The organism is Chloroflexota bacterium, from assembly GCA_016875875.1.
In the GTDB taxonomy this organism is placed as follows: domain Bacteria; phylum Chloroflexota; class Dehalococcoidia; order GIF9; family UBA5629; genus 9FT-COMBO-48-23.
This window is the reverse complement of sequence record VGOP01000005.1, coordinates 1-57,671: the sequence shown is the minus strand read 5'-3', so window position 1 is coordinate 57,671 and position 57,671 is coordinate 1. Positions and strand designations below refer to the sequence as shown.

Annotated in this window: 56 protein-coding genes, 2 tRNA genes and 1 pseudogene (1 of these 59 running past the window's edge); 29 read left to right on the top strand and 30 right to left on the bottom strand. The window is 48.4% G+C overall.

Going from position 1 to position 57,671, the window contains the following annotated elements:
* On the bottom strand, positions 1-639 hold the 5' portion of the coding sequence (locus tag FJ023_05055) for a hypothetical protein (protein MBM4446705.1). It extends 126 nt beyond the left edge of the window; the window shows 639 of its 765 coding nt (coding positions 1-639); the start codon lies at positions 637-639; its stop codon lies off the left edge, out of view.
* A gap of 172 nt (positions 640-811) precedes the next feature.
* Here FJ023_05055 and FJ023_05050 point away from each other — a divergent pair, with 172 nt between their 5' ends.
* Entirely contained in the window at positions 812-1,639 is an 828-nt protein-coding gene (locus tag FJ023_05050) for an ABC transporter ATP-binding protein (GenBank protein MBM4446704.1), read from the top strand.
* An 84-nt stretch (positions 1,640-1,723) separates the two neighbouring features.
* Here the strand turns inward: FJ023_05050 and FJ023_05045 are convergent, their stop codons facing one another.
* The 5 genes from FJ023_05045 to FJ023_05025 form a co-directional block, all read right to left on the bottom strand.
* The gene (locus FJ023_05045) at positions 1,724-2,515 is read right to left on the bottom strand and encodes an ABC transporter ATP-binding protein (GenBank protein ID MBM4446703.1); all 792 of its coding nucleotides are present in this window, start codon (positions 2,513-2,515) and stop codon (positions 1,724-1,726) included.
* 64 nt (positions 2,516-2,579) lie between these two features.
* Positions 2,580-3,725, bottom strand: a complete 1,146-nt coding sequence (locus FJ023_05040; GenBank protein MBM4446702.1) for an amino acid ABC transporter substrate-binding protein — start codon at positions 3,723-3,725, stop codon at positions 2,580-2,582.
* Positions 3,726-3,918: 193 nt separating this feature from the next.
* Positions 3,919-4,968, bottom strand: a complete 1,050-nt coding sequence (locus tag FJ023_05035) for a branched-chain amino acid ABC transporter permease (protein MBM4446701.1) — start codon at positions 4,966-4,968, stop codon at positions 3,919-3,921.
* A 4-nt stretch (positions 4,969-4,972) separates the two neighbouring features.
* Complete coding sequence (locus tag FJ023_05030) at positions 4,973-5,857, bottom strand: branched-chain amino acid ABC transporter permease (protein MBM4446700.1); 885 nt, start codon at positions 5,855-5,857, stop codon at positions 4,973-4,975.
* On the bottom strand, positions 5,858-7,753 hold the full coding sequence (locus tag FJ023_05025) for a long-chain fatty acid--CoA ligase (GenBank protein MBM4446699.1): 1,896 nt from the start codon (positions 7,751-7,753) through the stop codon (positions 5,858-5,860).
* Between the two features lie 898 nt (positions 7,754-8,651).
* Here FJ023_05025 and FJ023_05020 point away from each other — a divergent pair.
* Positions 8,652-8,765: pseudogene (locus tag FJ023_05020) on the top strand (energy transducer TonB).
* A 2,419-nt stretch (positions 8,766-11,184) separates the two neighbouring features.
* On the opposite strand, the gene FJ023_05015 reads toward FJ023_05020, so the two are convergent.
* On the bottom strand, positions 11,185-11,415 hold the full coding sequence (locus FJ023_05015) for a MaoC family dehydratase (protein ID MBM4446698.1): 231 nt from the start codon (positions 11,413-11,415) through the stop codon (positions 11,185-11,187).
* A gap of 183 nt (positions 11,416-11,598) precedes the next feature.
* Between FJ023_05015 and FJ023_05010 the strand changes: the two genes are divergently transcribed.
* Positions 11,599-13,212 carry a site-specific DNA-methyltransferase gene (locus FJ023_05010; protein ID MBM4446697.1) on the top strand — a complete coding sequence of 538 codons (1,614 nt, stop codon included), beginning with the start codon at positions 11,599-11,601 and terminating at the stop codon, positions 13,210-13,212.
* A gap of 110 nt (positions 13,213-13,322) precedes the next feature.
* A tRNA-Gly gene (locus FJ023_05005) sits at positions 13,323-13,396 on the top strand.
* A 137-nt stretch (positions 13,397-13,533) separates the two neighbouring features.
* Here the strand turns inward: FJ023_05005 and aroF are convergent.
* The 5 genes from aroF to iorA form a co-directional block, all read right to left on the bottom strand.
* Positions 13,534-14,550, bottom strand: coding sequence for a 3-deoxy-7-phosphoheptulonate synthase (gene aroF, locus FJ023_05000; GenBank protein MBM4446696.1), 1,017 nt, complete (start codon positions 14,548-14,550; stop codon positions 13,534-13,536).
* A gap of 454 nt (positions 14,551-15,004) precedes the next feature.
* Positions 15,005-15,457: a PaaI family thioesterase gene (locus FJ023_04995; GenBank protein ID MBM4446695.1), complete on the bottom strand. Its 453-nt coding sequence runs from the start codon at positions 15,455-15,457 to the stop codon at positions 15,005-15,007.
* Positions 15,458-15,463: 6 nt separating this feature from the next.
* Positions 15,464-16,651 carry a pyridoxal phosphate-dependent aminotransferase gene (locus FJ023_04990; protein MBM4446694.1) on the bottom strand — a complete coding sequence of 396 codons (1,188 nt, stop codon included), beginning with the start codon at positions 16,649-16,651 and terminating at the stop codon, positions 15,464-15,466.
* Positions 16,635-17,234, bottom strand: a complete 600-nt coding sequence (locus FJ023_04985; protein MBM4446693.1) for an indolepyruvate oxidoreductase — start codon at positions 17,232-17,234, stop codon at positions 16,635-16,637. Before FJ023_04985 ends, FJ023_04990 begins: the two co-directional genes overlap by 17 nt.
* Positions 17,231-19,048 carry an indolepyruvate ferredoxin oxidoreductase subunit alpha gene (gene iorA / locus FJ023_04980; GenBank protein ID MBM4446692.1) on the bottom strand — a complete coding sequence of 606 codons (1,818 nt, stop codon included), beginning with the start codon at positions 19,046-19,048 and terminating at the stop codon, positions 17,231-17,233. Before iorA ends, FJ023_04985 begins: the two co-directional genes overlap by 4 nt.
* A gap of 327 nt (positions 19,049-19,375) precedes the next feature.
* Between iorA and FJ023_04975 the strand changes: the two genes are divergently transcribed.
* Genes FJ023_04975 through FJ023_04940 form a run of 8 tightly spaced genes read left to right on the top strand, consistent with a single transcriptional unit; the run spans position 19,376 to position 27,861 of the window.
* Positions 19,376-20,722, top strand: coding sequence for an ATP-grasp domain-containing protein (locus FJ023_04975; GenBank protein MBM4446691.1), 1,347 nt, complete (start codon positions 19,376-19,378; stop codon positions 20,720-20,722).
* A gap of 4 nt (positions 20,723-20,726) precedes the next feature.
* Entirely contained in the window at positions 20,727-22,286 is a 1,560-nt protein-coding gene (locus FJ023_04970; GenBank protein MBM4446690.1) for an acyl-CoA carboxylase subunit beta, read from the top strand.
* Between the two features lie 11 nt (positions 22,287-22,297).
* Positions 22,298-23,083, top strand: a complete 786-nt coding sequence (locus FJ023_04965) for a crotonase (protein ID MBM4446689.1) — start codon at positions 22,298-22,300, stop codon at positions 23,081-23,083.
* A 16-nt stretch (positions 23,084-23,099) separates the two neighbouring features.
* A complete protein-coding gene (locus tag FJ023_04960) occupies positions 23,100-23,966 on the top strand; it encodes a 3-keto-5-aminohexanoate cleavage protein (protein MBM4446688.1) in 867 nt (288 codons plus the stop codon).
* A gap of 29 nt (positions 23,967-23,995) precedes the next feature.
* Positions 23,996-24,208: a biotin/lipoyl-binding carrier protein gene (locus tag FJ023_04955; GenBank protein MBM4446687.1), complete on the top strand. Its 213-nt coding sequence runs from the start codon at positions 23,996-23,998 to the stop codon at positions 24,206-24,208.
* A 36-nt stretch (positions 24,209-24,244) separates the two neighbouring features.
* Complete coding sequence (locus tag FJ023_04950) at positions 24,245-25,435, top strand: acyl-CoA dehydrogenase (protein MBM4446686.1); 1,191 nt, start codon at positions 24,245-24,247, stop codon at positions 25,433-25,435.
* A 46-nt stretch (positions 25,436-25,481) separates the two neighbouring features.
* A complete protein-coding gene (locus FJ023_04945) occupies positions 25,482-26,678 on the top strand; it encodes an acyl-CoA dehydrogenase (GenBank protein MBM4446685.1) in 1,197 nt (398 codons plus the stop codon).
* A 49-nt stretch (positions 26,679-26,727) separates the two neighbouring features.
* Positions 26,728-27,861, top strand: a complete 1,134-nt coding sequence (locus tag FJ023_04940; GenBank protein ID MBM4446684.1) for an acyl-CoA dehydrogenase — start codon at positions 26,728-26,730, stop codon at positions 27,859-27,861.
* Between the two features lie 231 nt (positions 27,862-28,092).
* Here the strand turns inward: FJ023_04940 and FJ023_04935 are convergent, their stop codons facing one another.
* The 8 genes from FJ023_04935 to FJ023_04900 all read right to left on the bottom strand — a co-directional run bounded on the left by FJ023_04935 (position 28,093) and on the right by FJ023_04900 (position 37,704).
* Positions 28,093-28,887 carry an ABC transporter ATP-binding protein gene (locus tag FJ023_04935; protein ID MBM4446683.1) on the bottom strand — a complete coding sequence of 265 codons (795 nt, stop codon included), beginning with the start codon at positions 28,885-28,887 and terminating at the stop codon, positions 28,093-28,095.
* A 372-nt stretch (positions 28,888-29,259) separates the two neighbouring features.
* Positions 29,260-30,330 (bottom strand): hypothetical protein, encoded by a 1,071-nt coding sequence (locus FJ023_04930; GenBank protein MBM4446682.1) that lies wholly within the window; start codon positions 30,328-30,330, stop codon positions 29,260-29,262.
* Positions 30,331-30,348: 18 nt separating this feature from the next.
* Complete coding sequence (locus FJ023_04925; protein MBM4446681.1) at positions 30,349-31,635, bottom strand: hypothetical protein; 1,287 nt, start codon at positions 31,633-31,635, stop codon at positions 30,349-30,351.
* A 59-nt stretch (positions 31,636-31,694) separates the two neighbouring features.
* A complete protein-coding gene (locus tag FJ023_04920; protein ID MBM4446680.1) occupies positions 31,695-32,954 on the bottom strand; it encodes a hypothetical protein in 1,260 nt (419 codons plus the stop codon).
* Between the two features lie 40 nt (positions 32,955-32,994).
* Positions 32,995-34,041, bottom strand: a complete 1,047-nt coding sequence (locus tag FJ023_04915; GenBank protein MBM4446679.1) for a branched-chain amino acid ABC transporter permease — start codon at positions 34,039-34,041, stop codon at positions 32,995-32,997.
* Between the two features lies 1 nt (position 34,042).
* A complete protein-coding gene (locus FJ023_04910; protein ID MBM4446678.1) occupies positions 34,043-34,927 on the bottom strand; it encodes a branched-chain amino acid ABC transporter permease in 885 nt (294 codons plus the stop codon).
* 25 nt (positions 34,928-34,952) lie between these two features.
* A complete protein-coding gene (locus FJ023_04905) occupies positions 34,953-36,917 on the bottom strand; it encodes a long-chain fatty acid--CoA ligase (protein MBM4446677.1) in 1,965 nt (654 codons plus the stop codon).
* A gap of 13 nt (positions 36,918-36,930) precedes the next feature.
* The gene (locus FJ023_04900) at positions 36,931-37,704 is read right to left on the bottom strand and encodes an ABC transporter ATP-binding protein (GenBank protein MBM4446676.1); all 774 of its coding nucleotides are present in this window, start codon (positions 37,702-37,704) and stop codon (positions 36,931-36,933) included.
* Positions 37,705-37,984: 280 nt separating this feature from the next.
* Between FJ023_04900 and FJ023_04895 the strand changes: the two genes are divergently transcribed.
* The 6 genes from FJ023_04895 (at position 37,985) to FJ023_04870 (ending at position 41,735) form a co-directional block, all read left to right on the top strand.
* Positions 37,985-38,701, top strand: coding sequence for a Crp/Fnr family transcriptional regulator (locus FJ023_04895; protein MBM4446675.1), 717 nt, complete (start codon positions 37,985-37,987; stop codon positions 38,699-38,701).
* A gap of 63 nt (positions 38,702-38,764) precedes the next feature.
* A complete protein-coding gene (locus tag FJ023_04890; GenBank protein ID MBM4446674.1) occupies positions 38,765-38,971 on the top strand; it encodes a 4Fe-4S ferredoxin in 207 nt (68 codons plus the stop codon).
* 257 nt (positions 38,972-39,228) lie between these two features.
* The gene (locus FJ023_04885) at positions 39,229-39,465 is read left to right on the top strand and encodes an SHOCT domain-containing protein (GenBank protein ID MBM4446673.1); all 237 of its coding nucleotides are present in this window, start codon (positions 39,229-39,231) and stop codon (positions 39,463-39,465) included.
* Between the two features lie 24 nt (positions 39,466-39,489).
* Positions 39,490-39,708, top strand: coding sequence for a NifU family protein (locus FJ023_04880; GenBank protein ID MBM4446672.1), 219 nt, complete (start codon positions 39,490-39,492; stop codon positions 39,706-39,708).
* Between the two features lie 105 nt (positions 39,709-39,813).
* Positions 39,814-41,223 carry a sigma-70 family RNA polymerase sigma factor gene (locus FJ023_04875; protein ID MBM4446671.1) on the top strand — a complete coding sequence of 470 codons (1,410 nt, stop codon included), beginning with the start codon at positions 39,814-39,816 and terminating at the stop codon, positions 41,221-41,223.
* A gap of 110 nt (positions 41,224-41,333) precedes the next feature.
* The gene (locus FJ023_04870; protein MBM4446670.1) at positions 41,334-41,735 is read left to right on the top strand and encodes a hypothetical protein; all 402 of its coding nucleotides are present in this window, start codon (positions 41,334-41,336) and stop codon (positions 41,733-41,735) included.
* Between the two features lie 115 nt (positions 41,736-41,850).
* Here FJ023_04870 and FJ023_04865 read toward each other — a convergent pair whose 3' ends face one another.
* On the bottom strand, positions 41,851-42,618 hold the full coding sequence (locus tag FJ023_04865) for a M48 family metallopeptidase (protein MBM4446669.1): 768 nt from the start codon (positions 42,616-42,618) through the stop codon (positions 41,851-41,853).
* A gap of 380 nt (positions 42,619-42,998) precedes the next feature.
* Between FJ023_04865 and FJ023_04860 the strand changes: the two genes are divergently transcribed.
* Both FJ023_04860 and FJ023_04855 read left to right on the top strand, forming a co-directional pair.
* On the top strand, positions 42,999-43,349 hold the full coding sequence (locus tag FJ023_04860) for a type II toxin-antitoxin system RelE/ParE family toxin (protein MBM4446668.1): 351 nt from the start codon (positions 42,999-43,001) through the stop codon (positions 43,347-43,349).
* 18 nt (positions 43,350-43,367) lie between these two features.
* Positions 43,368-43,688 (top strand): helix-turn-helix transcriptional regulator, encoded by a 321-nt coding sequence (locus FJ023_04855; GenBank protein MBM4446667.1) that lies wholly within the window; start codon positions 43,368-43,370, stop codon positions 43,686-43,688.
* Between the two features lie 45 nt (positions 43,689-43,733).
* Here FJ023_04855 and FJ023_04850 read toward each other — a convergent pair whose 3' ends face one another.
* Complete coding sequence (locus FJ023_04850; protein ID MBM4446666.1) at positions 43,734-44,123, bottom strand: hypothetical protein; 390 nt, start codon at positions 44,121-44,123, stop codon at positions 43,734-43,736.
* Between the two features lie 56 nt (positions 44,124-44,179).
* Positions 44,180-44,254 (bottom strand) — tRNA-Thr (locus FJ023_04845).
* Between the two features lie 288 nt (positions 44,255-44,542).
* Between FJ023_04845 and FJ023_04840 the strand changes: the two genes are divergently transcribed.
* Positions 44,543-45,151 (top strand): hypothetical protein, encoded by a 609-nt coding sequence (locus FJ023_04840; protein MBM4446665.1) that lies wholly within the window; start codon positions 44,543-44,545, stop codon positions 45,149-45,151.
* A 189-nt stretch (positions 45,152-45,340) separates the two neighbouring features.
* Here FJ023_04840 and FJ023_04835 read toward each other — a convergent pair whose 3' ends face one another.
* Both FJ023_04835 and FJ023_04830 read right to left on the bottom strand, forming a co-directional pair.
* On the bottom strand, positions 45,341-45,577 hold the full coding sequence (locus FJ023_04835) for a hypothetical protein (protein ID MBM4446664.1): 237 nt from the start codon (positions 45,575-45,577) through the stop codon (positions 45,341-45,343).
* Positions 45,578-45,731: 154 nt separating this feature from the next.
* Positions 45,732-46,493 carry an rRNA pseudouridine synthase gene (locus FJ023_04830; protein MBM4446663.1) on the bottom strand — a complete coding sequence of 254 codons (762 nt, stop codon included), beginning with the start codon at positions 46,491-46,493 and terminating at the stop codon, positions 45,732-45,734.
* A gap of 142 nt (positions 46,494-46,635) precedes the next feature.
* On the opposite strand from FJ023_04830, the gene FJ023_04825 reads away from it, so the two are divergent.
* From FJ023_04825 to FJ023_04815, 3 genes are all read left to right on the top strand, one after another.
* Entirely contained in the window at positions 46,636-46,902 is a 267-nt protein-coding gene (locus FJ023_04825) for a hypothetical protein (protein ID MBM4446662.1), read from the top strand.
* Positions 46,899-47,405, top strand: coding sequence for a hypothetical protein (locus FJ023_04820; GenBank protein MBM4446661.1), 507 nt, complete (start codon positions 46,899-46,901; stop codon positions 47,403-47,405). Before FJ023_04825 ends, FJ023_04820 begins: the two co-directional genes overlap by 4 nt.
* Positions 47,406-47,881: 476 nt before the next feature.
* Entirely contained in the window at positions 47,882-48,217 is a 336-nt protein-coding gene (locus tag FJ023_04815) for a hypothetical protein (GenBank protein ID MBM4446660.1), read from the top strand.
* 15 nt (positions 48,218-48,232) lie between these two features.
* Here FJ023_04815 and FJ023_04810 read toward each other — a convergent pair whose 3' ends face one another.
* The 4 genes from FJ023_04810 to FJ023_04795 form a co-directional block, all read right to left on the bottom strand.
* Positions 48,233-49,495, bottom strand: coding sequence for a hypothetical protein (locus tag FJ023_04810; protein ID MBM4446659.1), 1,263 nt, complete (start codon positions 49,493-49,495; stop codon positions 48,233-48,235).
* 115 nt (positions 49,496-49,610) lie between these two features.
* Positions 49,611-50,669: a DUF2804 domain-containing protein gene (locus tag FJ023_04805; GenBank protein MBM4446658.1), complete on the bottom strand. Its 1,059-nt coding sequence runs from the start codon at positions 50,667-50,669 to the stop codon at positions 49,611-49,613.
* Positions 50,670-50,839: 170 nt separating this feature from the next.
* Positions 50,840-51,628 (bottom strand): enoyl-CoA hydratase/isomerase family protein, encoded by a 789-nt coding sequence (locus FJ023_04800; GenBank protein ID MBM4446657.1) that lies wholly within the window; start codon positions 51,626-51,628, stop codon positions 50,840-50,842.
* Between the two features lie 92 nt (positions 51,629-51,720).
* Positions 51,721-52,023 (bottom strand): GYD domain-containing protein, encoded by a 303-nt coding sequence (locus tag FJ023_04795; GenBank protein MBM4446656.1) that lies wholly within the window; start codon positions 52,021-52,023, stop codon positions 51,721-51,723.
* Between the two features lie 251 nt (positions 52,024-52,274).
* Here FJ023_04795 and FJ023_04790 point away from each other — a divergent pair, with 251 nt between their 5' ends.
* From FJ023_04790 to FJ023_04770, 5 genes are all read left to right on the top strand, one after another.
* Positions 52,275-52,457 (top strand): 30S ribosomal protein S21, encoded by a 183-nt coding sequence (locus FJ023_04790; GenBank protein ID MBM4446655.1) that lies wholly within the window; start codon positions 52,275-52,277, stop codon positions 52,455-52,457.
* A gap of 3 nt (positions 52,458-52,460) precedes the next feature.
* Positions 52,461-52,910, top strand: a complete 450-nt coding sequence (locus tag FJ023_04785) for a GatB/YqeY domain-containing protein (protein ID MBM4446654.1) — start codon at positions 52,461-52,463, stop codon at positions 52,908-52,910.
* An 85-nt stretch (positions 52,911-52,995) separates the two neighbouring features.
* Positions 52,996-53,691: a phosphoribosylformylglycinamidine synthase subunit PurQ gene (gene purQ / locus FJ023_04780; GenBank protein MBM4446653.1), complete on the top strand. Its 696-nt coding sequence runs from the start codon at positions 52,996-52,998 to the stop codon at positions 53,689-53,691.
* Between the two features lie 113 nt (positions 53,692-53,804).
* On the top strand, positions 53,805-56,009 hold the full coding sequence (gene purL / locus FJ023_04775; protein MBM4446652.1) for a phosphoribosylformylglycinamidine synthase subunit PurL: 2,205 nt from the start codon (positions 53,805-53,807) through the stop codon (positions 56,007-56,009).
* On the top strand, positions 56,000-57,307 hold the full coding sequence (locus tag FJ023_04770) for a DUF1015 domain-containing protein (GenBank protein MBM4446651.1): 1,308 nt from the start codon (positions 56,000-56,002) through the stop codon (positions 57,305-57,307). Before purL ends, FJ023_04770 begins: the two co-directional genes overlap by 10 nt.
* Before the next feature lie 90 nt (positions 57,308-57,397).
* Here FJ023_04770 and FJ023_04765 read toward each other — a convergent pair.
* Positions 57,398-57,671: response regulator (locus tag FJ023_04765; protein MBM4446650.1), on the bottom strand; the 274-nt coding region annotated here is incomplete at its 5' end.

The following is a 57,671-nucleotide window of genomic DNA, read 5'->3' as shown; positions in this document are numbered from 1 at the left end:
GTCCGCAAGCGCCTCTGCAGAGAATCCTTCAGGTAGTACCAACCCATTGACCCCGGCTTGGAATAAACCACTAAGCTCGTCTACAGTTACCATTGAACTCAAAGTTACCAGCAACGGTTTGTCCAGCAACTCAGCAAAACGTTGGTAAATTAGCAAACGCTCAACGGTAATCACAGGTTCGTCACCAGTTACAAGTACGGCATCAATCGACAGCGGTAGCCCATTTATCGCCCTGACCAGACCTGGTTCCAGTGAGGGTTCTATCTTAAGAACTTTGCTCACCCCCTCCTTGTTCACCGCTTCAAGCGGTGTCTTCAAACCAAAAACTACAAAATCGCAGCCCATGTCAATAGACTTAGCAATCGCCGCCGTTTCAGTGCTTTCCAGGGCTAACCCCAGGGGAATATAATTCACGGCATTGGCCAGCTGTCCAAAGCTCTTGGCAGTAAGACCCTTAATGCTCACAATCCCGGCATCGATACCAGCGTTGGCGAGAGCTTTAGCTTCCGTGGCGCTCACCTTCGCCAGATTGGCAACGATTAACAGTGGAGGAATTTCCGCTGCATCGGTCTTGCGGAAGCCCATAGTAGGTGTTAAGCCCCGATAGATACGTTGTAGCTTGTCTGTAAACTTGCTCATGTCAATTCACAATCGATGGCATATTGTAGGCAAAATTTGCAGGAAAAGCAAAACAAACTGAAATCCAAAAACTGAACGACAAAACTCGAGTTTAGATGTTTGTATTTGTTTAGGTTTTCCTATGCGGGCGGTTTGAATTATGAGCGGTGTAATGCTACTATGACCAGATTAGATGACGAGCCAGAATAACGTAAAGATGCGTATTGAAAACCTCTGCCTCTCCTTCGGCGGAGTTAGAGCCCTTGTAGATGTAAGCCTGGATGTACGAGACAAGGAGATTTTGGCTATCATCGGGCCTAACGGCGCCGGCAAGACGTGCATACTCAACTGCATAAACGGCTTCTATAAGCCACAAGAAGGGGAAATATACTACGAAGGACGAAAAATAACCCGGCTTCGCCCGGACAAGATAGCCAAAATGGGCATAGCCAGAACTTTCCAGAATATCGAGCTTTATTCCGGCCTGAGCACCTTAGACAATCTAATGGCTGCCAGGCATGTCCTGATGAAGCAAAGCACGCTCAGCAGCGCTCTATATTTCGGCCCGGCCCACAAGGAGGAAATTGAACACCGTAAAGCAGTGGAGGATATCATCGACTTCCTGGAAATAGAACCAATTAGAAAAAAGGTGGTCGGCGCTCTGCCTTACGGAATGCGGAAGCGAGTTGAACTGGGCAGGGCACTGGCGCTGGAGCCAAAAATACTGCTACTCGACGAAACGATGGCAGGCATGAACTTGGAAGAAAAGGAAGACATCGCCCGGTTCATCATAGATATATTCGAGGGACAGGGAGAAACATATCCCGAAACGCCAGCATTAAGAGACGGGGTTAGCTGTATAGTCCTGGTGGAGCATGACATGGGGGTGGTGATGGATATTGCTGACAGGATCGTGGTTCTTGATTTCGGGCGCAAGATTGCCGAGGGCACGCCAGATGAAATCAAAACCAACCCGCAGGTCATATCAGCGTATCTGGGAACGGAACAAGTCAAAAGTTAAAAACCAAAAAGCACCAATACAAATAAAACTGCCGCTTTACATTTTAGCTTGCAAATTTGACTTTTGTATTTTACATTTTAACTTTTAAAGCCATCGCTTGCGCCTTTTGTAATGCTTGACCGAGCGATAACTCTTCTTGGCGCCAACTGCCGATAATCCCATGTAAAACTCCTTCACATCCTCGTTATTCTTCAGGAAATCGGCAGTGCCATCGAGGACAACCCGTCCATTTTCCATCACGTAGCCGTAATGGGCGATATTGAGGGCAATTCTGACATTCTGCTCCACGAGCAGAATAGATGTTTTCTTCTCGGTATTGAATCGCTGTATGATGTCGTAAATCTCTTCAACCAGCATCGGTGCCAGTCCCAATGACGGCTCATCGAGCATCATAAGCTTCGGAGCCGACATCATTGCTCTGCCTATAACCAGCATCTGCTGCTCACCGCCGGAAAGATAGCCGGCGATGTTATGTCGCAGATTCTTGAGCCGGGGGAAGTAATCATAAACCATGCTCAAGTCTTCTCTGATGTCATGGCGGTCGTTGCGGTTATGAGCGCCCACCATCAGGTTCTCCTCCGTAGTCAGATGACCGAAGACACGCCGTCCTTCCAGTGCCTGGACAATGCCCAGCTTGCCTATATCAACAGCGCTCTTTTTGTCAATTCTCTGGCCGTCCCACTCAATGCTGCCGTCAACCACCTCACCCTCCTCGACCTGGAGCAGGCCGGATATCGCCTTGAGCGTGGTGGTCTTGCCGGCACCATTGGCTCCGAGCAAAGCAACAACAGAGCAGTTCTCCACAGCCATGGAGATGCCATGCAATACCCTTATCACGTTCAGATAGGCAACTTCGATGTTGTTCAGTTTAAGCATATTGGATCTATTCTTGGTAGGGTCTCCCCCTGCAAGAGGGAGACCCTACTTAACTCAGCAATCGTCACTTACCAAACCAATCATACTCTTCATATTTAACCATAGGCGCTTCAACCCATGCGCTTGGTTCGGCTATTTTACCGCCTACTATCTTGTAAATCCGATTGGACTTATCAAGTCTATTGTCCCCCACAGTATAACTGACTGGTCCATGAAGGCCGCCAACATCATAATTCTTCAGCTTCTGTATACCCTTCGTCTCGACAGCCTGCCATGCTGACACATCTCCCTTTGCCAGTGCATCATAGCCGGCATTTTTTACCGCCAGCTCAAGAATCTTGGCCACAATCAGGCTTTGTGCCCACGAGGTAATATAGTCGCCGTTTCCGTAGTCGTTGGGGTGCAACTTCTGACAATATTCCGCCATCTTAGCCATGCCAGGCACATCCTCTCCCCACAGCACCGTAGGAAATGCGCCATAAACGCCTTCAACAACATCGGCACCGGCTAAGTCAATGAGAGCTTTAGTCAAGCCAGCGTGGCAGCAGCCGATGGTTATACCTGGATACATACCAAGGTCTTTGGCATTTTTAATAATGACGGCAGTGGGTGCCGGCGTGCTAGAGATATATAACACATCGGGGTTTTTTCCCTTAATGCGGGTCAATGACTCGATCTCGGAGGTGGTTGTAGCAGCATGCTCATCGGTAGAAACAATCTCAATACCCAGTTCGTCAGCCTTAGCCTTAAAGGCATCGCGGGCTCCGTAACCGGTAGTATTATTGAGCAGATGCAGGGCGAACTTTGGCTTGCCCGTCCCCTTCCAGATGTTCTTCATATAGAAGTTGGCGAAGGCTAAAGCATCATCGCCATAGTCAGGCGTTTGGCCGTAGATGTGCTGCGGGGGACGGTACAATGAAGGTGCGTTAAAGCAAGAGATGCCAGGAAATCCAGCCGTATTAGCCGATGTCATGGCCGCCGACATCTCCTTGGATGACGCGGTGGTGAACAGCAAGCAGCCTTCGTCCATAAATCTCTTAACGATGGTAACCGCTTTGGCGGCATCGTAGTTACTGTCTAAAGACAACACTTCAATAGCGTATCCTCCAGCGCCGCCGAGCTCGTCATTAATGTATTTGATGGCATCAAGGTTGGCATGAGTCATCACGCTCCCCTTCTCAGCCGCCGGGCCGGTGGTAGGGTTCATCATGCCCACTTTCAATACCTGCCCCGGCTGGGCTTTGGGAGCGCAGGCACCGGCAAAGGGCAATACCGCCACTATCAGTGCCAGGCATAAAATTCCAGTTACTATAAATGATTTTCTTGTCACCTGTTTCCTCCTTCAAAATTTTTTGACTGCTGTAAGCTTATTTTCAAACACTACATCTCTATACCTCCCTCGTTTAATATGAGAATGGCCACAGGCGATAGGCAGCCCTGAACAATGTCCAGCGGCGTGCCAGCCCCCGCGGCTCAAGTATCAGAAACAGGATAATCACCAGACCGAATACCATCGGCGCTATGCCACTGGTAAAGCCAGCCGGTATTGCAGGAAAAGCGCTTTCCAGGACCGGAGAAATATACATTATGCCCTGTTGTAAAAGCCGAATTAGAGCCGCGCCCAGTATAGGACCGATGGTTGTGCCCAGCCCGCCGATAATCACCATGCCTATATACAGTATGGAATCGGTGAGGGTAAAGTTCTCGGCATTCAGGAATCCGGTCCAATGGGCAAGCAGGGCACCGGCGATTCCAGCAAGAAAACAACCGATAAAGAAAGCCAGAAGCTTATAGTAGAGCAGATTAATCCCCATAACTTCGGCAGCCAGGTCATTATCCCTGACAGCAATAAAGGCTCTGCCAACTCTGCTCCTGGCCAGGTTTTTGGCGAACAATATACAGATTGCTGTGATTACCATTATCAGGTAGAACTGGCTGGCCTCAGTTTTGAACACGAAACCACCAATTGAGGCAGGCGGAACGCTTATGCCAACAAAGCCACCGGTTAGTGACCAGTGATTGATAACCCAGATGATGATAAATTGAGCCGCAATAGTGGTAATTGCCAGATAGAAACCTTTAACGCGCACTGAGGGAAGGCCAAAGATAAGTCCTATCAGCCCGGCACTGAAGCCAGAACAGATAAGCCCGGCTAAGAATGGAAAACCAAGCTTATTAGTCAAAATCGCGGTAGTATAGGCGCCTACAGCCATGAAGCCAGCATGACCAATGGATAGCTGCCCACAGTAGCCAGTAAGTATGTTCAAACCGGTGATAGTGATTATGGTAATGCCAATTAAGTTGCATACACCCAGCCAGTAGTTACCTAAATACAGTGGAGCCGCGAAAACAATAACCAGCAGGCCAATAAAAAGTGCCCAATGGGTCTTGGTTCGCAAGACAGCCATATCTCTGGCATAGTCGTAATTACGGGTACCACAGGGTAAATCCATGCCCTTATATCCTCTCTATACGTGTCTCTCCAAATAGGCCGTAAGGCTTAACAATCATAACGATTATTATGATAATGAACGGGATGATGTCTTTAATTCCAGGACCAATCAGCGGAGTGAGATAGCCACCGCCGAGGTTCTCGCACAGCCCTATTATCGGTCCAGCCACCATGCAGCCGATGAAGGAATCCAGGCCGCCAAGTATCACCACCGAGAACGATTTCAACCCGGTTTCAACCAGACCAAAGGTAATGCCGCCGATGCTGGATACCAGAACGCCGCCGATGGCGGCTACTACACAGGCGAAAATCCATGACATAGAAAAGACACTGGTCACCGGAATAGCACAGGCTTGAACCGCCATCTGGTCATCGGCTGTCGCCCGCATGGCAATACCCATCTTGTGATACTTGAAGAACAAGGATAATATGCCGAAGAGAAGCAGCGATATTCCCGCCGCCCAAATATACTCCTGAGAAACTACCGCTGGACCAATATGAACCGGCTCCTGTGGGAAAAGGCGAGGCAAAGCGGCCACGCTCATAGGCCAGATAAAAGTGACCACACCCTCGAGAAAGTAGCCTACTCCCAAGGTCACTGTGATTAGCGCCAGGATAGGTTGAGCAATCAGGGGGCGCAAAGTGAATCTTTCAATCATCCAGCCGAGAAATATGGCAAAAAGTATGGTCAGGGGGAAGCCAATCCAGTAGGGTAACTTCGCCTGCACTAGCATACCGTAGGTGAACCAGGAGGAAATCAACACAAGCTGTCCTAAAGCCAGATTTGCCACACTGCTGGACTTCCAGATTAAGGCAAAACCCAGAGCAATAAGAGCATAAACCATGCCCACGGCTATGCCAGTAATCGTATATTGAAGCAATTCTGCCATTCAGTTCACCTTTCTAACATAGATATCTGTGCTCACCACACCTTTTCTACCGTCCCTGTATGTTATCGGCGCCTCTACAATCACGCTCTTTTTATCGCTGTACATGGCGTCGATTAAATCCTTGTACCGTTGCTCCATAAAGTCCCTTCTCAGTTTTCTGGTCCGAGTAAGCTCAGCTTCATCGGGGTCGAACTCCTTATGCAACAGGACGAATTTCTTAACCCTGGATGCCTCCGGTAAATAGCTGTTCACACGAACCAGGTCTTTCTGCACCAAATCAGCAACCTCTTTTTTCTGAGACAGGTCAACGAAAGTGGTATAGGGAATGCTATTGCGCTCAGCCCACTTGCCTACCATAGCAAAATCCATGTTCACCATGGCACAGACGAACTCTCTATCCTTGCCACCCACAACCATGGCATCCTTAATGTAGGGGCTGAACCTAAGCCTGCCCTCGATATACTGAGGCGCATACCTGGTGCCGGAAGCCAGCTCTCCCATGTGCTCCAGCCGGTCCATAAATATTAAGTGTCCCGCGTCATTTATATTGACTGCATCCCCGGTCCGACACCACCCGTTTACCACTACAGCCGTCGTCTTCTCCGGGTCTTTATAGTATTCTTTGAAGAGGCAATCACTTCTGACCAGCAATTCCCCTTCATTAGTTAACCTGACTTCCACGCCCGCTGCCGGCCTGCCTACACTCTGGAAGTCAATCTCTCTCTTACCATGAGACGAGATAAAGCCGGCTTCGGTGCTGGCATAGTTCTGCCTGAGCTCAATGCCTATGGCATGGATGAGGCGAAAGGTATCCAGGCTCAACACAGAGCTGCCGGTAACAGCCAACCTGACCTTGCTTAATCCCAGCTTATCCTTAAGCGGTCGGAACAGAAATGCATGCGCTACCCCATGAAGCGCCCGCCACAACAAACCCGGTGTTTTGTCCTCGAAGCTAATGTCAGCAATCTTATAGCCTACCGGCATGAACAGTCTGTAGAAGAAGCGCTTTATAGGATTAGCATCGGTCATTTTCACTTGAATCTCACTGACCAGGCTCTCCCACTGACGCGGGCCATATATGACAAATTCAGGGCCGACCTCCCGAGTATCTTCAGCGATGGTCTCCGGCTCTTCGGGGAAATTAAGCTTGGCTCCGGTAAGCAGATGGGGAATAGTGGCAAAGAAACTATCGCCCACCCATGCCGGCGGAAAGTTGGAGACTAAATCATCGTTCTCCGTTAGCGGAAAACGACTGACAAACCCTTGTGCGGTATTTATCAGCGCTTTATGGGTAAGCACTGCCCCTTTGGGCAAGCCGGTAGTACCTGATGTGTAGTAAATAAAGGCATTGTCGCCACCCTTCCCCTTCTTCAAATTCTGCTCAAATAATTTCGGATGCTTTTTCTCATATTTTCCGCCCATTTCTACTACTTCGGCGAAGCTGATTAAGATGGGGTCATCGTAGTTTTTCAAGCCTTTCGGGTCCCAGTAAATAACTTTCTTCAGTGAAGGCAGCTCATCTTTAATCTCCAGGAATTTATCGGTCTGCTCCTGGTCATTAACCAGGGCGAACTTAGCGCCTGAGTGAGCGGCAACATATTTAACCTCAGAAGGAATAGCATCAACGAAAATTCCGGTGGCGATACCGCCGGCGGCTTGAGCCGCGAATTCTCCCCAGAACCATTCAGGCTCATTATCGCCGATTATGCAGAGCACATCTCCAGGCTTAAAGCCGAGGCTTATCAGCCCCAGGGAAAAATATTTCACTTTTTCGTAGCATTCTTTCCAGTTATACTGCCGCCAGACGCCACGGTACTTCCTGGACATGGCAGTTCTCTGCCCCCAGTTCTCGTAGTTGCTCTTGATAAGTTGCGGTATTGTCTCTCTAGCCACCATATACTTTTTGCCTTAATCTACTGCCAACTTTACCCCTAACAAAAAAGCCTCCCGCCTGGGGAGGCTTTTTTCTTTCGGTGTACTGCTCTTCCTGTTTCTTCTCCGTTTAGGCCAATGTCCTCCCAGGCTCGCCAGCAGGCATGCTAAAGAAAAAGAAGAAAAAGAAGTTAAAGCTGCGAACCTGAGTATGCATTTCGAAACTCACGAGAAATCATAATAGCACAAGGAGCAAAGCCTGTCAATAGTTTGTATATATACGGGGGAGTACGAAACGACCAACAGTCTAATTGCAGACGCTTTAGCTTTACTTCGAAATAGTTGGAATGCTACAATAGCACGTTTTGTTATCTTTAAATCATCACACTGCTCACGCACAAAATCGCAATTACAAGGAGGCCGCATGTTGAAAAGGATAATGTACGCTCTGGGACTATTAGCCCTGCTATTCTCAATGGCCAGCTTCAGCACACCACCCACTCCTGCTTTTGCCAATGGTGGACGTCCTGAGATGGCATGGAATGGAGTCTGGCAAACCAGCTGGACCATCATGGAATATGGTTCCTTCAAGACCTACCAATTCGACATGACACTTGCACAATCGGGTAGCACGGTAACCGGTACCTCCAGCTACTACAATTGGCAACTGAACGGCACCGTATCGGGCAACTCGTTAACCGGCACCTGGTCTGCTCCTGACTTACCGCCAATTTGGGATCCTAACACCAGTACCTATATTGCGGCTCCACATATATCCGGAGAGGTTCAGCTTACGCTGGACCCTTCAGGAATAAGCTTCAACGGTATTTTCAAGGGCCAATATCACTATACTTGGGATGCACGCTTCGTGGTAACCGGGAAAAGGACTGAAACAAGTCCCGTACAACCACCATATATTCCACCTACACCTACACCTACACCAACACCTGCGCCTACGCCTACTCCTACTCCCACGCCTACTCCTACTCCCACGCCTAGTCCTACTCCCACACCAACACCTACTCCAGGAGTCGGTTGCCAGTTCACCGGAAAATGGGATACTGAATATGGAGAGATAAACCTTCGCCAGGTTGGCAATACCCTGACAGGTACTTATGACAACGGGGACGGCAAAATTGCAGGAACCGTCGACGGTAATACGGCTACCGGCACCTGGAGCGAAGGACTATCGTACCAGCCTCCGCTTTATACCGGAGACTTCATATTCAAACTTTCACCTGATTGTAAATCATTCACCGGCGAGTGGACATCTGGCCCCTGCGATTGGGATGGCGACATCAGGGGAACAAGAGCTGAGCAACCAGCACCCCCAACACCTACGCCGACACCCACACCCACACCCATAACCCCAACCGGCGGCTGGAGCGGAACATGGCAGACAAGCGCGGGCCAGATGACACTGTCTCAGAGCGGTAATCAGGTGACAGGCAGCTACGCACATGACAGCGGCAAAATATCCGGTACCGTAACAGGTAACATGTTGAGCGGCTGGTGGTCCGAATATCCTTCTTACGCTCCACCCAAAGACGCCGGAGATATGGAGTTTACCCTGTCTGCTGACGGACAGTCCTTTACCGGTCACTGGAGATACGGTACTTCAGGCACCTGGGGCGGTTGGACAGGCACCAAAACGAGCACACCACAACCAATTACTGTCACCTCCACCTGTGACTGGAGCGGTACCTGGGACTTCGACTGGTCGAATGAATTAAAGCTCGTGCAAACAGGCAATCATGTAACCGGCACATATATCCCGGGCGGCTGGAACTATACAGGAACTATCGATGGGACTGTGTCTGGAAACGCGTTTGAGGGAACCTGGACAGAACAAACTAGAACGGGGCGTATGCAGCTTACCATTTCAGCAGACTGTAACTCGTTTACTGGGCGTTACAGCCATAGCCTTTCATCTAGCCCTACCTGGTACACCCTGCCTGCGCCAGCCGTAAGGGTGACCTCGCCACAATCTGATGTCACAATACTGGTGGACTGGGGCGGAACCTGGAACACGGACTGGGGCGAGATGCAGCTTTCCCAAGACGGTGAACAGGTAAGCGGCACATACGAGTATAACGACGGCGAAATAGAGGGTACCACTTCCGGCAATTTTTTAACCGGTACCTGGTCTAAGTCTCCGTCCTACTCCGAACCGGATGACGCCGGTAATTTCGAATTCCAAATTTCCAAAAACCGGATGGAATTCATCGGTAACTGGAGATACGGCTCTTGTGACGACTGGAACGGTGACTGGGATGGCACCTTAATCGAACAGGATGTACAACCCCAACCTGAAAACCATCCACCTATTGCCTCTTTTCTTACCACTCCGCAATCACCGACAACAAGTGATATAGTTACAACCATAAGCCAATCATCCGACCCCGACGGTGACCCTCTGTCATATTCATGGTCGCTTGATGGAACAACTGCCAGCCAATACAATAATATGCCTTACTTCATCTGGCAGAACCCAACAGCCGGAGTACACACCATCCGTCTGTTGATAAGCGATGGTAAGGGCGGTACATCTTCCTTCCAGGCGCAAATCACTGTATCTCAGGCGCCACAACCCATTCCACCGGGACCTACGCCAGAAACTAACCGGATTCCCATTGCTTCCTTCTCCATAACACCGCAAGCACCGACAACCAGCGATACCATCATAGCCACCAGTACATCGACTGACCCCGATGGTGACCCCTTGACATACGCCTGGTTCCGAGATGGGATCCAGGCCAATGAATTCAATAACGTGCCCTCCTGTATCTGGCCAAATCCAACCGCTGGAATGCACACCATCCGTCTATCGATAAGCGATGGTAAGGGCGGAACAGGCGCCGTACAGACGCAGGTCAACGTAACTCAGGCACAACCCCAACCAGGTCCGGGGCCAATACCGGGAGTTAATAGTCCGCCCAAGGCATATTTTGTGATTGAACCCCCTCAACCTGAAGCCGGCGATAGCATCAAGATAGTCAGCCAGTCAACTGATGCCGATGGAGACAAGCTTGGATTCACCTGGCACCTCGACGGACAGCTTATGGACGAATATACAGACTCAGCAAGCTGGAAATGGAAAAAACCACAGGCTGGCGGACATGTAATGCGCCTGGAGGTGGACGATGGCAGGGGTGGGGAAGACTCCTATTCAAAGAAAATTAAGATTATCGGAGATGACACAGATGACTCGGGTGGTTTCCCCGAAATAACGATAAAGATTCCGCAATGCTTTATCGCTACGGCAGCTTACGGCAGCCACACTGCTGAAGAGCTGGACACCCTGCGGGCATTCCGGGATAAGGTCCTGCTGCAAAGCGAGCCTGGCACGGCTCTTGTCAAGTTTTATTACCAGGTCAGTCCACCTGCCGCTGCCTACATCGCCTCACATGAGGAGGTCAGGATAGTAGTCAGGGAACTATTTCTGGACCCCACAGTTACCGTGCTGAAGCAAACTCAGAGCTACTGGAGCAGAGATACCGGAAAAGAATAATCGGCGAAATTTTAACATATATACTTTTCGAATTTCTGGCGTATTTTTCGTCCCAGTAGAATGGAGTCGGGTCGTCTACGGCATCGGCGAACTTCTTAACAGCCCCCTTCTCCACCTCGCAAACCACAACGCCAGTGCTTTTCCCGATGAATTTGGTCACCTCTTCTGGCAGCATGTTACACCTCACGATAGAAAATGGAATCAGACGCCATTGTATATTTGTGTTTGGCCGTTGCCAAAGTGCCCCCGTGGTCAGTTTATTGATTGGGGCTAACTCTAAGAATTTCTGCTCGCTTTAGGTATTGAGCTTGGAGGTCGCGAAGCATATAATAGAACAAGAAGCGGGGGGGTAACGTCAATGGAAACCAATGTTCTTTACTACGGCGATAATTTGGAAATCCTACGCAAATATATTCCGGATAATTCAATAGATTTAATATATCTCGACCCGCCTTTTAATAGCAAGGCAACTTATAATGTTTTGTTTAAAGAACCATCAGGAGCTCCTTCACAGGCCCAAATAGCAGCTTTTGATGATACTTGGCATTGGGGCAATGAATCAGAGCGAATATTTCAAGAAATAATAATGCATGCTCCTGTAAATACGGCAGAATTGATAACAGCCTTCAGGAATTTTATTCACCAGAATGACATGATGGCTTATCTTGTAATGATGTGCATTAGGCTCATAGAGTTAAGACGGGTACTAAAAAACTCAGGTTCCATATATTTACATTGTGACCCTACAGCGAGCCATTATCTAAAACTACTGATGGATGTCGTATTTAATCCTAAAAACTTCCGTAACGAAATTGTGTGGAAACGCACTACAACAGTAAAAGGCAATGTGGGGCAAGGTAGTAAATTATGGGGGCAAACAATTGATTCATTACTATTCTATACAAAGACAGACAATTATATTTTCAATCAACCTTTTGTAGACTATTCTGAAGAATACAAGACAAAAGCATATCGATATACCGAACCTGAAACTGGGCGTCGTTATCGCTTAGTAAGTATGATTGGCCCCGGTGGTGCATCTAAAGGAAATCCTAGTTACGAAGTTATGGGTGTAACTCGCTACTGGCGTTATTCACAAAAGAAAATGCAGGAATTAATAGATAAAGGAGTGGTGATACAACCGAGTCCAAAAGCTGTACCACATCGTAAATATTATTTAGACGAGGGAAAAGGTGTATCAATCCAATCTCTATGGACAGATATACCGAATTTGCAGGCTGCTGATGCAGAGCGACTCGGTTACCCCACACAAAAACCTGAAACTCTATTGGAAAGAATTATCCGAGCAAGCTCAAAAGAAGGAAATATTATTCTTGACCCCTTCTGTGGTTGTGGCACAGCATTGGTAGCAGCACAAAAACTAAACCGAACATGGATTGGTATTGATATAACACATTTAGCAATAGGTATAATGAAATGGCGTTTAGATAAAATCTTTCCTGGGATTAAATATAAAGTCATTGGTGAACCTAAAGACTTAGGGGGGGCAAAAGAACTAGCAAAGAATAATAAATTTGAATTTCAATGGTGGGTAGTATCACTTGCAGGTGGCCAACCTTATGGGGATAAGAAAAAAGGTGCTGATACAGGTATAGATGGCTATTTGTATTTTATGGACGAAAAAGATAAGGTAAAAAAAGCAATAATATCGGTCAAAGGTGGCAGCACCTCTGTAAAAGATATTAGAGATTTGGGGCATGTCATTGACAGAGAAAAAGCAGAGATGGGCATATTTCTCACATTAGAAAAACCCACCAGACCTATGGAAGTTGAAGCAATTGGAAAAGGATTCTATCATTCACCTTTAGGTAAAGATTACCCAAGGATGCAAATTTTAATGATAGAGGAATTATTAAACGATAAGAGGCCAGATATTCCACCTTGGATAGCCCCCATCCAAGCACCACCTAAACACAAACATGAAAAAGGTAAAACTGCCAAGTTATTGTAGATTACTGTATCAACAGGACTCAACAGAATCTTGAAGGTCTTCTCATACAGTTTGTAGTCTCAAACTTGAAATTTTTGGGCATTTTTGCTACAATACATATAATAATTTGTCCCCTGGTAGCTCAGTGGCTAGAGCACCCCTTTGCCGAAGGGGGTTGTCGTGGGTTCGAGTCCCACTCAGGAAAATCACAGAGGTTCTGAACCGAACAGAACCTCTTTTTTATCTCATCTTGGTTGGCTAGATTTCATCAATTTGTTTGCAGGTTCTGCCATTTAATTCAATTTAAGTCTAGTAAAATTCCGCATATCACTATGCTTTTCTCTAAATATACCTTCCCACTGCTTCGGCAATGGACTTAAGCTCCTTCATCAACCGGGCGAAGTCTGACGGTGTAAGAGATTGAAGACCGTCCACCAGGGCCTCCTTGGGATTGGGATGGGCTTCGATGAGCAGACCGTCAGCCCCAGCGGCTATGGCTGCTTTGGCCAGTGCCGGCACTAAAGAGTAGTGACCGGCAGCATGGCTGGGGTCAACAATTAAGGGCAGGTGGCTGGATTTCTTGATTACCGGGATCGAGCCGATATCCAGAGAGAAACGGGTGCTGTCCTCGAATGTCCTGATGCCCCTCTCGCACAGTATAACCTGGTCATTTCCACCAGCTAATAGATAGTCGGCGGCGGTGAGCCACTCGGTGACAGTAGCCGATAAGCCTCGTTTCAGGAGAACAGGACATTTGCTCTTGCCAATCTCGGTGAGCAGAGCATAGTTCTGCATATTCCTGGCCCCGACCTGGAGTATGTCGGCATACTGCGATACCCTGGCGACGTCATGAGGTGCCACCACCTCGGTGACCACGGGCATGCCGAACTGCGCCTTGGTTTGTCGCAACAAGTCCAGACCGAGCTCCTCCAGGCCTTGAAATGCAAAAGGTGAGGTACGTGGTTTATAGGCACCACCTCGCAGAATACAGGCTCCAGCCTCCTTTACCACCATAGCGGCTGCCATGAGCTGCTTCTCGCCTTCGACGGCACAGGGGCCAGCCATGACCACGATGCGCTTACCGCCGATTTTAACCCCATTAACAGAAACTACGGTGTCCTCCGACTTGAAATCCCGAGCGGCGAGCTTGTAGGGTTTCATAATCCTGGTAACACGTTCCACACCGGGGAGAACGGCAAAAGTGTCTATAGGCAACTGGCCGGTATTGGGCCCCAGCAGAGCTACAACCGTCTTGTTGGTGCCCAGATTCAACTGGACACCCAGCCCCAGCTTCTTAGCCCGCTGCACTACGTCGTCTACCTCTTGCTGAGCAGCGCCTGTCCTCATTTCAACTATCATGGCTGTTTACCCCCTTGAATTTAATGCTAATTCCCAAAAAGAAAAAGCCTCCCGCGGGCGGGAGGCTTTTCTTGCTTCGGATGTTCTACTACTTTTTTATTAGGTCAATGCCATCCCAGACCCGCGCCGAGGCGTGCCAAACCAAAAGCCGAAGAAATACCAGCTATGGCTGCGAGCCAAGTTATGCATTTCGACCTTCATCCCTAAAATAATAGCAACAACCGTAAAAGCTTGTCAACTTGCTGTGTTTCCCCCTGATGGTGAAACCAGAAATCCCAAATCCGAATTTCTAAATCCTAAACAAATTCAAATATCCAAATTCCAATGAAAGAAGCGTGTCCATAACAATTTTGCATTTTTATCTGTCATTTTGATTTTTAACTTTTTACCTTTTATTTTGCTCCTTGCGATTGCCACGCTTCGCTTGCAATGACAGCCAGTAAGAGGCGCAGCACTAGACCAGGGGGATAGTTGTACCCGTGGCTTTGGCTATGAGCTTGCCGTCCTGGTTGGTCACTGTCATCTCCGAGATGCAGACCCGCCTGCCGGCTCTGACTACACGACATTCGGCGATAAGCTCATCTTTTACATCGGCGCTGGCGACAAAATGTATGTTGAACTGCGAGGCCACGTTAGGGGTAATTACCGAGTTGGTACCGTAGGCAAAAGCCTGGTCGGCTACCGCCATGACGATGCCGCCGAAGACCAGATTATTGAAGTTAAGGTATTCAGGCTTCAACTTAGCCGACACTTTGGCATAGCCCTGAGATAACTCCAACAATCTCATATCCAGGAAGGAGGCAATGGGCTCTCGGCCTGCTTTCGCCTTTAATTCCGCCAGGCTGTCACAGGCAATGCCTTTATCAACAGCACTCGCCTGACTGTTTTCTTTATCTTTCTTTGTCATGATTTCCTAACACAGTTTAAATTTTTTAGCCGCTTTTTTGAAGCCGGCCAGCGAACCTTTCAAGGTTTTGTCGCCAACGCAGTACGAGATGCGAAAATATCCCGGCGTGCCAAAGCCCCGACCGGGCACAACCAACACATTCCACTGTCGCAATTCGTTGACAAAGTCAACGTCGTCCTTCAGCGGGGACTTAGGAAACATATAGAAAGCCCCCTGTGGCTTTACCACCGAATAGCCCATGTCAACAAGATTGCCGTATAAAAAATCCCTCTTCTTCTGATAATCGGCTACCGAGACAGTGATATGCTGCAGGTTCTTTACCAAGTGCTGCATCAAGGCAGGTGCGTTGACAAATCCCAATACCCGGTTACAGAAAACGAAGCCATTCACCAGCTCCTCACGCTGGCTACAATCCGGATGTATGGCGATATAGCCGATACGCTCACCGGGGAGCGCCAGGTCTTTAGAATGAGAGGTTACAACTATACTGTGACGATAATGATGGAAAACGGGAGGGTATGGTAATCCGTCATATATAATTTTCCGGTATGCCTCGTCGCTTATAAGAAAAACCTGCGTCCCGTATTGCGCCTCTTTCCTACGGAGCAGTTCGCCAAGCTGGCGCACAAAGTCCTGGCTATAGACAACGCCGGTTGGGTTATTGGGAGAATTAATAATTACACCCTTTGTTTTAGCCGTAATGGCAGCTTCCAGAGCATCGAGCTTCGGTATAAAGTGTTCATTTGTAGGCAAAACCCTGATAACCCCACCGTGGTTGTCTATGTAGTTGCCAAACTCCATAAAGTAAGGAGCGAACACAATCACCTCGTCTCCGGGATTCAGTATTGTCTTCAGCACCACGTTCATGCCTCCGGCAGCACCGCAGGTCATGACAATGTCATTTCCGCAGAATTTGATACCGGTTTCATGTGAGAGCTGAACCGCCACGGCAGCCCTTGTGTCCGCATAACCGGCGTTCTCCATGTATCTATGCATCCCGGGCATGGGTTTTTTCATCAGCTTCTTCAATTCCTGGTTCAACTCAGGCGGCGGCTCCATGACCGGATTGCCTATAGAAAGGTCGAAAACATTCTCCTCGCCGTAGCGCTTTTTGAGATTCGCCCCTTCTTCAAACATCCTCCGTATCCACGACCCCTCCATCATACGTTTGCTGACATTATCTGAGATTGGCACTTGACATCTCCTCCCTACCTTGGTCAAAGGCAGCCATGTTCATTTTCAGGATATTCGGTGATAGCCGTTGAGAAATACAATCTTTCCAAATATCAACATCAATGGGCAGAAAGGACGACACACAGCCCAGCATAAGCATATTGAGCGTCCTGAGATCCCCCAACTTTTCAGCCTTATGTGTTCCGTTAACAAAACAAACGCGGCCTGCCCATCGCTTCAAAGTGTCCTCTATATCTTTATCGCCAGGATAGCGATGAGTTCCCAAACTTACAGACAGTGGAGGCGTTGACTGATTATTGACAATCGCCACACTGCCCTCACGCAGGTAGTAGCTCCATCTAGCCGCCTCTAATTTCTCAAAAGCGACCAGAAGGTCAACCTCGCCCTCTTTTATTAAAGGAGACCACACCTTATCAGCTATCCGCACATGACTTACCACACTGCCTCCTCGTTGCGCCATGCCAAGCGTATCTGTTTTCTTGACATCATATCCAGCAGCCAGAGCTACCTCGCCCAATATGTCGCTCGCCAAAACTATACCCTGCCCACCCATGCCCACCATAAGCAAATCTCGCTTTTTCACTTCGACTCTCCGACAGCAGTCAACGGGCCTATCGCCTTCTTGGGGCAAAGCTGCTCACAGATAGTACAGGCATCTCCAGCACACAGAGTGGCATCTATGCAAACCTGTTCGTCGAGCTTCTGTATAGCCGGGCATCCGATTCTCAGGCAGACCTCACAACCGTCGCATTTATCCATATCAACAGCTCTGTGGCCGGAGCGTTTCCGCAGCCGTACCGAGCAAGCCCCGCGGACTATTATGACAGAAAGCTCAGTATTATCCAGAGAACTTCTCACCGCCGACCTCAGAGCTTTCATATCAAAGGCATTTACCACTTTGACGTCGTCAACTCCAACCCCCCTAACCAGTCTCTCCAGTTCAACCGCCTCAGTCTTTTTACCCTTCGCTGAAATGCCGGTTCCTGGGTGGTCTTGATGGCCGGTCATAGCAGTAGTACCATTATCCAGGATTATAATCGTCACCCCCGCTTTGTTGTACACTGCGTCCACCAGGCCGGTAATGCCGGAATGTAGAAACGTGGAATCGCCGATAACAGCTACCACCTTGCTGCCAACGCCGGCCTTCTCCATTCCCAAAGCCTGACCGATGCCAGCCCCCATGCAGGCGGTAGTATCCATAGCACGGAGCGGGGGATAGGTGGCCAGAGTATAGCAACCGATATCGCCGGTGATAATCAATTTGCCTTCCTCTTCTGCCTTGCCTCTAGCATCCAGCAGCTTAGACCGCTGTCCTACAGTGTTGAGAACAAAGAATATGCCAGCATGTGGACAACCAGCGCACAGAACGGGAGGGCGTCCCGGTAACCCCTGAGGCAGAGCTATCTTCCTCCGCGAAGGTTCTGCTACCAATCCAGCACGGTGACCCGCTTCCTCAACAATGCCCGTATTCAGCTCGCCTATTCTGGGTATAAATTCCTTTCCGGCAACTTTTATACCCATGGCCAGTATATTTTCCTCAAGAAACGGGTCGAGCTCTTCGACAACGATTAGTCTTTCTACACCTTCGGCAAATTGGCGCAGCAAATTCTGCGGCAGAGGATAAGTCATGCCGAGCTTAAGGAAGCAAGCGTTTGGAAAAACTTCTCTGGCGTACTGGTAGGCAACACCACTGCTCACCACACCCAGTTTAAGCTCGCCCCAAAATATATGATTGCGAGGAAAGGTCTCGGCATAGGCCGTTAGCCTGACTAGGCGTTCCTCTATCAACGGACGCCTGAGTCGAACATGGACCGGCAGCATGACGTACTTCTCTACATCATGCTTGAAGCTTGCTTGTTTCGCCGATGTGACCAGACTCCGATTCGTCACTACCACCGACTTAGAATGAGAAATGCGGGTGCTGGAGCGCACCAGCACCGGCGTATCAAACTTCTCGCTGATCTCAAAGGCAACCGCCATCAGGTCATAGGCTTCCTGGCTGTCGCTGGGCTCGAGCATGGGCACCTTAGACAGTTTGGCATAATGGCGTGTGTCCTGCTCGTTCTGGGTACTAAATGCTCCCGGGTCATCGGCCACAATCACCACCAGCCCACCATTAATGCCGGTTATCGAGGCAGCCATAAAGGGGTCGCTGGCCACATTCAGCCCCACCTGCTTCATAGACACCAGGGCTCGAACACCAGCATAGGCCGCTCCCAGACCCACCTCCATAGCCACCTTCTCATTTGTTGACCACTCGGCATAAATATCATCGAAGCGAGCTATTGATTCGAGTATCTCAGTGCTTGGCGTCCCGGGATAGGCTGCTGCCACCATGACACCAGCATGATAAGCCCCTAAGGCAAAGGCCTCGTTTCCGGAGAGTAGTTTCTTCATCAATTACCTGCTTACCCAAAAATGTAGCCAGCGGTCAGGTCCAAACTGACAACCGGCAGTTGGTAAATCGAGATAAATTATGCCACCCAATACCTCGAATAGCAAATTATATTTAGATGCGATTTAGAATACAGCGGCAGATATGTTGACAGTTCTCAGAAAACTAAGGTATATTTATCAATCGGGGAAAATCTCCAAAATGCTTATTTCCTGGCGTGCTGCTGAATTTGTAAAAACTGATGACAAATCTTCCTAATGCTATTTTTAGAGGTCAGACTTTAGACTACTATCTATGTCAACTTGCCACATTCGTGTAAGGTTCCTCTCATGCTTAAATCTATACTCATTGTCAACCGCGGAGAGATTGCGCGGCGGATAATCAGAACCGCTAAAAAATTAGGTATTGAGACCATAGCCATATATTCGGACGCAGACGAGACAGCTCTATTTGTCAAAGAAGCAGATAAGGCGATAAGGGTTAGTGGCGCCAAACCCAAAGACAGCTACCTTAATATCGACAGTATTATTGAAATAGCCAAAGGGGCAGAGGCAAGCGCTATTCATCCCGGATATGGCTTCTTAGCGGAAAGGTGGGAATTCGCCCAGCGGTGTGAAAGCGAAGGCTTCATATTTATCGGACCAAATTCTGATGTCATCAATAAAATGGGGGACAAGGCACGCTCCCGAGAAATCGCTACCACTCTGGACATACCAATCCCACCGGGGAGCGGAATATTAAGCAATGTGGATGAGGCAAAAGAATGGGCAGCAAAGCTTTCTTTCCCTGTCATTTTTAAAGCATCAGCCGGTGGTGGCGGGATAGGCATGAGAAAAGTGGAAAAACTGGAGGAGGTAGCAGAAGCCTTCGATGAGGCCTCAAATCGGGCTATGTTAGCCTTTGGCGACAACAGAGTCTACATCGAAAAGTATCTTGAGTCGCCTCATCATATAGAAATCCAAATCCTGGGGGACAACGACGGTAACGTGGTCACCTTCCCGGAAAGAGAATGCTCTGTGCAAAGAAGACATCAGAAAGTAATCGAGGAGTCACCATCACCTTTTGCCACTCCTGAGTTGAGACTGGGGCTTAGGCAAGCAGCCAAGCGACTGGCTCAAGAGCTTGGCTACAGTAATGCCGGCACTGTAGAGTTTGTGGTTGACAAACATCGGAACTTCTATTTTCTAGAGATAAATACCAGGCTTCAAGTGGAGCACCCGATTACAGAAATGATTACAGGTTTCGACCTGGTTGCAGAGCAAATCGGGATCGCATCAGACCAGCCTCTTTCTATTAAAGAAGATGACTTGAAGTGGAAGGGGTGGGCTCTTGAAGCCCGCATTTATGCCGAGGACTCAGAGAATTTCTACCCCTCTCCAGGCAAGCTGCTCTCTTACGTAGAACCCCAAGGTGATGGTGTAAGAGTTGACTCCGGCTACAAAGCTGGTGACACTATTAGCCAGTTCTACGACCCTTTGATTGCTAAGTTGGTTGTTTGGGGCAAAGATAGAGATGAAGCGATAATGAAAATGTTAAAAGCTCTAGAGGATTATGAAATCACTGGCATTAAGAACAACATCCCCTTTCTGAAGAAAGCTTTCGATTCTGCAATGTTCAAGTCAGGAACCTATGATACGCATTTCATATCAAAATTATTGGAGGTGAAAAATGGGTGACAGGATGAAGAAGGAGGTTAAAGAACTTCACGACCTCCGCGAGGAAATCAATAAGATGGGCGGCGAGGAAGCCGTCAAAAAACACCATGACAGAGGGAAATTGACCGCACGGGAACGTCTTGACCTCTTGATTGAAAAGGGGACATTTGTTGAAGTTGGTATGCTTGGTGGTGAATTTGGTGTGAGCGAGCTTGTCCCAGCTGACGGGGTCATCACCGGATATGGCAAGATGGATGACGGGGTCAGAGTTAGAGATGTAGCTGTGGCAGCTTATGATTTTACTGTGAGGGGCGGCTCCATGGGCATAACAAATGAAAGAAAGGTGTCCCGTATAAGGGAAATCGCTCTAAAACAGAGAATCCCAATGATATGGCTGGGAGATTCTGGAGGTGCCAGAGTAAGCGGCGGAGGCCTCTCTGGTGAAATGATACCAATGTTTGCTGATTCTGGCTATCTCTTCAAAGAAGAATCTCTGATGTCAGGCGTAATACCTCTGGTTGCGGCCATGATGGGGCCAGGATATGCTGGTACCGCCTATATCCCGGGCCTTTCCGATTTCGTGCCTATGGTTAAAGGAACTAGCTTTATGGGTCTAGGTGGACCATCCTTGGTTAAAATGGTGATTCGAGAAACACTTACCGAGGATGAACTGGGGGGCTCTAAAGTTCACTGTGAGATAAGCGGCTGTGGTGATCTTGAAGTAGCTAGCGACGAGGAATGTATTAAAGCAATAAAAGCATATCTGTCTTTCTTCCCCCAAAATTACGATGACAAACCGCCTCGAAAGAATTGGTCTGGAGACCCTGAAGCTTTAATCCCTGACGGTATACTGAATGTTATCCCGGACAGCCCTCGGGAAGCCTTTGATATGCACGACCTCATAAAACATATAGTTGACGACGGTTATTTGTTTGAAATCAAACCAAAATGGGGAAGGAATATCATTGTCGGATTCGGGAGGATAGCTGGTTATTCAATAGGAATTATCGGCAATAACCCCATCTTCTATGGTGGGGTCATCGACATTGATGCCGCCGACAAAGCTGCCCGCTTCATTTGGCTCTGCGATGCTTTCAATATCCCACTTCTCTTCCTCTCTGATGTCCCTGGCTTCATGGTGGGGTCTAAAGCAGAGAAATCGGGGATTATCAGGCATGGCGCCAAGATGATTCATACCGTTGCTGAAGCTACCGTCCCTAAATTCACCATAATTGTAAGAAAATCCTACGGTGCCGGGTACTATGCCATGTGCGGCAGGTCTTTTGACCCCGATTTGCTGATCGCCTACCCCGGGGCTGAGATATCGGTTATGGGCCCTGAGGGTATGGTGTCCATCTTCGCCAGAAAGCAGCTAGCAGAGGCTGAAAACCCTCAGGAGATGGTAGAGCGCCTTGCCGATGACATAAGGCCTCAATTTGACATTCACAAGCCAGCCAGATTAGGCGTAGTAGATGACGTCATCGACCCCAGGGAAACCAGAAAGGTCTTAATCAGAGCTCTCGAATTTACCAAAGATAAGAAGATACTCAGGCATCCCAGAAAGCATGGAGTTTATCCAGTGTAAGGAGGCCGCAAATGTACCAAACTATAACAACAGAGGTAAAAGACAAAGTAACCACAATCACCCTATCTCGTGAGGAGCGAAGAAATGCGATTTCACCAACGATGATGACCGAACTCCTGGATGCCTTCAAGAAATATGACGATGACCCAGCAGTAGTCGCCATTGTTCTCACCGGTGCCGGCAGTAAGGTCTTCTGTGCCGGTGCTGACTTTGCCGAATCTATGGGTGCTACAACGAGTTTTCTCGACCGCTATGAGGGTCAGAGAAATTTTGCCGAGCTCTTTAAGATAATCAGAGACTTAAAGAAGCCTTTGATCGGTCGGATGAATGGCCATGCCCTGGGTGGTGGACTTGGTCTGGCTTGTGCCTGTGACATAGTAATCGCTGCCGATGATTGTCTCTTTGGAACACCGGAAATAAACGTGGCGCTATTCCCTTATATCATCATGGCAACTTTAGCCCGCTTTGCTTCAGCTCCAAAAAGACTGCTCGAGATGATGCTCACCGGAGAAAGAATTCCTGCCAAAGAGGCGCAACAACTTGGCCTGGTGAACTATGTTGTGCCCAGAGACCAATTGGATGCCAAAGTTGATGAAATCGCCAAGAAAATAGTCAATAAAAGCCCGGCTATTCTTAGGCTCGGCAGAAGAGCATTTTACACCATGCGCGATATGGAATATGAGAAAGCCCTGGAATACCTGGCATCAATGCTGGCGATTAATATGATGGCTGAAGATGTAGGTGAAGGGATTGCCGCTTTTCTGGAAAAGCGTGAACCAGTATGGAAAGGAAAATAACGCGAGAGGAGAAACCATGGGTTTACAAGACAAAGTGGTAATAACTGCTGCCTTGACCGGTGTCGCAGCTAACAGAGAACAATGCAAGTGGATCCCTTATACCCCTCAGGAAATCGCTGAAGAGGCGCTAAGTGCCTACAATGCTGGAGCTTCAATAGTACATATTCACGGCAGAGAATATGACGGCCGGCCGTCCTGGAGAGTGGAGATTTTTCGGGAAATTATGGAGGAGGTTCGGAAAAGGTGCCCCATTATAGTTAACTTCTCTACCGGCGCTGTAGGTATAGACAGAGAGAATAGAATCGCTCATATCCGGGAGGTAAAGCCAGACATCGCCGCCCTCAATATGGGCACAATGAATTATGCCAAATACAGTCCCAGGCGGAAGAATTTCGTTTTCTCTATGGTTTTCCAGAACCCATTCGATGATATAATGTTCTTTTTGGACACCATGAACAAAAGCGGTGTAAAGCCAGAGTGCGAATGCTTCGACCTTGGTCATTTGGAAAGCTTATTCCCATTGGTTGATATGGGATCGATCAAGAACTTTCAAGTAAGCCTCATTTTTGGTGTAGTTGGAGGAATGGCTGCCACCGCTAGAAATCTAACCCATGTGTCTAGTGTAGTACCTCCAGGAGTGCAATGGCAGGTAATAGGTATCAGTGAAGACCAATGGTTACTGGTAGCTACTGCTCTGGCTCTTGGTGGGAATATCAGAGTTGGACTCGAAGATAACTTCTATCTATCGCCGGGGGTTATGGGAGAAGGAAACGGCCCACTGGTGGAAAAAGCAGCAAGAATGACACGAGATGTTGGCAGGGAGCCAGCAACTGTGCAAGAGGCTAAAATCATTCTGGGCTTGAGTCAAACAAAGGCTAAATAAAATAAAAGGTAAAGCGAGTTAAGCCAGCTATGACAGAAGTTGTTTCACCAATTACAGGTAGCATCTGGAAAATCGTGGTAGAGCCTGGTTCACAAGTTAACGAGGGCGACACTATTGTTATTCTTGAATCCATGAAAATGGAAATCCGGGTGAAATCTCCTCACAACGGGAAGGTGGTAGAAATCAGAGTGAAAGAGGGTGACTCCATCCTGGAAGATGACATTATCGCCATCATCGAGTAGGCACGCATAACCTGACTTATAACAGGGAGGACAAGCATGGACTTCAGATTTACCGAAGATGAGGAGGCCTTCAGGAAAGAGGTTCGCCAATGGCTGAAGCAGGAGATTCCTCAAAGGTGGTTTGAACTCGACCCAGGCATATGGGAGGAAACCGAGGAATCATGGGCACTTTCCCGTCAGTTCCAGCGCAAACTGGGTCAGAAGGGCTGGCTAGCACCAGCATATCCTAAAGAATACGGTGGGCTGGAATTGAGCCACACCAAACGGCTTATACTAGCTGAAGAACTGGCTTACAACAGGGCACCGATAAGCGTGGAGGTAGAGATAACGGTAAACTGGGTGGCCCCCACCATTGCGCTCTTTGGCACCGAAAAGCAAAAGAAGGACTATGTAACCCCGGTGGCAAAAGGCGATATAATTTTCTGCCTTGGCTATAGTGAGCCAAACGCTGGCTCCGACCTCGCCGCACTACAAACCCGCGCTGTTGAAGTTGGCGATGAGTATGTGATTAACGGCCAGAAGATATGGTGTAGCTACGGGCATCTAGCCGACTATTGCTGGCTCGCTGCCAGAACTGACCCAGATGCATCCAAGCACAAAGGAATGAGCATGTTTATCGTTGATATGAAGACGCCGGGAATTACTATTCGTCCCCTGATAAACATCTTGAACCGACATTCTTTCAATGAGGTCTTCTTCGATGATGTGCGCATCCCCAAAGACAACCTGGTAGGGCAGAAAAACAACGGCTGGTATCAACTAGTTATAGCTTTAGATTATGAACGCTCCTCAGTTGGCACCGCTGCGGCACAGCAACGAACCATCGAAGACTTAGTTCGATACGCCAAAGAAACCAAACGTAACGGAGAACCTATTGCCAATGACCCCCTGCTCAAGAATGAACTGGCAGAAATGGCAATCGAAAATGAAGTTCTCCGTTTGATGTGTTATCGCATCGCTTGGATGTATAGTAAAGGCCTCCATCCCAGCTATGAATCTTCCATGACAATGATATTTGGCAGCGAAGTAATGAGACGGTTAGCCAACGTAGGTATGCGTATTCTAGGTCATTATGGGGAGCTGGACAGGGATTCTAAATGGGCCCCGCTCAATGCTAGGATAATGCGACTGTATCTAAGCTCCCTCTCTATAGGTGTCGGTGGTGGCTCCAACGAGATTCAACGTAACATTATCGCTATGAGAGGATTGGGATTACCACGAGGGTAAACTGCTCTAGCTCTTTAAACCAGCGAAGCTTTCAGAAAGGATAAATATGGATTTTCGATTTAGCGACCGAGAAGAAGCATTTCGAACAGAGGTCGAGGATTTCATAAAAAAGGAGCTACCTGCAGGCTGGACCGAGAAAAACATTTACTGGCCTGGGGGGTACGGCACCTTATCAGAATTTGAAGAAGCTAACCCCCATATTGAGCAATTCAGACACCAGTTAGCTGAGAGAAGCTGGCTTAATATCTCATGGCCCAAAGAATATGGTGGCGCAGGACGTACCAATATTGAACAGGCCATCTTCCACGAGCGCATGAGCTACTATAGAGCACCCGGTGGTGAAGTAGCCACGCTAATCGGCGGTCCCACCATCATGCTCTTCGGCAGCGACGAAATGAAGAAAGAATGGCTGCCTAAAATAGCCAGAGGTGAAGCAAGGTTCTGGCTGGCTTACAGTGAACCAAACGCTGGTTCTGACCTTGCCTCTATTCAGACTCGTGCTGTTGAAGATGGCGATGACCTTATCATCAATGGACAAAAAATCTGGAGCACTGCGGCCCACGTGTCACATTATGCCTGGATGATTGCCAGGACAGACCCTAATGCTGCCCCTCACAGAGGGATTACATTGCTTATTGTAGACAACCAATCACCAGGTGTTACTATCCGCCCCTTGACAAACATATGTGGCTCTCAGTCTTTTAATGAAGTGTTTTTTGACAATGTAGTGGTGCCAAAAAAGAACATCGTCGGTGAGAAAAATAGGGGCTGGTATTACGTAATGGTAGCTCTGGACTTCGAGAGGCTTGTAATCCCCATAGGAGGCTTCAAGCGAACCTTCGAAGAAATAACGCAGTACACCAAAGAAACAAAACACAATGGACAATCCTTGAGCCAGAATCCCTTAATACGAAATAAACTAGCCGAGATGGCAGTCGAGATTGAAGTAGCCTACATGTTCTTCTGGCAAACAGCCTGGATGCTTGACAAAGGACTCGTCCCGAATATCGAGGCATCTGTGTTGAAGCTGTTTACCACCCAGCTAAGCCAAAAACTAGCCAACACCGGGATGCAGGTTATGGGACATTATGGACCGCTGGAAAGGGAATCCAAATGGGCATCCCTAAGAGGGAGAGTCCAGGCTGGATACCTGGATTGTATCTCAGCCCTAGTTGGTGCCGGCACTTCCGAAATCCAGCGCAACATCATTGCTATGAGGGGACTTGGGCTGCCACGTGCATAGCCAAGTCTTATGCTTATTATGCAAATTCACATATTATTGGAGGTAGAAAATGGAACTTGGTCTGAGTGAAGAACAGGAGATGCTGAAGACATCAGCCCGTGACTTTCTGCAAAAGGAATGCCCCAAGCAACTGGTCAGGCAATTAGATGAGAGCGACACCGGCTATTCCTCTGAACTATGGCAAAAAATGGCGAAACTGGGCTGGACGGGGCTGGTATTCCCAGAGAAATATGGCGGTAGTGGCGGTAGCTTCTTAGATTTGATTGTCCTCCTTGAGGAGATGGGACACAATATACTGCCTGGCCCGTTTTTTTCAACTGTGGTCCTCGGCGGTCTAACCGTCTTGGCGGCAGGAAGCGAAGAGCAAAAGAAGGATATCCTGCCCAAAATTGCCAGTGGGGACATGCTCCTCACCTTGGCATTAACAGAGCCAAGTGCCAGATATGACGCACCATCAGTCAAGACCAAAGCCGTGGCTGGTACCGATGGACATGTTATCAACGGCACTAAACTTTTTATCCCTGATGCTAACGTGGCTGACTATATACTATGCGTGGCCAGGACAAAAAAGGGGAAAAACCCCGAGGACGGAATCACCATTTTCCTGGTTAATGCCAAAAGCCCTGGAGTTAAAGGCACTCTCCTGAAAACTCTAGCTCGTGATAAGCAATGTGAGGTTGTCTTCGACAACGTGAGTGTGCCACAAAGCAACATATTAGGAAAACCAGACCAGGGCTGGCCAACAGTAAAAGATACCCTCCAGAAGGCTACTGTAGCTAAATGCGCTGAGATGGTCGGCGGTGCTCAGGCTGCGCTAGAGATGGCTGTCCAGTATGCCAAGGACAGAGTCCAGTTTAACCGACCTATTGGCAGCTTTCAGGCCATCCAGCATTACTGTGCCAACATGGTAACCGATGTTGATGGTGCGCGATTCATCACGTACAAAGCAGCATGGAAAGTAAATGAAGGGCTGCCGTCTGATATGGATGTAGCCATAGCTAAGGCCTGGACCAGTGAAGCCTGCGGACGGGTTACCCTCTTAGCCCATCAAATATTTGGAGCAATCGGCTTCACCATGGACCACGATATCCACCTGTACTACAGGCGCGCGAAAGCTGGTGAGATAATGTTCGGCGACGGCGACTTCCAGCGGGCGATTGTAGCCCAGGAGTTAGGCCTATAGCTCAACCGTTTTCGTCAGTGCAACGAGCATATAGCAATCCTGCTGCAAACGCAGAGTCTGCCGTAAAAAATGCAGGGACAGGTCTTTAGAACCTGTCCCTGCATTGATGGAAATTGGGGTTTGGGATTTCCGCATTAGGAAATGCAGTGGCGAGGCTTAAACCTCGCCACTATGACTTTAAAAAGTCGCAGCTAAATAGGTAGTGGGTGTTATTATAGCTCCATCATTCAATCATGCCAGCCACCGCTTCCGCCGCTTGTAGTGCTTCACTTCACGATAGCTCCTTCGTTGCCCCACTTTACTCAAACCCAGGTAGAATTCCTTTATGTCCTCGTTATCTCTCAGTTTCTCAGCCGGCCCATCCATAACCACACGGCCATTCTCCATCACGTAGCCGTAATCAGCCAACTCCAGTGCAGCCTTAGCATTCTGTTCCACCACTAAAATGGATGTTTTTTCCTCGGCGTTAATCCTTTTCACTATGTCAAAGATCTCTTTCACCAGTATCGGGCTAAGCCCCAGGGACGGCTCATCCAAAAGCATCAGCTTCGGGCGTGCCATGAGCGCCCGCCCCATCACTACCATCTGCCTTTCACCTCCGGAAAGATAACCTGTTGTTGCATGACGCAAGTCTTTCAGCTTTGGGAAATAACCATAGACCATATCCAAATCTCTTCGCACGCCTGCAGCGTCCCTCCGAATGTAGGCGCCTACTTTCAATTCTTCTTCTACACTAAGGTGCTCAAACATGGGACGCCCCTCCATAACCTGGACAATTCCCAACTTGACCACATCTTCAGGGTTCATCCTGTCTATTCTCTGGCCATCCCACTCAATGCTGCCATCGGTTACTTCACCTTCCTCCGTATAAAGCAATCCAGAAATTGCCTTAAGCGTGGTCGTCTTGCCGGCGCCATTACCACCAAGCAGTGTTACAATCGCCCCTTCTGGTACTTCCAGTGAAACTCCTTTCAGCACCAGTATGACATTGAGATAGATAACTTCAATACTGTTTAACTTTAACATGCTGTACCCCTTCTATAGTCGTTTCTATAGTCAAGACAGGTTGTACCCTGTTGTTAGTATATTTCTCAATCATGCCATCATATCATTAACCACTTTTACGCCTCTTAGCCCCCCATCAATCTTCACAAAACAGCCATAACAATTTATTGCCCCATGTAGTACGACTCTTTAGGGTAGCCTATCACCACACATATATCCTCCACCCTTTAGGGTCGAGGTCAGCGAAGCTAACGCCTGGCGCTATAATATTAGTAGACACTCCCATCCACGTAAAATACTATAAGGTCGAGGCGAAAAGGAGAAACCCCACCTTTCGGAAAGGCTTCTCCTTTCCTTGTCACTCGTTGACAATTAACCCCTTTAGCCCAGCACTTACTTCTTGAATTGTAAGGTATGAACGATCTCTGAAAACTTAGCTTCGTCGTACTTAGCCAATAGCTCTACGGTGCCTACTGTGACCAATACCCACTTGGTATCCTTCTTCGCACCCAGGGCAAAACCTTTAGCTCCAAACCCTCTCAGTGTTACTTCAATCGCCGCCTCGGTGGCTTTAGTGCCATCAGCTAAAGTAGTCTCTTTCTCAGAAACAACTTTGAAGCCTGAGCCGCCAGCTGCCTCCAGTGAATTTTTAAGCGTCTCAGCAAAAGTGGCTCCCTCCTCAGCATCAACAAACAGAACTGGAACCTGAGCTGGTGATGCCGCATAGAACAGAAGGACATCGGACGGCTGCTTTGCCCAATCTTTGGGATATTTAACCGAGAAACCAAGCTCGGCATTGGTATATTCAGCAGCTTCAAAGGAGAGCTTTCCTGGCTCTGAGGGCGCTGGTGGTGGTGCCGGTGGCGTTGGCGGCGCTGGTGCCGCCACCAACTCTAGCTCCCACGTTGTCGTAGCAACAGAGCGGAGGTCCTCACCAACAGCCTTTAGCGTATAGGTGCCATTTGGTAATGGATTGCCGAGTGACTTTGTATCGAGCGCCATCGTGGGCAGAAAGCTACCACGCAACAGCCAGTCAACTTTCGCTACCCTTTCCAGCGTCACCTCAAAATCACCTTTGTCATTGGCAGTGGCATAAGCAATGCCAACACTGTCCTCACCGCGCTCACGGTCGAGCCCCTTCATTTCCACATCGGGGGGTACAACCAGGTCCACAGTAATTATCTCGTTGGGCTGCCAGCCGGTACCCTTAAACTTCACAGGTACAGCCAGAATTCCCATTTGAGGCGGAAGACCTGCTGCCGCAGCCTCAGGTAACCCCATCGCCTTGGCAAGCGCTGGCAATACCGCTTTGAGCGCAGCCTGGTCAATTTTCGCTGGTTCCACAGTTAGTGTTCCTGCTGGAGGTGGTGGGGGCGCCTTAGGAGCACAGGCCGATATTGGCAACACCAGAAGTGCTACCATAGCTACAAAAACTAGCGTCCTAAAATTACATAATTTCATCATTATTCTGCCTCCTTACTCCTATTTACTCCAGTCATAGAGGGCTACGCAATCGGGAACCTTCACGAAACCACTAATAGACACCTCCTTGCCACCCTTCACTGCGTAGAACTTGGTCACATCGCTGCCCTGGCGGTTAGTGGGACTGTAGGTGCAAGGCCCTACCAGTCCTTGTGAAATATCCATGCCAGTGAGCGACTCGTAAGCCGTCTTCATCGCCTCACCATCAAGTTTGTCGTAGCCAACGGCAGCTATGGCTCTCTTCGCGCCCTCTTTGTAAACAAGCGCCCATACCATTCCGGTTACATAGTTCGACGGTGTGTTCTTGCGGAACTCGTCAACGCTCACTCCACGGTACTTCGGTATCATCTTAGCAGCCAGCGGGTGCGACCAGCACTCGTCACCACGGAGATAATAGCTGTTCATCCAGCAACCTTCAGTAGCTTCCGGATGCAGCTTGATGCCAACCGCTTCAGTAGGACCCCAGAAAGTGGAATCAACAAATTGAATCGTCTTAGTAATACCCAGCTTGTAAGCGTCACGCATGATGTTGCTCGGCGTCGGGTCAACACCACCGATGATGATATAGTTGGCGCCAGCTGTGGCGAGTCTCTGGAGCCAGACGGTATGGTCAGGAGCACCCGTGGGGAAGAACTCCGGCGGCAGCAATTTTACACCGAGCTTCTCAGCGTATTCCTTGCCGCCACGAAGTGGCTCTCTGCCGTAGGCGCTGTCCCAGCTCATGTAACCGATTACAGGGCTGCCGGTCTTGCCCTTATCCTTCCAGTCTTTCAGGATGAAGTCTATGGTGGCTCCGAAGGCATTCTGATAGCAGACACCCCAGGGGAACACCCAGCCTATTTTGGCCTGAGCCTCACCGTCACCCGGAGCCAGCTGGACTACCTTGTCTTTCATGGTCATCGGCATGATAGCCTTGCCGAACGGTGTGCTGATGGCATTCACCACCAACAGCTTGGGCTCAGTCCGGTATCTCTTGTAGGCCGACACACCGCGCGCGGTATCATAGCGGGTATCCACGCCGATAAAATTGCATTTTACCCCGTCAACACCACCGGTAGCATTTATCTCCTTGAACATGTCCCCACAACCCATATCGGCAGGGACATTTAGCCCGGCTATCGGCCCGGTATAATCACCCAGGCTCAAGTAGCTGATCACCTTCTCCTGTGCCGGTGCTTTAGGTGCGCAGGCAGAGACTGCTGGCAACGCCAGCACTACCACAAGCAGAATTGCACCAAATAATAGATACTTTCTTTTGCTCATTTGCAGACTTTTCACCTCCTTCATTTTAGTCTCTCGCTTTTAAGTCTCCATTCATGCAATGCCCATTATCACCCCCTTCCATTTTACTCATTCCAGTCATGTAGCGATACACAATCAGGTACCTTTCTCCAACCACTGATAGGCACCTCTTTGCCGTTCTTCACTTGGTAGAATTTGGTTTGATCGACACTTTGTCGACTGGTAGGGCTGTAAGCAATGGGTCCTGTTAGACCATCACCTACATCGATGCCGGTAATTGCCTCCATACCTGCTTTCATAGCTTCGCCATCCAGTTTATCATAGCCAACTTTTTCAAGGGCTATCTCTAAAGCTTTGGCGAAGGTAAGTGGCCGCGTCAGTCCAGCAACATAGATTGCTGCTGTCTCCTTACGGAACTCTTCAACGCTTTTGCCATGATACTTCGGCACCATATAGGCAGCCAGAGGATGTGTCCAGGCTTCGTCACCACGGAGATAATAAGAATTCATCCAGCACCCTTCTGTAGCCTCAGGATGTAGCTTAATGCCGACTGCTTCAGTGGGCCCCCAATAACTGGTATCAATAAACTGGATCTTCTTGGTCAGGCCCAGCTTATAGGCATCACGTAAGACATTACTCGGCGTTGGGTCCACGCCGGCAATGAGGATATAATCGGGATTACCTGTAGCAAGTCGTTGTAGCCAAACAGTGTGGTCAGGAGCCCCAGTAGGAAAGAACTCCGGCGGTAGCAGTTTTACACCAAGCTTCTCGGCATATTCCTGGCCGCCACGCAGCAGCTCCCTGCCATAGGCGCTGTCCCAATTCATGTAGCCAACAATAGGCATACCAGACTTACCATTATTCTTCCAGTCTTCTAACAGGAAATCAATGCTGGCCCCAAAAGCATTCTGGTAAGCAGCACCTATGATGAACACCCAACCGAGGCGGGCTTGAGGTTCACCATCGCCTGTCACATTCTGCACTACTTTGTCTCTCGCTGTCATAGGTGTGATAGCCTTGCTAAGCGCCGTGCTAATAGCAACCACCGTCATGAGCTTGGGCTCGGTTCGATACCTTTTATAGGCTGATACACCGCGGGCGATATCGTAACGAGTGTCAACACTGATATAATTTATCTTCACCCCAACACCACCCTTGGAGTTTACCTCCTTGAACATATCCTCGGCCGCTGTCGCAGCCGGAACATTGAGTCCAGCTATCGGCCCGGTATAATCCGCCAGGTCTAGGAAGGTGACTACCTTTTCTTTGAGCGGTACCTTAGGGGCACATCCAAGTACTGACGACAACGTCAGCAATATCAGGAGCACAATAACACTGAATACTAGAGACTTTGTCTTTCCCATTTCCAACCTCCCATCTATTTTGTTTTATATCCCCTATTAGCTAATACGCAAACGGGAAAAGTCTGTAGGATGCTTTGAAAATAGCCCAGCGATGGGCTAGCCCTCTGGGCTCAAAAATTAAGAAGAGCACAATTATGACGCCAAAGGCGCTGGCACCTAGCGCTGCCGCCGGCGCAATGCCCAAAGCTGGGAACCACCCGGTCAACGTCGGCGAGGCAAAGGTAACCGCTTCAATTAGCAAGCTGATAAAAACAGTGCCGAAGAAGACCCCCACTATTGTCCCCAGGCCACCAACGATAAGCATACCGATGTAGAAAACGGCATCAGCCAGCGGAAACTGCTCCACGTGGACAAACATCATCCAGTGAGCAAACAGCGAGCCAGCGATGCCAGCAAAGAAACAACCGATGAAGAAAGCAACTAATTTGTATCTAAATAGGCTCACTCCCATTACCGAAGCTGCAAGGTCATTATCCCTGATAGCTACAAAAGCTCTGCCTATCCTTGACCTGGCCAAATTCTTGGCGAAATAGGTCATCAGCAGCATCACGGGCACAATAATGTAGTACATCGTTTCATCTGTATCGAAAGCAAAACCAAACGCCGTAGGTGGTGGCGCATGTAAGCCTACGACACCACCGGTGATTTTCAGATGCAATATCAGCCAGGTGACAATGTAGTGGATAGCCAGAGTGGCCAGGGCGAGATAGAAGCCTTTAATCCTCAGAGCCGGGGTACCGCCGACAATGCCAACCAGCCCAGCAACGATGCCTGAAACCGGCAACGCCAGCCAGAACGGCCAACCATAAGTAGCAGTGAGAATAGCTGAGGTGAAGGCACCTATTGCCACAAATGCCACCTGACCGAATGAGATCAGCCCGCAATAACCCATCATCAGCTGCAACCCCAACACAGCGACGATGGTAATGGACATCTTGTTGATTAAGCCTATTAAATAATGGTCGCCGTAAAGTGGAAACGTAAGCAGTACCACAAGGGCTAGGATGGTAATAATCCATTGCAGCCTTGTCCTGATAACCGCCGTATCTCTGCCGTAATCTTGGTTGAAAGTACCGCAGGGAAGCATGTCACACCCTCTCTATTCTGACTAAGCCGAAGATACCATAGGGTCTAACTAAGAGAACGAGGAGAAGCATGATATAACCCGCTACCTCCTGAATACCGCCGCCAACAATCGGGTCTAAATAGCCTGAAGCCACATTTTCCACCCAGCCCAACAAGAGCCCACCGACAAGAGCACCAGGCAATGAGTCCAGACCGCCAACCATGGCTACAACCAGACCCTTAAAGGCTACCATAGTCAACATGAAGCGGATATCGTAATACCTCGCCAGCATGACGCCGGCGACAACGGCCACCACCGCCGATAGAATCCAGACAAGGGAAAAAATCGTCCTGACGTTTATGCCCGCACTTTGGGCTAGCTGGTGTGACTCGGCAGTAGCCCGCATCCCCAGGCCAACCTTGGTATAGCGAAAGAAGAGCACCGTCAACAGGAACACCACTAGACAAATACCAAGACTATATAAACCACCTACGGGCACACTAGAACCGGCAATGGTAATATTACCCTTGGGCAAAAAGTCAGGAAATCCCCAGGCCTCGCCTTTCAAGATGAGCGCGAAAATCCCATCAAGCACCATGAATACAGCAAAAGTCATAAGGAAACCCGAGAAAAGTGGCTGACCGATTAGCGGCCGCAGGCAAATGCGCTCGACAGCAAATCCAAGAACAGCGCCCATTGCCAAACCTACAAGCCAACCTACCCAGAGGGGCAATCCCAACAATATATAGCCCACATAGAAAAACAGGGCACCGAAGGCTAGCAACTGACCGTGGGCTAGACTCACCACCTCAGTGGCTTTACAAACGAGGACTATTGCCAGTGCCACCAGAGCATAAAGCGCCCCGATGACCAAACCATTGAGACTTAGCTCCAGAAAAAACTGCACTTCTCCTCCTTTAGCTCATCTTGCTCTATTCAACAGTGTTGACTTTGACGCTTGTATGCATTGTCCCTGTCCGACCATCGCGGTAAGTAATCGGAGCTTCCACCTTCAACTCACCCTTATCCCCATAGAGTGCGTCTATCAGATATCCATATCGTTCTTCGATAAAATCGCGCCGCAGTTTTCTGGTTCGGGTAAGTTCAGCATCATCGGCATCAAATTCCTTGTGCAAATTGACAAATCTCTTTATCCTCGTCCATTCAGGGAGGTGCCTATTAACCCTCAATATCTCGCCCTTTATCACATTAATCACTTCCGGCTTCTGGGACAGGTCAGTAAAGGTGGTATAAGGGATACGCCTGGCTTCAGCCCAGCGTCCCATATTGTCCAAGTCAATATTTATTATGGCGGTGACAAAATCCTTGTCCTCGCTCCCCACAATCAAGGCCCCTTTGATATAAGGGCTGAACCTCAGCCTGATTTCAGCAAATTGTGGCGAAAACTTGCGACCGCCGCTTAATTCCTTCAAGTGGTCCATCCTGTCAATACAGATGAGGTGACCATGCTCTTCGATGTGGCCGAAATCACCGCTAGTATACCAGTCGCCCAAGTATTTTTCCTTAGTGGCTTGGGGCTTCCTGTAATAGCCGGCGAAGAGCATCTCGCTTCTTACCAGGATCTCACCGTCATCAGCCAGTCGGCATTCATACCCGGGCATGAGAGGACCACAGGTTTCTGGCCGGATATCATCATCAGGGTGAATGGTGACCAGACCCATTTCTGTGCTGCCGTATAGCTGCTTGAGTTTCACGCCAAGGGCCTGGAAGTAACGAAATATCTCAGGGCTTATTGCCGACCCGGCACTGTAGGCAATTCTGACCTTTAACAGGCCAACTTTATCCTTAAGCTGTCGGAAAACTACCATGTCAGCAATAGCATAAAGCGCTCGCCACAGCCAGTTAACCCTCTTCTCGGCTATTCGCAAATCACCCACCTTGTAGCCCACTGGCAGGAAAAGGTGATACAGTAATCTTCTCAGCGCAGCGGTGTCAAGTATCTTCGCTTGAATCAGCCGGCTGACGCTTTCCCAGTTGGCTGGCCCCCAGAAAAGGATACCAGGCCCGATTTCCCTGATGTTCTCCAGTACGGTCTCCGGTTCTTCAGGGAAGTTTATCTCCATACCCGTAAGCAAGTTGGCACCTACCCCAAGCCCTTGCTCCGTCACCCATGCCGGTGGCAAGAAGGAGACGTATTGCTCGTCAGGTCGCCACTTATCTACCGAATTCCACGCCCTGTTGGTCAATTGCGAAGTCTTATTCCTCAGCATGGCAGCCTTGGGTAAACCAGTAGTGCCGGATGTATACATGAAAAGGCCTATGTCATCTCCGCTAGTCTTCTCGATATTTTCTTCAAATAAGCCGGGATGATTTTTCTCGTAATCCTTGCCCAACTCGACAACCTGGTCGAAGCTCGTCAGAATCGGGTCGGCATAGTCACCAATAGGAGTCCCTTCAAAGCCAAGTATCCCCTTAGGATCCCAGAAAATGACCTTCTTCAGCAAGGACAGTTCATCTTTAAGGGGTGGATGCTCGTTGCCCTCCCTATCTTTGTATGGAGTCAGAAACTTATCGACCTGCTCCTGGTCATGGGCAATGACAAACCTAGACTCAGAATCCTCAACATAGAATTTAACCTCGGTAGGCAGACAATCAACAAATATGCCAGTCACAGTGGCACCGGCTGCTCCGGCAGCTAGCTCAGCACAGTACCACTCAGGCTTATTCTCCCCCAGAATCGCCACCTTATCACCCCGTTCCAAGCCAAGGCTGATTAAGCCAAGTGAGAGGTACTTCACCTTTTCGTAGTAGTCTTTCCAGGTATACGACTGCCAGATACCCCGATCCTTTACGCGTAAGGCTACTTTCTTATCGCCCCATTTTCCATAGTTGTATTTTAAATATTTAGCAGCAGTATCAAAAACGGGCACAGCCACTTCTTATACCCTCCTATTCACCCAAGTAAGCCTTTATAACCGCAGGATTGACCTTTATTTCATCTGGAAAGCCCTCGGCAATTTTATGCCCGAAATCGAGGACAACCACCCTATCAGCAATATCCATAACCACTTCCATATCATGTTCAACAAGGACAATGGGAATTTGCCGAAGCTCTATAGTATCTATAATGAAGCGAGCCATGTCCTCTTTCTCGTCTATGTTCATCCCCGCCATAGGCTCATCAAGCAAAAGCAGCTTTGGCTCCAAAGCTAGAGCCCTGCCCAATTCCACCCGCTTCCTCATTCCGTAGGGAAGAAGCCCCACCACCTTCTTCCTTATTGGTTCCATTTCGAGAAAGTCTATTATATCTTCGACTACTTTGCGGTGTTCCATCTCCTCCCGATAGGCCGGGCCGAAGTACAGAGCACCTGCCAATACCCCTTGCTTCATGCGAACATGTCGAGCTGCCATAAGATTGTCCAAAACGGTCAACCCCGTATAGAGTTCGATGTTCTGGAATGTCCGAGAGATGCCCAGTTCGGCAATTTTGTGGATTGGCAGTCTGGTGATATTCTTTCCTTCAAAAAGAATATCGCCCTCTTGAGGGCGATAAAATCCGTTTATGCAGTTAAGGAGGCAGCTCTTCCCCGCGCCATTCGGGCCTATAATAGCTAATATCTCCGTCCCTCTGACCTCAATATCAACATCATCCAAAGCACGGAGCCGCCCAAACTGCAAACCGATGCCCTGGACTTTAAGCTTGACCCTATCCTGCCCCTTCAAAAACAAAACCTCAGAAGAACTTGAACCACAAGAAATCGCTTAACGGGATTGATGAGTAAATTTACTTAATTATACCGAGTAAATTTACTTAATTATACTATACTTGTCAAGTCATACTCTCAAGAAAAGCACTCGAATGCAATTTTGGGTTCTGGTCGGTCTTAGCTGATTGAATTTATTTCTTTTAAAAATCTTGAATTCATTGAGACTTATCCATTAAACTCACCTTTATTTAGATTCGTTTTTATCAACAAAAACCGACCAGCACCGCACATCAGCAATGTTGACAAAAACATACATTGTAACTAGGATTAGTTATCAGGATATGGCTATTCAAACCGATTTCCTAAAGCGCACTCCATATTTTTCTGACCTCAGCCTTACTGACCTTGATTCAGTCGCCAAGTTCTTCTTCGAGAAAAAGGCTGAGAGGGGAGAGATGTTCCTGCTCGAAGGCGAATTGGATGAGGTGCTATATTTTGTCGTCTCAGGCGTGGTGAAAGTTCTGAAGACCTCCGCTGAGGGGAAGGAGCAGATCCTGAATATCGCACGCCCTGGCGACTCGTTTAACGATGTCGCTGCGTTTGATGGCGGCCCAAATCCCGCTGCTGCCCAATCCATGGGGTCTGTCGTTCTTTACGGAATAAGAAAGAGCAACCTGGAGATTATCCTTCGGGATCACCCACATGTAGCCTTGAATGTCATCAAAATACTGGCAAGTCGGGTACGTTACCTTCTATCATTGGTGGAGGATTTGTCCTTCAAACATGTTATCGGCAGGATAGCCAAGATACTTCTCCAGTACGCCGGTGATGGAACAGGAACTGGGCAGCGGCTCACCCAGCAGGACATGGCAGCTATGGCAGGTACCGTCCGGGAGATAGTTGGCAGGTCGCTCAAAACTCTAGAACAGGAAGGTGCCATCAAGTTTGATCGCCATCGAATAATAATTACCAACAAAGAAATCCTGAAAAAGATAATGGAGGCACCTTCGTGAGACAAAGGTCACATACAAAGATGGCCTCCATCATTAAAATATTAAAAATGGATATTCACAGCAATGAATGAACTGCCTGTGATAGACCCCAAAAAGTGTAACGGGTGCGGTTTATGTGTTAGCGTATGCCAATGCGGTGCCCTAGTACTGATTGACAACGTTGTTACTTTGATTGCCACAAAGGAGTGCGATTGGTGCATTGATTGCGAAGCCGTTTGCCTCACTGGGGCATTAAGCTTCCCATTCGAAATAGTTATTGAGGAATCCTAAGGTCAAGCTGAGATACCACCTATAAATGTCCCCGCCACTTTCCATTGTCCCTTCTTTGGCTATTTCTGTTTAATGAGATAAAAGTCGCATACAGTGATTTTGGTTTGGGCTAAAATCTCTATAGTAGAAATTGGAGGTGAACTATGAACAAGAATCTTAGGATAGGCATTATTGTCGGTGGTGTTGTACTGGCAATTCTGATAGTGCTTCCCCTGGTATGGGGAGGTATTTCGGGATGGCGAGGAACCGGCTGGGGCATGATGGGACCATGGATGATGGGAGGATTAGGATGGGGATGGTTTATGCCTCTGGCGATGATTCTCTTCTGGGGGCTGATTATCTGGGGAATCGTGGCCCTGGTCCGTGGTCTAAACAACCAAAGGTACTGTGATTCTTCGGCAACAGACTCAGCTCTGGCAGTGCTCAAGAGGCGATATGCGCAGGGTGAGATAAGTAAGAAAGAGTACGAAGAGAAGAAAAAGGATTTGGTCTAATAACGAACAGAGAGGAGACATAGCATGCGCGAGAAAGTGGAAGCAGTTCTGAATCAAATAAGGCCTAGCCTGGCGGCGGATGGTGGTAACGTGGAACTTGTGGACGCCAGCGATGGTATAGTCAAAGTAAGGTTGACTGGCGCCTGTGGCGGTTGCCCTATGGCATCAATGACATTGAGGCATGGCGTCGAACGAGTGCTTAAAGAGCAAGTGCCTGAAGTTAAAGAGGTAGTCGCTGTTTAAGCGGCACAAGTTTCGGCTCTTTACACCGTCCATGCGAAATTATACAGGTCTATATGCTTGAGGTCATGAAAAGGTGAGGAACGGCAAAGTTAGCGGGAGATACAAATGGTCTTAAAGAGCGTTGAAGATATAGAGCAACTCCTCTCCGACGAGGAGTTACATATGGCTAGTTTGGGGATTGATAACGAGGAAGAATTCCCTGAGGTTAAGAGCGTTTCTCAAGGTGTAGAAATCGAACCTTTTGGGGATCCTATAAATTTATATCTCGCTGAATGCGGCCAAACCCCTCTTCTCAATGCTAAGGAGGAAAAAACGCTTGGCAGCTCGATAGAGGATGGTAAATATCTGTCTCAGCTTGAGCAAGAGTTGGTTGCTAAACATGGCTTTCCGCCATCAGAAACTGATTTACTGCTTGAACTGATGAAGCGTCTCTCTAAATCAGGCTCGCTTTTCGAGGCGCTGTGTCAGCATCTTAACCTTCAGTCGACTGAAGGAATAGCAAAAACGGTGTTGCATCCGAACTTGCGAGGCGCAATTGATGGCCATATAGACCAACAACTATCTAGTGCCATAGCACTCGTAATCGGAGCAAGTGAGGCTCAAACCACGCCGGGGCTAGTTCAGCTGTCCCTCGATAGTCGGCTGATTCCATGGGACGTTATAGTAGGATTGGTGAGAGCAAGCTCACCAGCCGAGCTTGAGCAGAAAGTGGATTCGCCAGGATTTCAAGGTGAGCTAGAGAGGCTTCAACCGGAGATAGGTCTTCACTTCGAGCGAATAAGAGAAAGTGCCCGCCAGGCAACTCGCCATTTGATTCAAGCCAACTTACGGCTGGTGGTTAGCGTGGCCAGAAAGTATAGGGCTGGGAGTATGCCATTGGCTGACCTTATTCAAGAGGGGAATATCGGGCTAATGCGGGCTGTTAAGAAGTTCGATCATCGTCGAGGCTACAAATTCAGCACCTATGCGCATTGGTGGATTCGACAAGCAATAAGCCGAGCTATTTCCGAACAAATACGCACCGTACGAATACCGGTACACATGGCTGATAACATGACGAGGCTGGTACAGATACGTCAGAAGTTATACCAAAAGTACGGCCGAAAACCGACGAGCAAGGAATTGGCTTCTGAAATGGGAATTTCGCCCGAAAAGCTGGAGTTGTTACTTCAGGTGAATGCCAGCAAGTCGATTTCCCTTGAAACACCCATAGGTGATGAAGGAGGGCAACTTAGCGATTTCGTCGAGGACCAGGCATTAACAAAGCCCGCTGACGAAGCTGCTAGTGGCCTACTCAGGGAGCAACTAGCAAAGACACTTGCTTCACTATCAACCCGCGAACGCCGCATCATCGAGATGAGGTTTGGTTTGGACGGCGAAGGCTGCCGAACTCTCGAAGAGGTGGGCACAGAACTAGGCTTTACCAGGGAGCGGATAAGACAGATTGAGAAAGAGACACTGGCAAAATTGCGCCATCCCAGACACAGCCGCAAGTTCGTAGACTACCTGGGGTGACTTTTGCTGGCCTGCAGAGCAACAATACGAACTGTTTGATGCTATTTATTGATGATACAATTTATACAAGCTAGGTAGGCGCAGAAGTTAGCTTAGGAGAAATAAGCAAAATGAAGACAAAAACAATTCGCCAGACAGTGACGTTTAAAGCTACTCCGCATGAGGTATACGAGACTCTCATGGATTCGAAGAAACACTCACAGCTTACCGGTTCGAAAGCGCAAATAAGCAGAGAAGTGGGCAGCAAATTCAGCATTTACGAGGGTGATATCGAGGGGGTAAATCTTGAGCTGGTGCCGGACCATAAGATTATTCAATCGTGGCGATACAGCGATTGGCCGGAAGGCCACTATTCACAGGCTACTTTCATACTCGAAGAAATTAAAGGCGTAACGCGACTCACTTTCACCCAGACAGAAGTCCCGGAGGAACATTACCAGGACATCGCGCAAGGATGGCGTGACTACTACTGGATACCGATGAAGGAGATGTTGGAGAAGCCAGAGACATAGAGGCCACCACCATCAGCTTTGTAATGTTCCTGTTAGAGGGCAGCCAGGCGGCTTCACCCCACAGAGATAAGAGGTCCTCTTTTCCCACGCAAAAAAGCATAATGTACAATCATGACTATTTCCAGGCACAGAGCTTGGTAGTAAGGTCTGCCTCATGTTGTTTGAGCCACTTTTTATACTCTCGCCATCTGGGACAGTGCTGAGCTACCAGTTCCCAGAACCTCCCTGAATGATTCATCTCTTTCAGATGGGTAAGCTCATGGATGATGACATAGTCGACCACAGGTTCCGGCGCCATTATTAGTTTCCAGTTAAAGCTAAGATTTTTCTTATGAGAGCAGCTGCCCCAACGGGTCTTTTGACCTCGTATGACAATTCGTTTGTAGCTAATGCCCATCTGAGAGCTCAGTTTATCTATTCTCTCGCTTATCAGCTTAGTAGCCTCTGTCCGATACCACTGTTCCAAAGCCAATTCCAAAACACCATTTTTGAACAATTCGTTGCTCACTGCCAGTGTATTTCCCTCTAGCGTTACACCTCCAACGCCACTGTGGTTTTCCCGCTTGACCAACTTCAAGTCTCGACCAAGATACGGGACGGTATCACCACTCCTGAGTTCCTTCTCTGCAGAAAGCGCTTTGAGCTGGCTACATCTTGCCAGGTTACTTGAAATCCATCGTTCCTTCGATTTTAAAAGTCCAGGTAGTTGCCCAATCTTGTAATAATAAGGAACAACTACTGTAAGCCCCGTCTCTCGTCTCACCTCTAGCCGGACATGTTTTGCCCTAAGGCTTCGCTTTACTGCATATGTGATGGCCTGCCCATTAATACTGGTTTCACATTTCTCTGTCATGGCTAATTGATGCCAAGTTTCTCGTTTCATGTCTATAGTCTAAATGTTCAACTTGTTATCTGCCTAGAACACAGGGCAGGAATAAGGAAACGACTGAAATTGCCTTCCGATTTCGGTGGAGCCAGCGGTCGGAGTCGAACTGACGACCGGCGGTTTACGAAGTCTAGATTTGATTTTGACTGTTTCCGCCACCAAATAGCTTCACAGTTCCGCCCCTGATTTGCGTGGTTAGGGTATTAACCTCCTGGTCAATTTCGGGGAAATTATAGCGAAAAATGGCGGGAAATTCAAAGTAATTCCGGTATAGGTTCTTCAACTATTAACAGAGACAGGGTTGAGTTAGCGCCGACAGTTGTAGGTGGACTTAAGAGGATTGACAAATTATGATATATATGTCATACTGAGTGATAATGAATTGGAGCTTAGAGTTTTACGTCACGGAGAGAGGTGAGTCTCCGGTTGAAGATGATATTGCTCGTTTCCCTAAGAAAGCAGGGGCAAAAATATTTAAATGGCTGGACTTACTGGAGAAATTCGGACTAAGCGATTTGAGGGATTATATAACCAAGCTTGAGGGTTATGACCTTTTTGAATTGAGGGTCTTGCATGCGGGGAGTTATTATCGTGTTTTCTTTTATCCTTATGAAGGCAAGCGATTGGCCATATTTCACGTTTTCAGCAAGAAATCGAAGGAAACACCACGGCGAGAGATTGAGAAGGCGAGGAGGAGGAAGCAAGATTACGAATCAAGGTTTAAGTAGCTATTGGAGGGAAGAAACATGAGACTATATAAGGACGTAAAGAAGAAGTTCTTGGCTGACCATGAATTCCGTAAGGAATACGAGGCACTGGGGCCAGAGTTCCAGTTGATTGAGTCGATTATAAGGCGACGCATGGAACTCAAACTGAGTCAAGAAGAGTTGGCTGCTAAGATAGGAACGGGACAAGCTGCTATCTCAAGGCTAGAGAGGGGTGAGGCAAACCCGACCCTTGCTTCGCTTGCAGATGTTGCCAAAGCTTTGGATGCTGACTTGCACATCACCTTGAAGCCAAGGGGCAAGGGTAAGGTAGCTACAGCGCAGGTGGACTCAGTAGGTTAGTCTGTTTGTTTTGACTCCCATGCGAAGGGAAAGGATCGTTTTGGTTTATTCGGCGGCGTATGCAACTACCTCATCCCAAAATTTCTTATCGCTTTCATAAAACATCTCTCTGGCCCGGTCGTAATCAATTTCTATAGATTTAAATTTGATCCTTCTTTGACAGAAATAGAACACTGGAAGGTGAACATGCAGATGGAAGAAGTGGCTTGTATTGCCGTACCAATCCTGCAGTGTTGTCCATTTGCTCCCATCATTGAATTCAATTTCTTCAGCATCCTTAAGCCTCATTTTGACTTTGGGAAAGCGAATATGGGGGATAATGCCACACAGCCATTCGATAGTCCTGTCTAAGGCAAATACCCACCATGAAGATTCTTCGGTGTGAATCTGTGCTGTCATGTGGATTGAGTTTATGCCATAACCCCATTTTCTCATCTTTGGCTCACCTCATTTTGTGGACAAAACCCCCTTGTGGGGCATTTTTGAAGCTGTGGAGCCAGCGGTCGGAGTCGAACCGACGACCGGCGGTTTACGAAACCGCTGCTCTACCACTGAGCTACGCTGGCATCCAGCCGATATTATATTAGAATTGGGCAATAGTGAGCAATTGACTGCTATAGGTTTTCTGTTTTACTAAACAATCTGCATGACTTTTACCATTTGATTCTTCTTTGTTTCGGCTTTCTCTTTCTCCTGTAATCTAAGTTTAAGACCACCCAATAATGCCCCAGTTTCTTGCCCAAGTTTGCCGACGGTACAGCCATCAGATATGAAACCGAGGCTTACGTGCATTCTTGCCAAATGAATTTATTATATATAGAATGTTAAAGCATCAGAAAGGGGGTAAAAGACAAGTGAAACAAGCTTTTTCTTATGTGGCAGTGGCTTGCATGTTGACTGCGGCCTTGATGATTATTTCCTGTACTGCATCAACTCCAAGTCCATTGCCTCCATCAGGAACACCTCCAACCACTGAGTCACAAGAACCCGAAACAGAGCCCGTTTCACCTCCCGCTCCAGCACCCAGCTACGAGAAAATACGCATTGAAGAAACTGACCCCTCATTTAAATTTGACGAAGGATGGCGGAGAGATAAAGACGAACGGGCAAGTGGTGGCTCTTGGGCTATAACTTTTCAAGGCTATGGCGGTGTTGCTATTCCCAAAGTTGATATTAAATTTAAGGGAACTGGTATTTCCCTAGTACATGTAACTGCTCCCTTTTGCGGTATAACCGATATCAAGATTGACGGCAAGGATTATCCAAGTATTGATGCATACGCAGCTACCCCTCAAAACAAGATCACAAGCATAGCAACAGATTTAATATATGCTGACCATATTCTGACTATTAGCCCCTCCGGGGAAAGCAACCCAGCCGCAGATGTAACGACAGGAGGGCCAGAACCTCCGCCAACGCCAATTATCTATGTTGATGCTGTAGAAATCATAGTACCCAAGTAAATCCAAACTATGGTGCTGATTGCCAGGCAAGACGAAACTAAAACATACTCGCCTGATAGATAACCGAATAACAGCGGTGAAAAACCGCCAACAATATATGAGATAAAGTGATTCGCTGTGATACTAATAAGGATACAGCTTGTTAGTGAGTGGTTTTATGGTTGTGAAATTGTGCGGAGGTACACCAGGTCAATTAAGTTCCAGGACAAAATCCGGTTTTTCGGATGGCTCATCATTTGCCAGACTTTGCTCAATTGACCATACTAATGACGTTTCACCACAATGCGGACAGTAAGTCATGCTTGGGTCAATATCAACATGACAATGAGCGCATCTATATGCCAAATTCTGACCGCAAAACCCACATAATGGCTCACCAAACCTGTTTGGTTTGTTACACGTTGGACACGCTACTATATGTTCCATATCCGTACTCGCTCTCAGTTTGCACCCATTAAATAAGCTTAGCTGCCTCTGAAGCCAATGCACCACGTTACAAACATAAGAACGTAAATGAAAGCCTTTTTGTTTAGATGCGATACTAATGCGACGGCTTTTGGTAAAGAAAAGCGGCGGATGGCTATGTTCTACCTTGGCCTGCGGATTTTGGTGGCTTGGCAGCTAAGAGCGCGCGGACTTCTTCAGGGATTAGTTCTCTGGTGGCACCTTCCTTGAGGTTGCCCAGTGTGAGACTGCCCATCCTTATGCGCTTGAGTGCCAGCACCTGGTAACCGAGGTTTGCCAGCATGCGGCGCACCTGCCGCTTCCTGCCCTCGTGCATGGTTATGCTGTAGTTAAACGGCGGTGGTGCTTTCATCTCTTTAACGACCACGGGATAGGTCATGCCATCCTCAAGCTCAACGCCCCTTTCCAGCTTTCTTTGCTCGTCTGGCTTAAGCCTGCCTTCTATGTGAATCAGGTACTCTTTCTCGTGCTCGAATCTGGGGTGCGTGAGTTTATAGGTGAGGTCACCATCATTGGTCAGGAGCATGAGGCCGGTGCTGTCTTTATCCAGACGCCCCACGGGATATAACCTCAGGTGGCGATATTTCTCAGGCAGGATATCCAGAACCGTCTTGCAGCCTCGCTCATCGCTGGTAGTTGTTAGGATATTCGCTGGCTTATTGACCATTAGATAGACTGTGCGTCTTGGCTCAAGGTCAACCATTTTGCCATTCACCGAGACGCGGTCAGTCTCCGGATTCACCGGATGGCGGAAGTTCTCAACCGGCTCGCCGTTCACTTCCACCCGGCCATTTTTAATGGCATCAGCAATCCGCCTTCTGGAGCCAACTCCAGCCTCAGCTAGAGCTTTAAGCAGCGGCACTGATGTCATATTCATTTGCTTACAAAGCTAGGTTAACCCACCAAACCAATACACGTCAAATTAACAGTTATTAGCGAATGGTTTCATAGAGGCAAGTGCGATATATCTTTGGAATGTATCATATGTGTTATAATGAAAGGAGTGGCGCCGACTCCCAATGAACGGCAATAGACTTCAAAAAATATACATAATTGCAACGTGTGTATTAGCCATTGCGGCTATTGGCAGCTGGAAGGTAAGCTGCCAAGCATCAGATACTGCGGATAAAGCTACGACCGCTTCTGAAAAGGCTTCGGCCGCTGCCGAAAACGCTAATATAATCGCTGAAAAAGCCTACAATATTGCCCTGCAGACCAACCTGCCACTCATCACTTCATATTATTCAGATATAGACGAGTATAGCCAGAACTGGACGGAAAAATGATAGTCAAGAATGACTTAGGCAAGATTAGTCAAAGTTATGCTGACGCACACTTCTTGATGAGTGTACAAATTGCTGGCGAAACGGTACGAATTCCTATTGTTGGATACTTCTTAAATCCCAATCCAACATTGGCCAAGGAAGGTTTGCTCTATACCTTCTCCTACGACAAAAACTATGCCAAATTCCTGAACATACTTAGTGATTTTAAAGAAGCGGCAAAAAAAGATGGTTATGAACCTAGTATATGGCCCGAGAGAATGTTGTATATCAGGTACTCAGCAGCTGCCTTAGGCGCCGAGGATGTGCAGAATCAATTCGAGAAATATTTTTTGGTCTATAAGAACGCCTACCCTACTCCATTACCCAAGGAAGATGCTGAGAAGGTTCTGGATTCTGTAAGGCAATCAAGGAATCTAGCGGAAAATGAAGGCTTAAACTTGTACATTTGGGAACTGAACGGTGCAGAGCTCTGGAGTTGGTTCAAGACTGCGTTCTTGAATTAAAGCCCGACCCTAAAGGGTCGGGGCTACATTAAAATATATATAGGCAATAGTGAATGGTTTTGCACACTCGTGGCGGATTGGCACAGCTAAATTCCCGTCATCTACACAGGAATCTCGTGAGCACAAACCATATTATGCCGATAACAACTATCGCTATTATTATGTTGATGAGTATCCTAGGCCGACATCCTCTTGCCCTGCGTATTCTTCGCATTGCTCTCCTTTCTGTATTGCAATGATTATACACTCGCCTAAACCAAAACAGAATGCCCCCCACACTCCCTTTAGCGTAATTGTAGCTGAGCGAGGTGGGACTAAAACCCCGCCACTACAGGCTAAATGCAAGTAAGCGAAGTGTCAGTAACACATTGGACAAGTACAATCACTGGACATTCTAAGCTCCTTGTGGTAAATAGTATTATTAGAAACTGGAAACACCAATCACACCAAGAATAATTAAACGAAGGAGGTAACAAATGGCAGGCAAAAAGACATGGATGCCAATGGCAGCGGGAATTCTGGACATAGTTGCTGGTAGCTTAGGCCTCATCGGGGTCTGTGGCCTGACTATTGGCGGCGGTGTCATGAGAATGATACCAGACGTGCCTAGGTTCTTACCACCTCTTTTCATGGGACTGGCTATACCATTGGCTATAGTGGGAATACTAGCTATAGTGGGCGGCATCTACGCACTGCAGAGGAAAAATTGGGGCATGGCACTTGCCGGCTCTATAGCTGCCTTCTTTCCCTCTTGGGTCTTGGGGATAGCAGCTATCGTTTTTACAGCACTATCCAAGAACGAGTTTGAATAGCTACTTAGGCAACCGCTATTTGTGCCAGAGCTGCATGTGCTGTCTCTGCTCTTTGGTCACTATTCCCTTGGCAAAGTTTTTATCGTAGAAATCCAGGTCTAGATGATGGACTTGGAGCCAGACCGGCAGCAGTTTTGTATCGATGGTGGCTGGAAATCTGCCGTAGGTCTCATAAACATAAGTACAGATTGACTTAACCTGGTTTATAGACGTCTTGGATGGAATGTTGAAGTCCGACTGAATCGTCTTCCAATCTTTGAATGAGGTAGCTCCTTTATATTCCGCAGTATGGGAACCACCGCTACCGAACTTCTTGTCAACGAAGGCGTCCACAGCCTCGTTCATATCTTTGTAATAAGGCGGGCAATAAGCCTCGTAAATTTTATCCAGACCGACAGGATTAGGCCTGCCGTCTTTCCCTATCTGCGCTCGGAAACCGAGCCCTTTGCTCATCGGCGTGATGCCCAGCATTATCTGTCCGGTGTAACCGCCAAACATCACCGAGCCGAGCCCCATGGCTTCAGCGACAAGATGTATATTCTCCAGTATCAAATACGCCGGAGCCAAGTCGCTCAGCATCAGGCTATTTTCAAATGACGCCAGAGGAACCTGAGGACCTTTCAGCTTGCCGGCGTCAATCCATTCCTGCAGCCCTGCTGACTGTCCTTTCATATCATCGAATAACTTGTAACCATAGCCTTCGACTGCGAAGATAGCGAGTAAAAAGTTAATATACTCCTCCGACTGGTCGATAATGGGAATAAAAACGGTGGTACCCGGCTGGTTAGTATTCCAGTGCATGACCCCTAAGAGGGCTCTGGGCACAAACTCCACCCTCTCATCCAGCACTTTAACGCAATCCTCCTTGTAGTAGGTCATTATCCTTTCCCTGTCGGCTTCGGCGTCTATTTCCACAGGTTTAGTCGCTTTTTTGGGGTCATAAACAAAGGTGCCGTTGTCGTTGGTGAAGAACAGCTTAGCATTAGGTACGTTACTCGGATAAGGCGTAGCTCTTCCCACCCAGGTGCCAAATGCGCTGCCGCCTATTTTCGTAGAAAGGTCACCGGTAATTGCCCCGGTTATCCCCGCTCCCGACCAGCAAAGTATAGCTGTCTCGATGTCATTCAGCGGTACAGGCGGCTTCTGAGAAGCGTGCTGCAAGGCGCCATCAGGCAAAGTACAACCAAGCGGAAATCTACGCGACCTCCGTCGGGCTATTGCTTCTAGGATAGGATATTCAAAAATCTGCTTTACTTCGTCTCTATCAGCTATGCCCATGTTTATTTTTTCTCCTTTCAAACTTGCCTTTTCCCGGTCAAATTACATTAGGAACTGTATAAACACCGAAGGTAAAATTCTGCATCGGGTAAATTGGAGCAGGTCTCAACTACAATTATCCCCGGATATATTTCTCCTCACCCATACCGAAATATTGCTTTAACATCACCTTATTACCCGCCCGGTCCTTAATAAATCCGTTGCAGTAGCCAAATGGCCCCCTATATTTCACCTTCAGGACAAGGAAATTCATGTTGATCACGCCCATGGTGACAGGTTTGAAAACTAAATCCACCATGCCGTACTTGTCACGTATCAACCAGTCGCCCTCAACCCCGTCTGGCCTGCTAAATTTCACCGGCGGTAGTAAGTCCAGCCTACCATCAAGCCACAGGCAATTCTCGTTGAACTTCTCGGGGTCTATGGACTGGTTATCGGTCAGGTTAAACCCGATTAATCGCCCCCGGTCATCGAAGCCCGCAGCAGTTACCCAGTCATACTTCATCACGTAAGGGTAAAACCCCTTGTGATCATCGATAATAGCGAAACTTTCCTGGCGTAAAAACTCGACCTTCTCATCCCCGATGGAGAGGCCGCCCTGCATGGGCATGAGGCATTTGTGAGAGTACATTCCCCTGTTCTTACCGAATGGAATAGAAACCACTATCGGTTCGACCAGCCCATCATCATGAAATGCTTCGAAATGTGCCGCAACATCAGGCAGCCCCTTGTAACCACGTATCTGTACGTCTATATAGAACCGCCCTCTACCAAGCTGGCTCACCAACTCGATGAGGCAATCTTGATCACGGTAGGCTTGCCTTGCATCCCACAACGAATCAGGTACCTTTATTTTCCACGAGGGCAGCATTTTTTGGAAAAAGTATTTCTTTTTACGCTCCTTATCATATGCAATAAACTGAGCCAGCGCAGAGACCTTGGCGTTGTATAGCACTGCAAGCATGAACCATCTGCTATTACCAAGCTGGAATGCCTGCCACTCCTTCAGCCTAAAGTTGAGCAACGGCTTGGGTAACCAGATACCCAAGGGCTTTTCAGCGTCGAGCGGATTCACCCTCCGAAACTGGCGGTTAAAGGTGCCGAAATTGAACTGACCACCTGTTACCAAGCTCTGTGGAACTTGTTGTAGTTTCCTCTGTCTTATCTTTGTCATCTTAATACCCCCTGCTGGCAGTTATTGTACCTTTCTATGTTACAGATGCCGAGACGACCGCGAGTTTATGATTCGGCACGCCGCTATTTCACCAATGCCACCTCGAATGAAACACTCTTGTTGATATTGTGTAACAACATTGACAAACGAATGATTGCTCAACAGTCATGCTAGGCTGATTTGGATTTCTCCAGGAGGGAAGCTGAACCCTGCCTTATATCCTGCCGGCAGCTGACCGCTGTGCTTGCCTCGTAGCATAAGCCTATATCCAGGGGATAAGACACAGCCACATTGATGGCTCTTTTAGCGCCCTGGATTAGCGCCGGGGGGACGGAGGCAATCTCCTGAGCCAGTTTCCTGGCTTCCTCCATAAGCTTATCCAGCGGATAAACATGCTGCACCAGCCCGATCCTCAAAGCCTCAGCAGCATCTATTCTCCGGCCGGTAAATATAAGCTCCTTAGCTTTCCCAGCGCCAACAATCTTAGTCAGGCGCTGCGTACCTCCAACGTCAGGTATACTGCCCATCTGCACTTCGGGCAGACTAAAGATAGCCGTTTCCGAGGCAAGCCTGATATCGCAAGCTAGGGCCAATTCAAGGCCGATGCCCAAACAGTAGCCGTTTATTGCCGCTATAACAGGTACAGGAAGCGTCTCAAATATGGTGTAAATTTGCCCCGCCATTTGAAGGGCTTCAAATTCGGAGCGAACGGCATGGGTAGGTATTATGCCCTCGCCTGACATGGCTGCCTTGAGATCCAAGCCAGAGGTGAAAGAGCGGTCGCCCGCCCCGGTAATTATGGCAACTCGGATTTCAGTCTGAGACAGTATATGCTCGGCAGCCGCTCTAAGCCCCTCGAGCACACCACCATCAACGGCATTCCTAATTTCAGGTCGGTTAAGCGTAATCATCGCCACTTTGTCCTCTACTTCCAGCAGCACCTTCTTGTTCTCAGTCATCTCTATCTCTCCTTTCAATATTTCCCCTTCAAAGGTTAAATCCAGATAATCAGGCCACAGTAAGAATGCAAGTGCGATTGTAAAGTAACGTGTTAAAATGGTTCTGATTTCTTTTTCAGCGTGGCGATTAATTTATCCAGGGGTATGGCGGTCAAGGTCAAGGTCTGAAGGCCACCTCGGGCGCTTAGATGTATCGCCAATTTAGCGGCAACCTCATCGCTCGGTGCCTCGACGATATTGACGAAATCATACTGTCCCAGAAGTCCGTACTGAGCCAGTATTTTAACCCCCATATATTCCACTTCTTTATTAATCTCCTTAAGCCACTCAGGATACTCCTCCATTTTTTTTCTGCCCTCCCCAGTGAGAGTTGTCAACATAAGATAAACAGCCATCGCTACCTCCTCTTAGTCAGATTTTTGTGCCACTTATTATATGCCCAGTCACCCTGAAATGCCAACCCAAACTCGGTGGCATCCAGTTAAGTAATTCTTTTGATTAGCACAGCATGTAGTTTTTACACCACCCAGCTAGTTTTTATGATCTTCGCCTTGACACTACGAAGGAGAAGGGTTAAAATTTGTCTTTGCCGATTACCTGTGTTGGGCAGGTATTTTTAATTAGTTTAGGAAGGAAGTGATTTCGTGTGCCTGAAGTAAGACTTTCACAAGGAGAAAGCTTTGAGAGCCTGCTACGGCGTTTCACCAAGAAGGTGCAACAAGCAGGTGTCATTAGCGAAACACGCCGTCGTGGATTCTACGAGAAGCCAAGTGTAAAGCGGAAGCGGAAGGAGGCGGCAAAACGGCGAAAAAGCACCAGGAGCAGCTAGAAGATGACTATGGCTCAGAAAATTAGAACTGACCTAGAACAGGCATTAAGGGAAAGGGACAAGCGGCGTTGTTCGGTGCTCCGTCTGGTTCTAGCTAGTATAAGAAACGCCGAAATTGCCCAGCAAAAAACTTTAGACGACAGTGGGACATTAGTTGTTATAGATAAAGAAGCCAAGATGCGACGTGAGAGCATTGAGGCTTTCGAAAAAGGCAACCGCCCAGATTTAGTGGCTAACGAGAAGGCGGAGTTGGCAATCCTTCTAGAGTATCTGCCCGAGCAGATGGGTCGGGAAGAAATCGTAGCCACAGCACGTAGGGTAATCAGCGAACTGGGGGCAACGAGCCCGAAGGACAAGGGCAAAGTTATGTCCCAGCTTATGCCCCAGCTTAGAGGAAGAGCACAAGGGCAAGAAGTTAGTGAGGTTGTCTCAGAGCTGCTGAGCAACACCTAGGTATTGAATTTTCGCCCTTATCTCATAGATAATAGTTGGCGGCAGAGAGTGCCGCCATCTTTGTTATTCTTCGGGATATATAATCATGAAGTTCGGCATAATTATCTTTCCCGGCACCTGGAGCGACAGAGACTGTTATTATGCCCTCAGCGATATCCTGAAACAGAAAGTTAACTATATCTGGCATAAGGAGACAGACCTTTCCGAGTATGATTGCGTCATCCTGCCCGGCGGCTTTTCCTACGGTGATTACTTGCGTTCTGGAGCTATCGCCAGGTTTTCCCCGGTGATGACATCGTTAGAGCATTTCACTTCTCAAGGTAAGCTGGTCATCGGCATCTGCAACGGCTTCCAGATACTGTGCGAATCAGGGCTACTCCCCGGCGCCTTACTGACCAATGACAACCTGCAATACCGCTGTCAATGGACGCATCTCAAGACAGAAAACACTTCGACAGTTTTCACCTCAAAGTGTCAAAACGGGCAGGTGCTCAAGATTCCTATCGGCCATTACGAAGGCAGATACTACGCAGACGATGACACACTGGCTGAACTGGAGGCTGATAGACGCATTATCTTCCGCTATTCGACTCCAGCAGGCAGGATAACCGAACCGGCAAACCCTAACGGTTCAATGAACAACATCGCCGGTATTATCAACAAGAAGGGCAACGTGTTAGGCATGATGCCGCATCCTGAGCGAGCCTGTGAGCCGCTACTCGGTAGTACCGATGGTAATATTATCTGGGAGTCAATCATTGGTTATATCAGATGCCATTAATGAGACAAAATGTAGGGACAGGTCTTTAGACCTGTCCGAGAAGATAACATGGCGGACAGACCTGAAGGTCTGTCCCTACAAAACTGATGGTAACTTAATCTGGGAGTCAATCATTGCCAGTATCTAAAGAAATACTCGATGAAGTCGCGCTGAGCGAGAAGGAATACCAGCTTATTGTTGAAAAGCTTGGTAGAGAGCCGAGTGAGGTCGAACTGGGTATGTTCGGCTCGCTGTGGAGCGAGCACTGCGGCTACAAACATTCGAAAGCCTTGCTCAGGCAACTGCCCTCCAAAAGCAAACGGGTACTGGTCAAGCCCGGTGAGGAAAATGCTGGAGCGGTGGACATCGGAGATGGGCTGGTGGTAGTGATGAAGATAGAGTCTCACAATCATCCGTCGGCAATTGAACCATATCAAGGCGCAGCCACCGGCGTAGGTGGCATCGTCCGTGATATTTTCACCATGGGAGCTCGACCGATTGCCCTTATGAATTCGCTTCGCTTCGGTACTCTGAACGACGCTCACAACAGATACCTTTTCGGCGGGGTGGTCGGCGGCATTGCTGGCTACGGCAACTGCCTGGGGATACCTGACGTGGGCGGCGAAATCTATTTTGCCGATTGCTATGCAGGCAACCCGCTGGTAAATGCACTTTGTCTGGGCATTGCCAAAGCCGATAAACTGGTTAAGGCCAGAGCTTACGGAGAAGGCAACTTGCTGATTCTAGTAGGAGCCGATACCGGCCGTGACGGACTCCATGGTGCCTCCGGTCTGGCTTCGAGGACGTTTGAGGAGGAGCGAGAGCTGAGGTCTACAGTCCAAGTTGGCAATCCCTTTCTGGAGAAACTGCTCATAGAAGCCTGCCTTGAACTAGCTGAAACGGATTGGATTGCCGGCATGCAGGATTTAGGTGCGGCAGGACTGACCAGCTCAGCCGTGGAATCAGCTGCCAGGGGTGGCGGCGGTATTGAAATCGATGTCCTCAAGGTGCCACGCCGTGAAAAAGGCATGACCCCTTACGAGGTTATGCTATCTGAATCACAGGAGAGGATGTTGGTGGTGGTTAAGAAAGGCTATGAAGGCAAGGTAAAGGCTCTATTTGACCGGTGGGACCTGCACTCAGATACAATCGGCCGTGTGACTGGCGATAGCTTAGCCAGAATTAGAGAGGGCAAAAAAGTGGTGGCTGAGGTGCCTGTAAATCTGCTGACTTCACCACCCATTTACCAACGGCGGGTTAAAAAACCGGAGTGGCTCAACAAATTACAAGACTTTGATGTCACCTCAATTCCCGATTTATCGCGGAGGAACGCGAACTCGGCTCTCCTCCATCTGCTAGCATCGCCTAACATCGCCAGCAAGCGTTGTGTATACCGCCAGTACGACCACCAAGTGGGCAACAACACTGTGGTGCTCCCCGGCAGTGACGCGGCAGTGCTGCGCATTAAAGGGACAGAAAAGGCCATCTCATTAACTACCGACGGCAATGCCCGGTACTGCTATGTCAATCCTTACCTCGGTGGTGCTATCGCTGTAGCTGAAGCAGCTAGAAACCTGGCCTGCAGCGGGGCTCAGCCCCTGGCTATCACTGACTGCCTCAACTTCGGCAATCCAGAGAAAGACGACGTTTACTATCAACTGAAAGAGTGCATCACTGGCATGGCTCGAGCCTGTCGAGAACTGAAAATTCCGGTTATCAGTGGCAACGTCAGCCTGTACAACGAGACCAGAGGCGAAGCCATATATCCGACTCCGGTAGTCGGAATGGTCGGGCTTATCGATGATGTAGCCAAACACTGCACTTCTGGATTCAAAAATGAAGGAGACTTTGTGGTTTTGCTGGGCGATAACCAAACCATTGACAGCAGTATTGGCAGCAGCGAATATCTCGAGTTAGCTCACGGTATAATAAGGGGAAACCCCTATATTGATTTAGGGATGGAGAAACGGTTGCAGCGCTGCTGTCTGGAGGCAATCAGACGAGGGCTCATAAATTCTGCCCATGATTGTTCAGAAGGCGGACTAGGCGTTACCCTGGCAGAGAGTTGCCTAGCTAACGGCCTCGGCTTTGTTAGCTATGACTGGGAGACCGAAGGGAGACTGGATGCATCTCTTTTCGGTGAGGCTCAATCGAGGATTGTAGTCTCAATAGCACCAAAATCCGTCTGGAAACTAGAGAGGCTCGCCGCTCATTATCAGATAGCAGCAACAAAACTTGGGACAGTAGGTGGCAGACGACTGATATTGAAAGGCTACATAAACTTATCTCTAAAACATATGGGGGAGGCTTGGCGGGATGGTCTTGAGAAATTACTATAAATCGGAGGAAACACTTGGCTGAGATCAGTCCTTTTAAAGGCACACGTTACAATCAAGAAATTATCGAAGATATGGCGTCAGCTATTTGCCCGCCCTACGATGTTATTTCTCCAGAAGAGCAGAAAGCCTATTATGAGAGAAGCGAGTACAACGTCATTCGTCTCGAGCATGGGATGGTGCTGCCCAAGGATACGAAAACCAGCAATAAACACAGCCGGGCCAGCGCTACCTTCAATCAATGGCTAAAAGACCGAGTTTTGGTGATTGACCATGTGCCTTCATTCTACATTCACGAACACAGCTTCACCCATCAAAATATCAGAAGAAAGCGTCTAGGCCTAACGGCCTGCGTCAGACTGGAGCCCTGGGAGAAAAATATTATATTTCCTCATGAAAATACTGTTCCCGGGATTAAAAGCGACCGCCTGGAATTGATGCGAGCCTGCGCCGCCAATTTCAGTCCGCTCCTTGGCCTCTATGAAGACCCAGGACATAAAGTTACCAAGTTATTAGCCTCACAGGCCAGTCGTAAGCCGACGATTGATTTTACCGAAGCTGGTGAAACACACAAGCTCTGGGTAGCTAACGAACCTGAATTCGTCCAGAGAGTCAGCCACTTCCTAGCTTCCAAGCCTATTTATATCGCCGACGGACATCACCGTTACGAAACCGCACTAGCTTATCGGGATGAAAGACGACGAGAAACTTCGTCTGGCACCGGTGAAGAAGCCTTCAATTTTGTCATGATGACGCTGGTATCCTTCTTTGATCCCGGGCTCACAGTCTTGCCAGTCCACCGTCTGGTACGTGACATATCTCCCAAGACTATAGCTCAATTCAAAAAACATTTGGAAAATCTTTTCGAAGTGGAATCTGCCCCATTAGGTGAAACTGGTTTGCCTGAGGTAAGAGGAGCCATTACAAGGGTCTTAGGGATGGAGCCAAGCAATGTTCTAGCCCTGAAACTCCACCAGTCATCAGCACTCAAGGAAATAATGCCTAAGGGGCATTCCGAAGTCTATAAAAGGCTAGATGTCAGCATTGTTCAGCACCTTGTTATAGACAAACTTATGGCCCTCGACAAAAGCAGCAGTGTTACCTATATCCCAAATATTATAGAGGCTCACAGATTGGTGGAAAGCGGTGAGCATCAACTGGCTTTTCTGTTGAATCCCATCCCAGTGGCAACCATTAAGGCAATCGCTGATGCCAACGACAAAATGCCGGGAAAATCAACTTACTTCTACCCCAAATTGCCCACCGGCCTGGTCATTAACCGATTAGAAGGAACTTTATAAGCCGGGCTGAATACCTTTGATGGACACCCCAGATAGTTATCGTACTCGCCCCTAAACAAAGTGGACTTAGGTGCAGCCGAGCGTTACCTTCTAATGACCGCCAGCTAAAGCGCGCTTTACCTCTGTGCTTAACTGCTCAGCATCAAAAGGCTTGTCAATATGGGCAACTTTAGTCTCGGAGAGGAACTTTTCAGTATCGGCGCCCATAATATCGCCGGTGATGAAGACCACCCTCCGGGCTAGCGATTTATCTATCTTTTGAATACGCTTGTATAATGTCACGCCACTCATGCCCGGCATCTTGATATCCGCCAGGATGAGGTTGTATTTCTGGCTTTCAATTTTCTTCAGAGCCTCGGCAGCG

Coding starts and splice junctions, on each gene's coding strand:
- FJ023_05050 (MBM4446704.1), top strand. CDS start 812: ATGACGAGCCAGAATAACGTAAAGATGCGTATTGAAAACCTCTGCCTC.
- FJ023_05045 (MBM4446703.1), bottom strand. CDS start 2,515: ATGCTTAAACTGAACAACATCGAAGTTGCCTATCTGAACGTGATAAGG.
- FJ023_05040 (MBM4446702.1), bottom strand. CDS start 3,725: ATGATGAACCCTACCACCGGCCCGGCGGCTGAGAAGGGGAGCGTGATG.
- FJ023_05035 (MBM4446701.1), bottom strand. CDS start 4,968: ATGGATTTACCCTGTGGTACCCGTAATTACGACTATGCCAGAGATATG.
- FJ023_05030 (MBM4446700.1), bottom strand. CDS start 5,857: ATGGCAGAATTGCTTCAATATACGATTACTGGCATAGCCGTGGGCATG.
- FJ023_05025 (MBM4446699.1), bottom strand. CDS start 7,753: ATGGTGGCTAGAGAGACAATACCGCAACTTATCAAGAGCAACTACGAG.
- FJ023_05015 (MBM4446698.1), bottom strand. CDS start 11,415: ATGCTGCCAGAAGAGGTGACCAAATTCATCGGGAAAAGCACTGGCGTT.
- FJ023_05010 (MBM4446697.1), top strand. CDS start 11,599: ATGGAAACCAATGTTCTTTACTACGGCGATAATTTGGAAATCCTACGC.
- aroF (MBM4446696.1), bottom strand. CDS start 14,550: ATGATAGTTGAAATGAGGACAGGCGCTGCTCAGCAAGAGGTAGACGAC.
- FJ023_04995 (MBM4446695.1), bottom strand. CDS start 15,457: ATGACAAAGAAAGATAAAGAAAACAGTCAGGCGAGTGCTGTTGATAAA.
- iorA (MBM4446692.1), bottom strand. CDS start 19,048: ATGAAGAAACTACTCTCCGGAAACGAGGCCTTTGCCTTAGGGGCTTAT.
- FJ023_04975 (MBM4446691.1), top strand. CDS start 19,376: ATGCTTAAATCTATACTCATTGTCAACCGCGGAGAGATTGCGCGGCGG.
- FJ023_04970 (MBM4446690.1), top strand. CDS start 20,727: ATGAAGAAGGAGGTTAAAGAACTTCACGACCTCCGCGAGGAAATCAAT.
- FJ023_04965 (MBM4446689.1), top strand. CDS start 22,298: ATGTACCAAACTATAACAACAGAGGTAAAAGACAAAGTAACCACAATC.
- FJ023_04960 (MBM4446688.1), top strand. CDS start 23,100: ATGGGTTTACAAGACAAAGTGGTAATAACTGCTGCCTTGACCGGTGTC.
- FJ023_04955 (MBM4446687.1), top strand. CDS start 23,996: ATGACAGAAGTTGTTTCACCAATTACAGGTAGCATCTGGAAAATCGTG.
- FJ023_04950 (MBM4446686.1), top strand. CDS start 24,245: ATGGACTTCAGATTTACCGAAGATGAGGAGGCCTTCAGGAAAGAGGTT.
- FJ023_04945 (MBM4446685.1), top strand. CDS start 25,482: ATGGATTTTCGATTTAGCGACCGAGAAGAAGCATTTCGAACAGAGGTC.
- FJ023_04940 (MBM4446684.1), top strand. CDS start 26,728: ATGGAACTTGGTCTGAGTGAAGAACAGGAGATGCTGAAGACATCAGCC.
- FJ023_04935 (MBM4446683.1), bottom strand. CDS start 28,887: ATGTTAAAGTTAAACAGTATTGAAGTTATCTATCTCAATGTCATACTG.
- FJ023_04930 (MBM4446682.1), bottom strand. CDS start 30,330: ATGATGAAATTATGTAATTTTAGGACGCTAGTTTTTGTAGCTATGGTA.
- FJ023_04925 (MBM4446681.1), bottom strand. CDS start 31,635: ATGAAGGAGGTGAAAAGTCTGCAAATGAGCAAAAGAAAGTATCTATTA.
- FJ023_04920 (MBM4446680.1), bottom strand. CDS start 32,954: ATGGGAAAGACAAAGTCTCTAGTATTCAGTGTTATTGTGCTCCTGATA.
- FJ023_04915 (MBM4446679.1), bottom strand. CDS start 34,041: ATGCTTCCCTGCGGTACTTTCAACCAAGATTACGGCAGAGATACGGCG.
- FJ023_04895 (MBM4446675.1), top strand. CDS start 37,985: ATGTTGACAAAAACATACATTGTAACTAGGATTAGTTATCAGGATATG.
- FJ023_04890 (MBM4446674.1), top strand. CDS start 38,765: ATGAATGAACTGCCTGTGATAGACCCCAAAAAGTGTAACGGGTGCGGT.
- FJ023_04885 (MBM4446673.1), top strand. CDS start 39,229: ATGATGGGACCATGGATGATGGGAGGATTAGGATGGGGATGGTTTATG.
- FJ023_04880 (MBM4446672.1), top strand. CDS start 39,490: ATGCGCGAGAAAGTGGAAGCAGTTCTGAATCAAATAAGGCCTAGCCTG.
- FJ023_04875 (MBM4446671.1), top strand. CDS start 39,814: ATGGTCTTAAAGAGCGTTGAAGATATAGAGCAACTCCTCTCCGACGAG.
- FJ023_04870 (MBM4446670.1), top strand. CDS start 41,334: ATGAAGACAAAAACAATTCGCCAGACAGTGACGTTTAAAGCTACTCCG.
- FJ023_04865 (MBM4446669.1), bottom strand. CDS start 42,618: ATGAAACGAGAAACTTGGCATCAATTAGCCATGACAGAGAAATGTGAA.
- FJ023_04860 (MBM4446668.1), top strand. CDS start 42,999: ATGAATTGGAGCTTAGAGTTTTACGTCACGGAGAGAGGTGAGTCTCCG.
- FJ023_04855 (MBM4446667.1), top strand. CDS start 43,368: ATGAGACTATATAAGGACGTAAAGAAGAAGTTCTTGGCTGACCATGAA.
- FJ023_04850 (MBM4446666.1), bottom strand. CDS start 44,123: ATGAGAAAATGGGGTTATGGCATAAACTCAATCCACATGACAGCACAG.
- FJ023_04835 (MBM4446664.1), bottom strand. CDS start 45,577: ATGGAACATATAGTAGCGTGTCCAACGTGTAACAAACCAAACAGGTTT.
- FJ023_04830 (MBM4446663.1), bottom strand. CDS start 46,493: ATGAATATGACATCAGTGCCGCTGCTTAAAGCTCTAGCTGAGGCTGGA.
- FJ023_04825 (MBM4446662.1), top strand. CDS start 46,636: ATGAACGGCAATAGACTTCAAAAAATATACATAATTGCAACGTGTGTA.
- FJ023_04820 (MBM4446661.1), top strand. CDS start 46,899: ATGATAGTCAAGAATGACTTAGGCAAGATTAGTCAAAGTTATGCTGAC.
- FJ023_04815 (MBM4446660.1), top strand. CDS start 47,882: ATGGCAGGCAAAAAGACATGGATGCCAATGGCAGCGGGAATTCTGGAC.
- FJ023_04810 (MBM4446659.1), bottom strand. CDS start 49,495: ATGGGCATAGCTGATAGAGACGAAGTAAAGCAGATTTTTGAATATCCT.
- FJ023_04805 (MBM4446658.1), bottom strand. CDS start 50,669: ATGACAAAGATAAGACAGAGGAAACTACAACAAGTTCCACAGAGCTTG.
- FJ023_04800 (MBM4446657.1), bottom strand. CDS start 51,628: ATGACTGAGAACAAGAAGGTGCTGCTGGAAGTAGAGGACAAAGTGGCG.
- FJ023_04795 (MBM4446656.1), bottom strand. CDS start 52,023: ATGGCTGTTTATCTTATGTTGACAACTCTCACTGGGGAGGGCAGAAAA.
- FJ023_04785 (MBM4446654.1), top strand. CDS start 52,461: ATGACTATGGCTCAGAAAATTAGAACTGACCTAGAACAGGCATTAAGG.
- purQ (MBM4446653.1), top strand. CDS start 52,996: ATGAAGTTCGGCATAATTATCTTTCCCGGCACCTGGAGCGACAGAGAC.